This window comes from Micromonospora sp. NPDC023737 (assembly GCF_040639715.1).
Classification (GTDB): Bacteria; Actinomycetota; Actinomycetes; order Mycobacteriales; family Micromonosporaceae; genus Micromonospora.
Genome location: NZ_JBFAAL010000011.1, coordinates 91463 through 148017, shown reverse-complemented (window position 1 = coordinate 148017; position 56555 = coordinate 91463). Strand labels below are relative to the sequence as shown.

Sequence of the window (56555 nt, the reverse complement as noted above, 5' to 3'; positions counted from 1 at the left end):
CCCCGTTAACACCTCCGGCGGCAGAAAGCGCGGCGACACGGCGGTGCGGGCGTATGGAAGCTACGTGATCGTGGCTACCGTGTGCGTGTGGCGAAGGGGAGGGGTCGAGGCGTACGGGCGGGCTTGCTGCTCGCGTTGATCGCCGTCGTCGCCCTCGCCGCGACCGGAGTCTGGAACCCGTTCCCCAGGGTCTGGGACTGGGTCGACCGGAGCGAGCCGATCGCCGATCCGGACGTGGTCTGGCAGCAGCGGATCGGCGGCACACCGAAGAGCGTGACCATCGCCGGCGAGACAGTGGTCGTCGAGCAGCGCACCCGCGTCGAGGCGCGCGCCCTCGCCACCGGCGGCCAGCTCTGGGAGCGCAAGGCCGACTGGGCGGCCGTCGCCGGCGCCGACCGGAACGCGGTCGTCGTCGTGGGCAAGCTGCTGGTCAAGGGGTACGAGGTGCTCGACCCGACCACCGGGGTGACCCGCCGGCGTGACGACGACGCGGTGGCCGTCTGGACGTACCGCAACCTGCTGCTCGACGCACGCTGCGTCCAGCCGACCGACTGCACGTTGAGCGCCTGGGACCCGCGCGGCACCAAACCACTGTGGACCGCGTTCCTGCCCGGCGTGGGCAGCGGACTCTTCGCGGACAATCCCGGACTGCGTGGCACCCGGCGGCTTACCGCGCAGCGGCTCGACGAGGAGATCGCGGGACCGGAGCCGGTGCCGCCGCTGCTCGGCTTCCCGGTCGACGGCCGGGTGCACGTGGTGGACACCGCGACCGGCGCCGTCCTGCAGAACGTCGAGCCGGGCCGGGAGGAACGGCTCTCCGTGGTCGGCGGTCGGCTGTTGCGCATCGCCGCCCGCTCCCAGGACAACAACTGTTACTTCGCCATCTCCGGCGTCGACCCCGCCACCGGCCGGGAGACCTGGCATCGCGCCGGGATCAACCTGCGTACCGCCGACAAGGCCGGCTGCGTGCAGCGGGAGGATCCGCAGGGCGCGCGCAACGTGCTCATCGGGGTCGCACCGGATGCCCGGGAGGCGGTGCTCGACGGGTACGACGGCCGGCTGCTCTGGGTCGGCGCGGACCGCGAGAAGCTGCTCGCCGTCGACGACCGGTACGCGCTGGTCCGCGCCGCTGACCAGCGGTCGATCCTCGCGCGTGGGCTGGGCGCCGAGCGCACGCTCTGGACCCGCCCGGCGGGCGGTAAGGCCGGCGCGACACTGACCCCGCACGCCGCGGTGATCGTCGACGAGAAGCCGTCCCGGCTGATCGCCCTGGATCCGCGTACCGGACGCGAGTTGACCGTGCTGCGGACCTCGGCGAACGCGCTCGCGGTCGGCCCGGCCGGCATGGTGATCGGTGAGGGGCGGGAGATCGGGTACGTCCGGTTCGGATCGACGGCGGGCGGCGAGCCCGATCCGTCGAGCGGCGAGGGCGTGCCGGGCCCGGGCGGCAGCGCCCCCGCCCCCGGCGGGGGCGACGACGACTGCGGGCCGAAACGCGAATTGTGCCCCGACGGGACCAGCGGCTGATCGACCGCGATGCTGCCTGCTTCCACCGGCGATGCCAGGCGATCGATCCGTCCACGTCGCGGGTCCGGTGAGAGCGGCGTCCCAGGGGGACCCGGCGGGTGGGAATGATCGACCGGTCTGCCCTAGGCTTTCCGCTCATGAGCAGTGCCGCCGCCTTCTCGTACGCCCCCCTGCTGCCGACCGGCCCGGACCAGACGGAATACCGCCTGGTCACCGACGAGGGCGTCGACGTCGTACACGGCCCGGGAGGTCGCCGGTTCCTCACCGTGGAGCCGGCCGCGCTGACCGCGCTGACCGCCGAGGCCATGCACGACATCGCGCACTTCCTACGTCCCGCGCACCTGGCCCAGCTGCGATCGATCATCGACGACCCGGCCGCCTCGCCGAACGACCGGTTCGTCGCCCTCGACCTGCTGCGCAACGCCAACATCGCCGCCGGCGGCGTGCTGCCGATGTGCCAGGACACCGGCACCGCGATCGTGATGGGCAAGCGCGGCCGGCACGTGCTGACCGACGGCGGCGACGCCGAGGCGATCTCCCGGGGCGTCTGGCAGGCGTACACCCGGCTGAACCTGCGCTACTCGCAGCTCGCCCCGCTGACCATGTGGGAGGAGCGCAACACCGGCAGCAACCTGCCGGCGCAGGTGGAGATCTACGCCGAGGACCCGGACGGGCATCCCGACGCGTACAAGTTCCTCTTCATGGCCAAGGGTGGCGGGTCGGCCAACAAGTCGTACCTCTACCAGGAGACCAAGGCGCTGCTGAACCCGACGCGGATGATGCAGTTCCTGGAGGAGAAGCTGCGCCTCATCGGCACCTCCGCCTGCCCGCCGTACCACCTGGCCATCGTCATCGGCGGCACCTCCGCGGAGTACGCGCTGAAGACCGCGAAGTACGCCTCCGCGAAGTACCTCGACGCGCTGCCCACCCAGGGCTCGATGAGCGCGCACGGCTTCCGGGACCTGGAGCTGGAGGCCGAGGTGCTGGAGCTGACCCGCAACTTCGGCATCGGCGCGCAGTTCGGCGGTCGCTACTTCTGCCACGACGTACGGGTCGTCCGGCTGCCCCGGCACGGCGCGTCCTGCCCGGTGGCCATCGCCGTCTCCTGCTCCGCGGACCGGCAGGCCGTCGCGAAGATCACCCCGTCGGGCGTGTGGCTGGAACGACTCGAAACGGACCCCGCCCGCTACCTGCCGGACGTCACCGACGCGCAGCTGGACACCTCCGAGGTGGTCCGGGTGGACCTGAACCGGCCGATGGACGAGATCCGGGCCGAGCTGTCCAAGTACCCGGTGAAGACCCGGCTCTCGCTGACCGGTCCGCTGGTGGTGGCCCGCGACATCGCCCACGCCAAGATCGCCGAGCGGCTGGACGCGGGCGAGCCGATGCCGCAGTACCTGCGCGACCACGCCGTCTACTACGCCGGCCCGGCCAAGACCCCCGAGGGCTACGCCTCCGGCTCGTTCGGTCCGACCACGGCGGGCCGCATGGACGCGTACGTGGAGAAGTTCCAGGCCGCCGGTGGCTCGCAGGTCATGCTGGCCAAGGGCAACAGGTCGGCCCAGGTGACCAACGCGTGCCAGCAGTACGGCGGCTTCTACCTCGGCTCGATCGGTGGCCCGGCCGCCCGGCTCGCTCAGGACTGCATCAAGCACGTTGAGGTGCTCGAGTACCCGGAGCTGGGCATGGAGGCCGTGTGGAAGATCGAGGTGGAGGACTTCCCGGCCTTCATCGTGGTCGACGACAAGGGCAACGACTTCTTCGCCGAGGTCACCAAGCCGGTGCTGACCATCGGCCGCCGCTGACCGTACCCACGTTGAAAGGGCGCCGGGCACGAGCCCGGCGCCCTTTCCGTGTCTCGAATGGGGTGATCGACGACGCTCGGTGCGCCCGCCCCCCAAAGGGGCAACAGGCGGGCGCACCGCCCCCGTCGGGTGTCGGTGCCGACACCCCACGTCAAGATTGGTCCTGTCCACTGCCGATCCACTCTCACATCGCTATCACCGGCCGGAGACCTTCTGTCAGCAGCGGGCTACGCTGCGATCGTTACGCCGGTTCGGACGGGAGCGGGAATGCGGTTCGGGATCCTGGGGCCCCTACGAGTCGGTGCCGGCGAGGCCACCGTCACCGCCGCGCGGGATCGGACCGTGCTCGCCATGCTGCTGCTGCGGGCCAACCGGATCGTGCCGGTGGAGGAACTCGTCGACGCGATCTGGGAGGAGCGGCCACCGGCCACCGCCCGCGCCCAGGTGCAGACCTGCGTGTCCCGCCTCCGCCGCCGGTTCGCCCAGCTCGGGCTCCCGCCGGCGGCCATCCTCAGCGACCCGGTCGGCTACGCCATCAGCACCGAGCCCGGCGAGGTGGACGCCGACGTGTTCACCCGGGGCGTCGAGGCCGCCCGGGCCGCCCTCGCCGCCAACCAGTTGGCGGAGGCACGCCGCCACTTCCGGGACGCGCTCGCACTCTGGCGCGGGCCGGCGCTGAGCGGAATCACCAGCCGGAGCGTACGGCGGCGAGCACAGGCTCTCGACGAGCAGGGACTCGCCGCGCTGGAAGAGTGCGTGGACGTCGAGCTGCGGCTCGGCGACCCGGCCGAGATCCTCGACGTGCTGACCGAGACCATGGCCCGGTACCCGCTCCGCGAGCGGCTGCGCGGCCAGGTCATGCTCGCCCTGTCCGCGGTCGGCCGGCAGGCGGACGCGCTCGCGGTCTACCGCGAGGGGCGCCGGCTCTACGCCGAGGAGTTGGGCATCGAGCCCGGCGTCGCGTTGCAGCAACTCCACCAACGTGTGCTCGCCGGCGACCTGGCGCTGGCCCGGCCGCAGGAGCGCCGCACCGTTCCGGTCCGTGTCCTGCCCCGGGCCATCAGCGATTTCACCGGCCGCCAGGAGACCCTGGCGCGGCTGGTCAAGGAGATCGAGGAGGATCACACCCGGGTCCAGCTGATCGACGGGATGGCCGGCAGCGGTAAGACGACCCTGGCGGTCCACCTCGCCACCGCGCTGGCCGACCGTTACCCCGACGCGCAGCTCTTCATCGACCTGCACGGGCACAGCGACCGGGAGCCGCTGCTTCCGGTCGCGGCGCTCGCCGCGCTGCTGCGCCAGCTCGGCGTACCCGGGGATCGCATACCGGCCGACGTGGACGAGCGGGCCGCCCTCTGGCGCAGTGAGCTGGCCGACCGGCGAGCGGTGGTGGTGCTGGACAACGCAGCGTCAGCCGCCCAGGTGGCGCCGCTGCTGCCCAGCGGCCCGGGCACCCTGACGTTGATCACGAGCCGGCGCCGCCTGACCGGCCTGGACGAAGGACGGCCGTCGTCGCTCGCCGTCCTCGACCCCGACGAGGGGATCGAGTTGCTCGCCCGGGTGGCGGGCACCGAGCGGGTGGTCGCCGAACCGGAGGCCGCCGCCGAGGTGGTCCGCCGGTGCGGATGTCTGCCGCTGGCGATCCGGCTCGCCGGGGCGCGGCTCGCGCACCGTCCCCGCTGGCGCATCGCCGACCTGGCCGCGCGACTCGCCGCCGGACCGGACGCGTTGAGCGAACTGGTGGCCGGCGACCGCTCCGTCGGTCAGGCCTTCGCCCTGTCGTACGCGCAGGTCACCCCGACCGCCCAGCGGATGTTCCGGCTGCTCGGACTGCACCCGGGAACGCGGTTCGACGCCGTGATGGCCGCGGCGCTCGCCGACGTGCCGATGAGCGAGGCCCAGCACCTCCTCGACGAGCTGGTAGACGTGCACCTGGTCGACGAGCCGGAGCCGGGCCTGTTCCGCTTCCACGACCTGGTACGCGAATACGCGCGACAGCTGATGGCCGAGCCGGCGCGCGCCGCCGAGCGTTCGGCGGCGGTGGAGCGGATGTTCAACGTCTGCCTGCACCTGGTCCTGCTGGCTTCCAGCCAGGTCGAACGGTCGGCGAGCCGGGCACCTCTTCGGCGGCCACCGATGCTCCGCCCCGACCTCGTGGAGACCGGCACGCCACCGAACCTGGGTTGGCTCGAGGAGAACCGGGCCAGCGTGACGGCCATGGTCCGGTTCGCCGAGGCGGAGGGCCGGTACGACTACTGCTGGCAGCTCGCCTTCGCGGGGTGGAGCTACTGGTACGCGTCCGGCCACCCGGACGAGTTGATCGAGGCGCACACGATCGGGCTGCGGGCTGCCGAGCGCCTCGGCGACGAGGCCGCCATCGCCACCATGCACAACTACCTCGCCTCCGGATACCACCGGGTGGGCCGCTACGCGGAGGCGCTGGCCTCGATGGAGCTCGCCCTGCGCCTGCGCAAGCGGCTGGGTGACCCGTTGGGACGGGCCGGCACACACAAGAACGCGGCGGCGGTCCAGGCGATCCTCGGCAACGTACCGGCCGCGCTGCAACACCTGACCGAGGCGCTGAGCATCGTCCGCCGGGAGGGGCACGCCGCCGGTGTCGTGGCGGTCTTCAACAACCAGGCGTCCGTCCTGTTGAGCGCCGGGCGGCTGGACGAGGCGTTGGCGGTGTCCCGTCAGCACCTGATGCTGGCGCGTACGGCCGGCACCCTCTACGACAGCGCCAACGCCCTGGGTCACATCGCGATGGCCCGGGCCCGGATGGGGCACGGCGAGCCCGCCCTCCGAAGGCTGCGCGCCGCGCTCGCGATCAAACGCCGGCTCGGCAACTGGTACGGCGTCGGCGAGCTGCTCAACGAGATCGGTGTGCTGGAACGGGTGAGCAGCCACCCGGAAGCGGCGATGAGCCTGCACCGGGAGGCGTTGCTGTCGATGACGGAGGCCGGTGACCGCAGCGGGCAGTGCGCCTCGCGGAACCTGCTCGCCCGGGCCCTGCTGGAGCAGGGTGATGCGGCCAGCGCGTTGGACCTGCACCGGCGGGTGCTGGCGGACGCCACCCGGCTCAACGCCCGGTACGAGCAGGCCCGCGCGCTGGACGGGATCGCCCGCTGCCTGGTCGGCACCGACCCGGCCGCCGCCCGGACGCACTGGGTCCGGGCGCAGGCGCTGTTCAGTGAGTTCGGGGCGCCGGAGCGGCACGAGGTGGAACGGCTGCTGGCCGATCCGGAGTGAGGCGCTCGTCGCGATCATCTGCACACCGCCGCACGGCGCGGCAGGATGGTACGCGTGACGAATCCAGACGTGACGGGTTACCGGATCGAACGCGACTCGATGGGCGAGGTGGAGGTGCCCGCCGAGGCGCTGTGGCGGGCGCAGACGCAGCGTGCCGTGCAGAACTTCCCGATCTCTGGCCGGGGGATCGAGCCGGCACAGATCAAGGCCCTGGCACAGATCAAGGGTGCGGCGGCGCAGGTCAACGGCGAACTGGGGGTGATCGACGCGAACGTGGCGGCGGCCATCGCCGCGGCGGCGGCGCACGTCGCCGACGGCGGCTACGACGACCAGTTCCCGATCGACGTCTTCCAGACCGGCTCCGGCACGTCGTCCAACATGAACGCCAACGAGGTGATCGCCACGCTGGCCGGCCGGGAGCTGGGCCGTGACGTGCACCCGAACGACGACGTGAACGCCTCCCAGTCCAGCAACGACGTCTTCCCGTCCTCGATCCACCTGGCCGCCACCCAGTTCGTGGTGGAGGACCTGATGCCTTCGCTCAGGCATCTGGCCGAGGCGCTGGAGGAGAAGTCGGCCGAGTTCGAAACCGTGGTGAAGGCGGGGCGTACCCACCTGATGGATGCCACCCCGGTCACTCTGGGGCAGGAGTTCGGCGGGTACGCGGCACAGGTCCGCTACGGCCTCGAGCGGCTGGAGACGGTGCTGCCCCGGCTCGCCGAGCTGCCGTTGGGCGGCACCGCGGTGGGCACCGGTATCAACACCCCGCTCGGCTTCGCCGCTGCGGTGATCGGCAAGCTGCGCGAGTCGACCGGGCTGCCGCTGACCGAGGCGCGTAACCACTTCGAGGCGCAGGGCGCGCGGGACGCGCTGGTCGAGACGTCCGGCCAGCTCCGCACCATCGCGGTCGGGCTCTACAAGATCGCCAACGACATCCGCTGGATGGGCTCCGGGCCCCGCGCCGGTCTGCGCGAGCTGCGCATCCCCGACCTCCAACCCGGTTCGTCGATCATGCCGGGCAAGGTGAACCCGGTCGTCGCCGAGGCGATGCGGCAGGTCTGCGCGCAGGTGATCGGCAACGACGCCGCTGTGGCGTTCGCCGGTAGCCAGGGCGACTTCGAGTTGAACGTGATGCTGCCGGTGATGGGTCGCAACCTGCTGGAGTCCATCAAGTTGCTGGCCGCGTCGAGCCGGCTCTTCGCCGACCGCCTGGTGGCCGGGCTGGTCGCGGACGCCGAGGTCGCTCTGGCGTACGCCGAGGGCTCGCCGTCGATCGTCACCCCGCTCAACCGCTATCTGGGGTACGACGAGGCCGCCTCGATCGCCAAGGAGGCGCTCGCGAAGCAGAGCTCGATCCGCGAGGTGGTGCTGGCCCGCGGGCACGTGGACTCGGGGAAGCTCACCGAGACCCAGCTCGAGGAGGCGCTCGACCTGCTCCGGATGACCCACCCCTGATCGCCCCTGCCCCGCCCGCCGGTCCGTCCTCGGGCCGGCGGGCGTGGTCCGGGTGGTGGCGCGCCGATCGCCGGTCCGTCCTCGGCGCGGTGCGGTGCGGGGCTGGGCCGGAGCGTTCTCAGGGCCGTGCCAGGGGCCTGAGCGGGCCAGGTCAGCCGCGTGCGGCCGCCTTGCGGGCCCGGTACGCGGTGACGGCGGCGCGATTGCCGCAGCCCGCCTCGCAGAACCGCCGCGAGCGGTTGCGGGAGAGGTCGACGACCACGTTGTCGCAGTCGGGGTGGGCGCAGATGCGCAGCCGGTTCAACTCGCCGCTGCGGATCAGGTCCGCGACCGCCATGGCCGCCTCGACCGCCATCCGGATCGCCAGCGGAGCGTTCCGGGGTACGGCGTGGAAGTGGTACGGCTCGTCGTCGTGCGTGATGAGCTGCGGCAGGGCGGCGTGCTCCCGGAGCAGGCCGTTGACGATGGTGACGACCTGGTGGACGTCCGCGTCCCAGAGCCGGCGGAGCCGGGGCCGGAGTTCGCGTACCGACGCCAGCTCGGCCTCGGTGTGCTCGTGCCGCCCGGTGTACGCGTGCGCGACGTAGAACTCGTCCAGGGCGGCCACGTCGGGTAGCCCCTCGTCGGTGCCGGCGGTGTTGACGAGGGCGGCGGCGGCGATCAACGAGCATTCGGTGTCATGGGCAAAAAGCAACTTGACTCCTGTCGAGATGGCCGCCTAGCGTCATCGGCGTAAATCCATTTTGCCCATGACTATCGTGACGGCCAAGGAGCGCATGATGCAGAAGTCACCTGCCACCGGGGCCGGCCTCGGTCTCGCCCTGCTCTCCGCCGTCACGTTCGCCACCTCGGGCACCTTCGCGCGGTCACTGATCGAGGCCGGCTGGTCCGCCCCGTCCGCGGTGATCGCCCGGGTCGGGATCGCCGCGCTGGTGCTCGTCCTGCCCGCGGCGCTCTCGCTGCGCGGCCGGTGGTCCGTGCTGCGGCGCAACCTCGGTGTGGTGGGCGTCTTCGGGCTGCTCGGGGTGGCGCTCGCCCAGGTGTGCTTCTTCAACGCCGTCCGCTACCTGCCGGTCGGCGTCGCCCTGCTCCTGGAATACCTGGGCATCATCCTGGTCGTGGCCTGGACGTGGCTGGTCCACAAGCAGCGCCCCCGTCGGCTGACCGTCGCCGGCGCGGTGGCGGCGCTGGCCGGGCTGGTCTTCGTGCTCGACCTCACCGGCGCCGCGCGGCTCGACGTGCTCGGCGTGCTCTGGGGGCTCGGTGCCGCCGTGGGCCTGGCCGGCTACTACGTGCTCGCCGGTCGGGTCGACGCCCAACTCCCCTCGGTGGTGCTCGCCAGCGGCGGGATGGGCGTCGGCGCCGCCGCACTCGCCCTCCTCGGGCTCGTCGGAGTGCTGCCGCTGCACGCCGTCTTCGGGGAGGTCAGCTTCGCCGGCCAGCAGACCAGCTGGCTCGTGCCGGTCGCAGGTCTCTCCCTGGTCGCCGCCGTGGTCGCGTACCTGACGGGAATCGCCGGCGCGCGGATCCTCGGCCCTCGGCTGTCGTCGTTCGTCGGGCTCACCGAGGTCATGTTCGCCGTCCTCATCGCCTGGCTGGTTCTCGGCGAACTGCCGAAGGTGGTGCAACTGTTCGGCGGCGTGCTGATCGTGGCCGGGGTCGCGCTCGTCCGCCTCGACGAGCTGCGCCGCACGCCAGCGGCGACCGACGCACTCCCCGAACCGCTCCTCGCCGCCGACCGCTGACCGCCGACCCCGCCCCGGTTCTCTCTCCGCCCCTGCCCGGCCTGCCAGGTAGGCCCTGCCCGGTCCTGCTCGGTCCTGCTCGGTCCGGTCCTGCCCGGCAGGGCCCGGTTCGACCCCTGCCCTGCCCCGCCCGCCCGGCCTGGCAAGGCCCGGGTTGTCCCCGAACCGGAACTCACCTGGCCCGCCCGCGCGCTTGATCATTCCCGAGTTCCATGAAGTCGGCGTGTCCTGCTCGCGCGGATACCCCGACTTCCTTGAAGACGAGTTGACCTAGGCGCATCCGACGGGTCGTGCCGCGCGGATTGGACCGGCGTCGCCACGGCCTGGGTGTCGCCGCTGATCGACCGGGCCCGGTGGTCCTACCTCTTCTTCCTTCCTCGCGGGCAGGTATGAGGGGCCAGGCGGTCCCGGGAGACGGCGTGATGGGCCGACCTAGGGTCGCGTGCGACCGCCGATGATGTCACCCTCGTGATCGTGCTGACCACCATCGTTTTCGACGCCGACGAAACACTGATCGACCTTCGCCCGGCGGTGACGGGCGGGCTTGTGGCCGTACTCGAAGCGATGCGACGGCTGACCCCGGCGGCCGTCGACGTGTCGCTAAACGACCTGGAGTCGGACTGGACGGCGGTCTTCGGTGAGTCAACGGCTCTGCCGGTCACGGAGATCCGCCGGGCGGCGCTGGCACGTTCCCTGTCCCGGGCTGGGCTCGACGCGCACCTCGATGACATCGCGTCCCTATTCTTCGCCCGGCGATTCGCGCTCACTCGGCCGTTCTCGGACGTCCTGCCGGCGTTGGCCGTGCTGCGTCAGCGGTGGACGCTGGGGTTCGCTACCAACGGCAACAGCCTCGCAGAGCGGTGCGGCCTCGCCGGAGAGTTCGCGTTCGAGCTGTACGCGCACGAGAACGGACTGCCCAAGAAACCGGCAGCCGAGTTCTACGCGGCGGTGGTCGAGGCGGCGGGTGTTTCGGCATCGCGGGTGCTGTATGTGGGGGACTCACTCGACCACGATGTAGTGGCCGCCCAACGGGCTGGGCTGCGCGCGGTGTGGCTCAACCGCCTGGGGTTGCCCTGCCCGGCCGAAGTGTTCCCGGACGGGCAGGTGTCCACGGCGGCGGAGCTGCCAGGCCTTCTCGCGGACATGGCTGGCGAGTTCTCGGCTGATCATTCCCGAGTTCCATGAAGTCGGGGTGTCCTGCTCGCGCGGATACCCCGACTTCCTTGAAGACGATTCGATCTCGACGGGGGCTGGCGGATCATCGGACGTGGCGGGTGGCGGGTGGTGGGTGGACGGAAGGCCGGTCGGTTGGATGGTTCGGTGAATGGGACTGATCAGCGCCGCCAGCCTCGGGCGATCAGCGCGGCTCGGACCTCGCGCAGCACATTCGGGAAGTCGTTGTGCATTCGCCGGCTCGTCACGTGGAGCACGAGCCACCCAGCGGCGACCAACTGGTTGAGCCGCTTCCGGTCGGTGTGCAGCCGATCCGGATCGGAGTGCCAGTGGCCGTCGTACTCGATCGCGACCCGGAACCGCGGCCAGGCGAGGTCGGGGTGGAGGACCAGGCCGGTGGGCAGGCGTACCGGATGTTGTGCCACCGGCCGGGGCAGACCGGCCAGCACCAGCCGGACGCGTAGATGCGATTCCGGCGGCGACTGGGCGGCCGGATCGGCCAGGCCGAACACCCACCGCGCACGTTGCGCACCCGGTCGACCGACGTTCGCGTCGGCGATGGTGGTCAAAGCGCCCTGGTCGGTGAGCCCGCTGGCGAGCAGCGTGTCGACGATGCCCACCGCGCGGACTGGCTCCAGCCAGACCGCGGTCTCCCAGGCCGCCTGAGCGGAACTGGTACGCGGCAGAACGACTGGGGAGGGCCTGGTGCGAGCCGAGCGGTGGTGGCCCGAGGGGAAGCCTGGGCCGGTGTCCGGCGCCTGTCGGTCGAGCGTCGCCATGGCTGCCCGCCCGGACCGCCCGATCGCGTCGAGTGCGAGGGGCCTCCGTCCCGAGGCTGCGCTTCCGGGACCCGGTGCCAGGTCGGCGCCGCCGATATGCAGACGGAGACCCCGCTGGGCACCGATCCGCGTCTGCGGTGGCACCAGCACGTGAACGTCGTCGGTGAAGGTCGCGGCGTGATCGACGCCGTGGAGGTATGCGGCCGACGGACCGGCGATCATGACGCCGGGAGGCAGGCGCAGCAGCGCTGCCCGGCAGGTCAGGGCATGGTCCCGATCGAGCCGCGCGTCGGCGTACACGTCGTGGCGCAGCCGGATCCAGGCCCCACTGCGGAGCTGATGCTCGGTGAGCAACCCCTGCCGGACCGCGGTGGAGCCGCGAAAGACCTGCCAGGTGAGAGCGTCGGGTCGATGCGGTTGAGGTGGCATGTCGACGAGCGTGCCGCCCACCCGCCGGCCATCGATACCCCTGTGGACAACAGCGACCGGCCGGCCAGGATCTCCCTGTGGACAACCTCCCGGCCGGCCGTCACGCGTGATACCGGCACTCGGTCGCCGGGACCCGCCGGGACCCGCCGGGACCTGCCGGGACCCTCCAGGGCCCGCCGGGACCTGCCGGGGCCCGCCGGGGTGGCTCGGGTGGTCGGGTGATCGGGGTCGCCGAGGTGGCTGGGGTGGTCGGGGTCGCCTCGGCGGGTCGCTTGGCTTGATCGACTCGGGGTCCATGAAGTCGGGGGATTGACCCGAGCCGGACACCCCGACTTCCTTGAACCCGAGTCGATCAAGCCGGCCTGGGTCGATCAAGCCAGCCGGGTCGATCGGGCCGCCCAAGACCATCGAGCCGGACAAGGGTGATCGAGCCGAGCCTGAGGCGGCTCGATCGGGGAGCGGCTCGGCCGTCAGCCGAGGGCCGTGGCGATCGCGGTGGCGGCCGTGCGTACCTGGCTGCCGACCATCTCGACGTCCAGCGGGGCGAGCGCGACCACGCCGACGCTCGCCTCCAGACCGGGCACGCCGAGCACCGGCGCGGCCACCCCGTACGCCCCGGCCTGCAACTCCCCGCTGCTGCTCACCGGGTCGGCGGAACCCGCCCGGCCTGCCAGGATCGCCCGGCCGGCGGCACCCCGGTCCAGCGGATGCCGCGCCCCCGTCCGGTACGCGACGTGGTACGACGTCCAACTCGGCTCGACCACCGCGAGGGCCACGCCCTCGCCGCCCTCGACGACGGTCAGGTGCGCGGTGGCGCCGGCCTGTTCGGCGAGCCGCCGCAGCGCGGGGAGCGCGCCCTCGGCGAGCAGCGGCTGCGCCCGCCGGGCCAGGTGCAGGACCCCCGCGCCCAGCCGCAGCCGGCCGGCCTCGTCGCGCCGCAGCATCCCGTGCCCGGTCAGCGGGCCGGCGAGCCGGTACACCGCGGCCCGGCCGATGCCCAGCCGGTTGGCGGCCTCGGTCACGGTCAACCCGTTCGGTGCCTCCGCCACCAGGTGCAGCAGGCGCAGACCCCGGTCCAGGGTCTGCGCCGACTCCCCGGCCCGCACGGACGTCTCGCCCACCATCGCCCCGCCGACGACCGGTCCCGGGTCGCGCGGGCTCGCGGTTCGGATGTCGGCAGCTCGTCGATGGCGTTCAGCGGCAGCAGCACGAACCGGTTCCTGGTCGCGCGGGCTCGCGGTTCGGATGTCGGGGGTGGTGGCGGGGGGTTCGGTGCGGCGGGCGCCGGGGGTCGGCGAGGGGCCGTCGTCCGGTTCGTCGCCGGTCGGGGTCCCGCTGGCGGTGGCCGCCGGGCCCGGGTCGCGCTGGCGTCCGGCCCGGCCGCCCGGCCGGAGGGCAGGGTCGTCGCCCCGCGTCGCTGGCGCTCCAGGCTTGTGCGCGGCCTGGCCCGCTGCGTCGTTGCCGAGCCGTGCCGCCGTGTCCATGACAGCGAGCGTACGACGAGCCACCGGGCGATCCGGAGATACGCGGACGGCTACCCTTGTACGGTGACGCTGCGCTTGTACGACACCGCCACCCGATCGGTCCGGGAGTTCGTTCCCCGCGAAGCCGGCAAGGTGGCCGTCTACCTGTGTGGTCTCACCCTCCAGGCGCCGCCGCACATCGGTCACCTTCGCTCCGGAGTGAACTACGACATCCTGCGCCGTTGGCTGACCGCCGAGGGTTACCAGGTCACGTTCGTCCGCAACCTGACCGACATCGACGACAAGATCCTCGTCAAGGCACAGGAGCAGGGGCGGCCGTTCTGGTCGATCGCCTACGCCAACGAGCAGATTCTGGCTGACGCGTACCGGCAGCTCAACGTGTTGCCGCCGACGTACGAGCCGCGGGCGACCGGGCACATCCCGGAGATGCACGAGCTGATCGGCAAGCTGATCGCCGACGGTCACGCCTACCCGGCGCTCGACGGCTCCGGCGACGTGTACTTCGATGTCATGTCCTGGCCGGAGTACGGGGTGCTGTCCAACCAGTCGCCCGACGACATGCAGTCGGCCGGCGACGCCCCCGACCGGGGCAAGCGCGACCCGCGTGACTTCGCCCTGTGGAAGGGCGCCAAGCCTGACGAGCCGGCGGACGCGTACTGGCCGTCGCCGTGGGGCCGGGGTCGCCCGGGCTGGCACATCGAGTGCTCGGCGATGTGCTGGCGCTACCTGGGGGCGGAGTTCGACATCCACGGCGGCGGGCTCGACCTGACCTTCCCGCACCACGAGAACGAGCTGGCCCAGTCGCGGTCCGCCGGCCTGCCCTTCGCCCGCTACTGGGTGCACCACGGCCTGCTCAGCATCGGCGGAGCGAAGATGGGCAAATCGCTCGGCAACACCCTTGACCTGGCGTACGTCCGGTCGCTCGGCGTACGTCCGGTGGAGCTGCGCTACTACTACGCGGCGGCGCACTACCGCTCCCGGATCGACTACTCCGAGGAGGCGCTCCGCGAGGCGGCCACCGCGTACCGGCGGATCGAGGGTTTCGTGCAGCGGGCTGCCGAGCGGGTCGGTCCCGGTCTGCTCGGCGAGTTGCCGGCCCCGTTCGTCGAGGCGATGGACGACGACCTGAACACTTCCGCCGCGCTGGCCGTGTTGCACGAGGTCGTCCGGGACGGCAACACCGCGTTGACGGGCGGTGACGATGTGACCGTCCGCACGGCGCTCGCCGCCACCCGCGCGATGCTGGATATCCTCGGCATCGACCCCCTCGACCCGGCGTGGAGCGCCGGCGGCCAGGCGGACGACCTGCGTGATGTGGTGGATTCCCTCGTGGCTCTGGCCCTGGAGCAGCGCGCGCAGGCTCGCGCCCGTAAGGACTGGGCCGCTGCGGACGCCGTACGTGACCAGCTCAAACAGGCCGGTGTGGTGGTCGAGGACACCCCCCAGGGCCCCCGTTGGACTATTGGAGAGCAGAAAATCTGATGGCTGGCAACTCCCAGCGTCGCGGTCGGCGGGTGACGCCCAAGGCGGGCGCCCCGAAGGGCTCCGGCGGCAAGAACCGGGACGCCCTCGCCGGCCGGGGGCGTACCCTGCCGGCCGACGAGCGGCCCTGGCACAAGGCGTACTCGGGCACCGAGAAGCTGCCCCAGCGCACCGCTTGGAAGCAGGAGAAGGAGCGGCGGTCCGCCGCCGAGGAGGGGCGTGCCCCCAAGATCGGTCAGCCCGGCAGCAAGGACACCACCTGGGGTAAGGGTGGCGGCCGGGGCGTTCCGGCGGGCGGCGGCGGTCGCGGTGCGGCCGGCCGTGGTGGCAAGCCGACCGGTCGGACCGGCCCGCGGGTCGCCCCCGGGCGCAAGTCCAACCCGTCGCGGGACGCGCCCGAGCTGCTGGTGGGTCGCAACCCGGTGGTGGAGTCGCTGCGTGCCGGCGTGCCGGCGACTGCGCTCTACACCGCCCAGGGCATCGACATCGATGACCGGATCAACGAGATCGTTCGGACGGCCGCCGACCGGGGCATCGCGATCCTCGAGGTGAGCCGGGCCGAGCTGGACCGGATGACCGGCGGGGTGCTGCACCAGGGGGTCGGCCTCCAGGTGCCGCCCTTCGCGTACCAGCCGTTCGAGGACATGTTGGCCGCTGCCGTGGAGCAGCCGGCGCCGCTGCTCGTCGCGCTGGACGGAGTCACCGACCCGCGCAACCTCGGCGCGGTGCTCCGCTCCGCCGCCGCGTTCGGCGCACAGGGTGTCTTCGTACCCGAGCGGCGGGCCGCCGGCATCACCGCGACCGCCTGGCGGACCAGCGCCGGTGCGGCGGCGCGTGTCCCGGTCGCCCAGGTGACCAACCTGACCCGGTCGCTGAAGGCGTGCCAGAGCGCGGGGTTCATGGTCGTGGGCCTGGACGCGGACGGCGAGACCGACCTGTACGACCTGGAAGCCGCCGTCGGACCGGTCGTCGTGGTGGTGGGCTCCGAGGGGCGCGGGTTGTCCCGGCTCGTCGGGGAGACCTGTGACCTGACTGTGCGTATTCCGATGGTCTCGGACGTGGAGTCGCTGAACGCGAGCGTCGCGGCCGCGGTCACCCTCGCCGAGGTGGCCCGGCGCCGTTCGGCCGCCGAGTGAGGTAGTTCCGAAGCCAGACGACGAAAGGGGCGGCCCGCCGATGGCGGGCCGCCCCTTTCGGGTCGTACGTCAGATCCGCTTGCCGGTGGCGGCGTTGAAGACGTGCGTACGGTCGGCGTTCGGCTTGACGAACACGGTGTCACCCATGTTCGGCATGTTGCGCCGGTCGGTCCGGACGACGAAACGCTCCGAGTTGCCGCCCAGCGCGGCGTGGCCGTAGACGTTGGCGTCGGAGCCCAGGTCCTCGACGAGCTCGACCACGATCGGCATGCCGCCCTCGGTCGGGCTGACCAGGTCGACGTCCTCCGGGCGGAAGCCGACGGTCACCTTGCCGTCGCCGCCCTCGGCCCGGGCCGCCTCGGCCTGCTCGCGGGTCAGCGGCACCAACAGCTCGGCGAACTCGGCGCCCTTCTCGGTCAGCGGCACCGTCTTGATGTTCATGGCCGGGGAGCCCATGAAACCGGCGACGAAGACGTTGGCCGGGGTGTCGTAGAGCGCCCGCGGGGTGTCCACCTGCTGGAGCTCGCCGTCGAGCAGCACCGCGACCCGGTGGCCCATGGTCATGGCCTCGACCTGGTCGTGGGTGACGTAGACGGTGGTGACGCCGAGCTTGGCCTGCAGCGACGCGATCTGGGTACGGGTCTGCACCCGCAGCTTCGCGTCGAGGTTCGACAGCGGCTCGTCCATCAGGAAGACCTGCGGCTCACGCACGATCGCGCGGCCCATGGCGACACGCTGGCGCTGACCACCGGAGAGCGCCTTCGGCTTGCGGCCCAGGTACTCCTCCAACTGGAGCAGACCGGCCGCCTCCTTGACCCGCCGGTCGATCTCCGACTTCGGGGTCTTGCGGAGCTTGAGGGCGAACGCCATGTTCTCGTACACCGTCATGTGCGGGTAGAGGGCGTAGTTCTGGAAGACCATCGCGATGTCGCGGGCCTTCGGGGGGAGGTGCGTGACGTCGCGCTGGTCGATGTAGATCGCACCCTGGTCCACGTCCTCCAGGCCGGCGAGCATCCGCAGGCTGGTGGACTTACCGCAACCGGAGGGGCCGACGAGGACGAGGAACTCACCGTCGCCGATCTCGAGGTCGAGCTGGTTGACGGCGGGACGCTCGGTGCCCGGGTAGATCCGGGACGCCTTGGCGTAGGTGACCGTAGCCATGGTCGTGCGCTTCCTTTCACCGGCAGGAACGTGCCGGACGATCCGAGTGAAGGAGCGACCGGCGCGTGTCGCGCCGGCCAACGGGGGCAGGGAACCGGTCGAGGGGCGGCCGATTATGACGTCCGTGTCATTGCACCGTAGACGCCTTTGCGGACGCCGCCAAGCGGCGAGCGATCTTCGGCACCCCACCCGGTGGGCATTCCGGTCAAGCGGGCACGGGCAGACATCAATCGCCGCCCCTTGGCGCTCCGATCGCTTCGGTCGCCGTCGGTTTGTTGACGTTTCCCGTGCTGGGAGGGCCTGCCGAGCGGGAAATCCGGACGTCAGTCGCTATGCTGGCCACGAAACCCAGCGCCCCTGTAGCTCAGCTGGCCAGAGCACTCGCCTTGTAAGCGAGATGTCGCCGGTTCGATCCCGGCCGGGGGCTCCAATTCCACCAGGCGAATCCCGTCGGGCGTCGCTGCGAGTCCGCGGGCTGAGAAGTAGATCCGACGTTGTCCGGCCCGCCTTCGAGTTCATCCGTCCGGCCGCGCCATTGGCGACCAGCGACGCGCGGAGCGCGCGGTTGTCCAGACCGGCGCGATCATGTGGGTCTCGATTCGCCGGAACGGCCCGCGGACGAGAGAGTGCTTGGTCCCGGCGTAGCGCCATCAGGCAGCGTTTACGCTGTGACAGCCGCCACCGCGACGTGCGGCTGTTGTCCAAACCTACAGCCCACGCGGTGGCTGCGCTGCGCTTGTCGGCTGCCAATCCACCCCCTACGGGCGGCTGCCGGACCAGGCGCGAGCGAACGCGATGCTGCGTCGGGCAGAAAGGCGGATCATGATCGCTACCTGTTGCCGGGCACTGCGCCATTTCGGGTCGAGTCGATGACCGCAGTCGCGTTTCTCAACATCGCCATGCACGGGCACATCAACCCGACGCTGCCGGTCGCGGCCGAGCTTGTTCGTCGCGGTCACCCCGTCACCTACCACAGCACGCCGGACTACGCCGACAAGATCGCGGGCACCGGCGCGCGAGTGCTTCTCTACGCCGGGCATGACGTACCGCTCTCCGGCCCGCCGACGCCGGTCACGCTGATGGAGCAGCTTGTGCGCACGGCGGTGCGCGTGCTGCCCGCAGTCCTCAGCGATTTGCGCGACACCCGGCCCGATGTGATCGTGCACGACTCGCTGTGCCCGTGGGGCCCGGTGGCCGCCCGGGAACTCGACGTGCCGGCCGCGTCGTCGTTCACCACGTTCGCGTTCAACCGGCACGTGCCCAGCCCCACCCGCGGCTCCTGGCGGATGCTCGCCGCGGCGGCGACCCTGCCTCGCAACGCGGCGGGGTACCTGAGGTCACGCTGGAAGCTGGGACGCCGCTACGACACGCGTACGCTTCCGTTGATCGACCTGGCGAACATCCGTCAGCCGCTCAACCTGGTCTACACCTCGCGGGAGTTCCACCCCGAGGCCGACAGCTTCGACCAGTCCTACCGGTTCGTCGGACCGAGCGTCGGCGCCCGCTCGGCCGGTTCGCCCTTCCCGATCGATCAGCTGCGGGACCCGGTGGTGTACGTCTCGATGGGAACGGTGTTCGAAGTGGGCCCGCGCCTGCTGGGCAGCCTCGCCACCGCGCTCGCCCCACTCGCTGGCAGCGTGATCATCTCCACCGGACACACCGACCCCGCCGCGCTCGGTGCGCTGCCGGACAACGTGATCGCCCGCCGCTCGGTACCGCAGCCGGACGTGCTGGCCCGCGCGGCGCTGTTCGTCACCCACGGCGGGGTGAACAGTGTCAACGAGGCCATGTACGCGGGCGTCCCGATGCTGGTGGTCCCGCAGGGGGCGGACCAGTCGTTGGTGGCTTCTCGAGTCGTGGACCTGGGCGCCGGCCTCTCGATCCGTACTGAGGACGTCGAAGTGGAGGTGGCGCGCGACCTCGCCCAGCGCCTGCTCGACGAGCCCCGGTTCCGGGCCGCCGCGAGTACTCTCCAGGTCGCCCAGCGTCAGGCGGGGGGCTACTCGCGAGCCGCCGACGAACTCGAGCGCTACGTGCAGCACGCCGGGCGAGCCAATCGGCCGGGGCCCGCCGGTCAGCCGACGGAAGGCTGATAGATGTCCCCGGTCGTCGTGATCCTGCTGTTGTTCGGCGGGTTGTCCGAGGCCGCCGGGCGTCTCCTGCCCGTGGTGGCGCGACTGTCCGGCGCGTCGCGCGCCAGGGTGGTCGGGTTGATGCTGGCCGGTGCCGTCGTCGACGGCGCGGTGTTCGCGCTCTGGCCGGTGTCCGCCTGGACCCTCGCCGAGTTCGCGCTGTCCACGTCGGCGTCCGACGACGGCGCGTTGGCCTGGACACCTGGCCTGGCCGCCCCGCTGCTGCTCGCCGCGATCCTCGCGTTCCCGCTGCTCGGCCCGCTGCTGCATCTAGTGCTCATGGTGGGAGTGGGAGCAGGCCTCGCCACCGCGCTCGCCAGGCTGCCCGGCCTCGGCTGGTGGGATGCCGCGGGCTGCGTGGCCCTCGCGGGCTTTGCGCTCGGCGTCGCCGTCGAGGGCGTCCGGCGCCTGGTCGTGCGGCTCAACACGAGAAGAGCACCGGAGCCACTTACATGACCGAGTTTGCACTCCTGCTGCTGCTCGGCGGGATCGGACCGGTCCTGCTCGCCGAGGCTCTGCTCGCCCGCTACGAGGTGCTGGCCTATGCCGCGGGATGGCGTACTCCCACCAGTGAGCTTCCCGCGGGTATGCCCCCTGCCCGGGGCGCGGACCCGGACCGTCCCCCGGGTGCCTATCTGGTCTATCTGGACGGCATCGGGAAGCGCCGCTTCCACGACACCCGCGACGGTGGCCGACTCGTCAAGTCCCTGATCGCGGAAGCGCCGGAGCTCAGGGTGCTGGGCCAGGTGCAGCCCTACTCTCCGCTAGCCAATCCGCTCGCCAACCGGCCGGTCTGGAAATGGCTGCGCCGGCGCGTCGGGCTGCTGCTGTTCCTGCACAACGTGATGCAGATATTCGTCGCCGCCGACCGCCGGTACCGTCCCCTGTACAACCGCGCCGTCGGCTCGCAGATCGCCGCTCAGCTTCGGCTCGCCGGCTACCAGCCGGACAGTGGTGTCCCCGTGGTGCTGCTCTCCTACAGCGGCGGCGCCCAGGTCGCCACCGGGGCGGTGAACGAACTGTGGTCGCAGCTGCGCGCCCCGCTCTGGTTGATCACTCTCGGTGGGTTCCACAACGGCGCGAACGACATCGCCAACGCTGAGCACCTTTCCCAGCTCACCAGTGCCGGCGACTGGATCGAGCGAGTCGGCACCTGGATGTTCCCGCAGCGGTGGCGGCTGTTCCGCTGGAGTGGATGGAACCGGGCCGCACGTAAGGGAAAGATCACGGTGCACCGGCTCGACCCGGCCACTCACGTCGGCCCGCTCAGCTACATCAGCCCGGGGGCGCGGCTGGCCGATGGCCGCAGTCACCTCGACCGGACCGTCGACACCGTGGTCGGGCTGATCCGGGAGCGCCTCGGCGCGGCTCCGAAACCCGAGAGCCCGCAGCCTTGAACAGCCTGACCACGCCGTACGGCACGGGCGGCGACGAGATCAGTCGGTAGGGCCGGCACTGCCGCCGCTGGTCGGCGCAGCGATGACCGGCCGGGACTGTCGGCCGTGATCGCGGCCCACGAGGGCGGCTCGTGTGGTGATGACCGTGCCCGCGAGGAGATCCACAGGGGTACGGCGATCGTGGCGGATACGGGCCACGACGCCGAGCAGCAGTATGACCGCCGCGACGATGTTGGTGTGCTCGATGCCGACGAGGACGACCGCCGGCAACCACCAGCCGACGAATCGGCGTACCACGTTGGCGGGTCCGGTCACGGCGGCCGACCCGCCGTTGGCACCGGCCCGGGCCGGTGCCAGCGCGAAGATCACCTGGCCGAGGGTTGCCCGGTCCCGGCGGAGCAGGGGCACGACGAGCGTGGTGGCCAGGGCGACGGCCACGATGGCGATCAGGTCGACGAGCGTCCGGTAGCGGTGCGCCAGAGGCTCGGCGAGCAGGGTCAGTGCGCCCCCGACGGCGGAGCCCGCGATTCCGACGAGCGCCAGGTCGCTGACCATCGCCAGGCCGCGGCGCAGCAGTCGCGGGGCGGCGAGGTCGTCGACGTGATCGGGTACAGCGGCCGGTAGGGCCCGACCGACCGTGACCGCGATCAGCCAACCGGCCACGGCACCGAGCGTGTTGGTCATCAGATCGTCCACATCGGCGACCCGGTAGGGGCAGGGGTAGAGGTCGAACACCGCCGTGCCCTGGGTGACCTCGATCAGCAGGGATCCGCCGAGTCCGAGCAGGGCCGTGACCAGCAGGCCGCGCCGGAACCGGTAGCGAAGCAGGAACCCCAGCGGGGCGAAGAGGACCACGTTCAGCGCGACCTGTGCGAATTCGGTGCTGGTGACCGTGGTCACGAGGTCGCCGTGTCCGGCGCGCAGCGCATCGGCGACCGACGCGAGCGGCCGCAGCTGGAAGTGGTCCCCGACGCAGGTCGCGGCGCTCCTCGGTGGCAGCGGGAACAGGGTGAACGCCAGCACGCCGCACGAATACAGCGCCGCCGCGCCGGCGATCACTGCCGACCAGCCGCGCAGTTGCCCGTAGTGGGCGTAGTGCCAACCGATCCACGGCAGGACCGCGACCGGCGCCAGCAGCGCGAACAGGACGAGCGTGATCAGTGACTCGGTGAGGTGCACGAGGGCTGCTTTCCGGCGGGAACGTCTGGCCCGGCAGGCGAGGCCGGTGGGCCGCTACGAGGGCTGTTCGGGGTGCGAAAAGGGGCGCGTACGCGGTTAACGGTAATTCCACCGAGTACGACGGCAGGACCGGCCCCGGAGCGGTCGATGCCTCCCGACGGTGACCGCGACGCCGATGAATGACGGCTGTCGCGTCGGGTACGTGAGCCTCGATGCGCGAAGGATCACGTCTGAGCCGTGCGTCCGGCCGGCCCACTCGTGCGGAACCGCCGCGGCTGATCCGAGTGAGGAAGGGAGGCCCGGGATGAAGGCCAGGATCCTGACGGGGTTGAAGAAGAAGGCGAAATCGATCATGAGGCGCCGCAGGGGCGGGGATACCGTGATCACCAAGTCGACCAGCGCTCGACGGCCCGGTAGGCGTTATCAGTGACAGCGCGACTGGCCGGTCGAGTCGGGGGCGCAGGGAGAGTCGAGGGCATAGGGATCTGACATCCGATTCGGGTCCGGGCGGCGCGGCGGGTCGGGCCGCCGTCGCGGCCCGACCCGTACCCGTGCCGGGTGTCAGTCCGCGCTCGACCGGGCCCAGAGGTTGATGCCGGACTCGGTCGCGTACTGGTCGATCTCGGCCAGCTCCTCGGCGGTGAACGTGGTGTTCTCCAGCGCCGCCACGTTCGCCTCCAGCTGGGCGACGCTGCTCGCGCCGAGCACCGTGGAGGTCATCCGCGGGTCGCGCAGCGTCCAGGCGATCGCCAGCTGCGCGAGGCTCTGCCCGCGCCGGGCGGCGATGCCGTTCAGTGCCCGGATCTTGCCCAGGTTCTCGTCGGTGAGCCACTCCGGGAACAGCGAGGTCTGCGCGCTGGCCCGGGAATCCGCGGGCACTCCCTGCAGGTAGCGGTCGGTCAGCATGCCCTGGGCCAGCGGCGAGAAGCCGATGCAGCCCACCCCGTCGCGCTCCAGCACGTCGAGCAGCTCGTCCTCGATCCACCGGTTCAACATCGAGTACGACGGCTGGTGGATGAGCAGGGGAGTTCCGAGGTCGCGGAGGATCGCGGCGGCCTCGGCCGTACGGGCCGGCGAGTACGAGGAGATGCCGACGTAGAGCGCCTTGCCGGCGCGTACCGCCGCGTCCAGCGCGCCCATGGTCTCTTCCAGCGGCGTCTCCGGGTCGAAGCGGTGCGAGTAGAAGATGTCGACGTAGTCCAGCCCCATCCGCTGAAGTGACTGGTCCAGCGACGCGGTCAGGTACTTGCGGGATCCCCACTCGCCGTACGGGCCGGGCCACATGTCGTAGCCGGCCTTCGTCGAGATGATCAGCTCGTCCCGGTACGGCCGGAAGTCGGTGGCCAGGATGCGACCGAAGTTCTCCTCGGCCGACCCGAACGGCGGGCCGTAGTTGTTGGCGAGGTCGAAGTGGGTGATGCCCAGGTCGAAGGCGCGGCGGAGGATAGCCCGCTGGGTCTCCAGCGGCCGGTTACCGCCGAAGTTGTGCCACAGGCCGAGCGAGACGGCGGGCAGCTTGAGGCCACTGCGGCCGGTCCGGCGGTACTCCATGGTGTCGTACCGGTCGGGCTCGGCGACGTAGCTGGTGTTCACGGCACTCCTGTGGTTCATTGGCGGGCGGTGGCGGCAGTTCCCACCGCCCGATCTCGTGGTCAGGTCGGGCCGCTCAAGCCTTCAGCGCCCCGGCCCCACCGTCCAACAGCAGAAAGCGCTCAGATTCAGCACCTAGACTGCTCAATCATGGAGTTGCGGCACCTGGAGTACTTCGTGGCGGTCGCCGAGGAACGCCACTTCACCCGGGCGGCGGAGCGGATGCGCGTGGCGCAATCCGGATTATCCGCCTCGATTCGGGCGTTGGAGCGGGATCTGGATGCCGAACTCTTCGTCCGCAGTACCCGCCGGGTCGAGCTGACGGATGCCGGGCGGGCCCTGCTCGCCGAGGCGCACCGGACCCTGGCCAGCGCCGCAGCGGCACGTAACGCCGTGGCCGCCGTACGCGGACTGCTGCGGGGCAGCCTCGCCGTCGGCACCGAGCAGTGCCTCGGCGTCATCGACCTGCCGCCGCTGCTCGCGTCGTTCCGCCGGGCGCACCCCGGAGTGGAGATCCGGCTGCGCTACGCCGGCTCCGGACACGTCGCCGAACAGATCCGGCTCGGTCGGCTCGACGTGGGCTTCGTGGCCCTCCCCGGCCCGGCACCGGACGGCGTACGGCTGTTGCCGCTCGCCGCCGAGGAGATGGTCCTGCTCTGCCACCCCGCACACCGGCTCGCCGAGCGGGACAGCGTCGACGTGGCGGCGCTGCTCGACGAGGACTTCGTCGACTTCAGCGCCGACTGGGGCGCGCGGCGGGTCAACGACCAGACGTTCGCCCAGTCGCGGGCCGAGAGGCGGATTTCGGTCGAGGTCAACGACGTGCACACCCTGCTGGACTTCGTACACCAGGGCCTCGGTGTGGCGCTGGTGCCGGCGCCGGTGACCCGCAAACCGCACGCCAAGGGACTGCACGTGGCCGCGCTCGCCGCGGCGGACGCCCCGACCTGGCAGGTGTCGGTCGCGGTTCCGGCGTCCGCGCCGCCGGGCCCGGCCAGCGCCGAACTGCTCCGGATGGCACTGCCGGAACGGGCCGCGAGCACACCGGTCCCGGCGTGCTGAGCAGTCCCCGGACGGCCGTGTCGGCCCGGCCGAGCGGCCGTTGGGGCCTGGTCACGGCGTCGGTAGCCTCACCGTGAGCGTGGGAGGAGAGCGGTGAGCCGAGCGGTCGAGGAGTCGAACCGGGCGATGCTGCGCGCCCGGGACGCGATGGACCGGTCGTACGCCGACCCGCTGGACATCCCGGCGCTGGCCCGCATCGCCCACGTGTCCGAGGCGCACTTCATCCGCACGTTCCGGTCCACCTTCGGCGAGACCCCGCACCGCTACCTACAGCGCCGACGGGTCGAGCGGGCGATGTACCTGCTCGTGCAGACCGGGCAGGACGTCACCGAGATCTGCTACCAGGTCGGCTTCTCCAGCCTCGGCACGTTCAGTCGCACGTTCCGGCAGATCGTCGGCGAATCCCCCTCGGAATACCGGAGCCGCCGAGTGCCGGTCGACGTGCCGAGCTGCTTCGTCAAGGCTTGGACCAGACCCAGCAGTTTTGGATAAGCAGCGGGACAGGGCGGCCCTCTAGCGTCATGGGCATGACTTTGAATGCGCTGACCCGCTCCCAGATCTACGTCCTCGACCAGGACCAGGCGCTCGACTTCTACGTCGGCAAGCTCGGTCTCGAGGTGCACACCGACGTCGACCTCGGCTTCATGCGCTGGCTCACGGTCAACGTCCCCGGCGACAAGGGCCGGGAGATCCTGCTGGAGAAGCCCGGCCCGCCGGCGCTCGACCCGGCGACCGCAGAGCAGGTTCGCGAGCTGCTGACCAAGGGCGCCATGGGCGGCTGGCTCTCCATCACCACCGACGACGCGCACAAGACGTACGAGACGCTCGTCGCCAAGGGGGTCGACATCACGGACGAGCCGACCGAGAAGTCGTACGGGATCGACTTCGGCATCCGCGACCCGTTCGGCAACAAGATCCGCATCGGCCAGATGCGCCAGCAGGGCTGAGGGGGCGGGACGGTGACCGAGGTGACGGCAGTTCCCTCCGCCCGACCGACCGAGGCCTTCGGTCGGGACCGGCTCCTGCTGGCTGGTGGCGTGCTGGCAGGCCCGATCTTCGTCGGCTCCGCGCTGGTCCAGAGCTTCACCCGGGACGGCTTCGACTTCCGCCGGCACGCGGTGAGCGTGCTGAGCACGGGCGAGCTGGGCTGGATCCAGATCCTCACCTTCCTGGTCACCGGCCTGCTCACCATCGGCGCCGCGCGGACGCTGCCGCGGCTCTCGGCTGGCGGCCCGGTCTGGATCCCGCGGCTGCTCACCCTCTACGGCGTCGGGCTGGCGGGTGCCGGCATCTTCAGCGCCGACCCGGGCGACGGCTTCCCCGCCGGCACTCCGCGGGGGTCGGGGCAGATCAGCTGGCATGGCGGGCTGCACTTCCTCGCGGCGGCGGTCGCCTTCGTCTCGCTGATCGTCGCCACCGTGCTGCTGGCCCGGCGGTCGGCGCGCTCGGGTGACCGCCTCGACGCCGCAGCCCACCTGATCGTCGGCACCTACTTCGGGGTCGCCTGGCTCGCGATGATCGTGGCGCCGGGTCAGGTGACCATGGTCGGCTTCGGGCTCGCCGTGGCCGTCGGTTGGGCCTGGGTGACGGTGGTCCTCGCGCGGGTCGGCCGGAGCTGACACCGGCATGGACGGGCAGTCGCCCGGCAGGCATCCCTCGTGGTGGCTGCCGGGCAGGCGCCGTTAAGGTCACCTGCGGGGCGAGGAGGGTGACGGTGGCGGACGCGGAACTCGTCGTCGAGGTGGCCGGGCCGGTGGCGACGGTGGTCATCCACAATCCGGCCCGGCGCAACGCGATGACGCCGGACATGTGGCGGCAACTCCCGCCGATCCTCGACCGCTTGGAGGCCGACCCCGCCGTCCGCGCGTTGGTGCTCACCGGCGCCGGTGACGCCTTCTGCGCCGGTGCCGATCTGGGCGACCTGGACGAACTGCTGGCGGCCGGCGACGGAAGCATCGCGGTGGCCGCCGAGGAACGGCTCGCGGACTTCGCCAAACCGACGATCGCGGCGGTACGCGGCGCGTGCGTCGGCGGCGGCTGCCAGCTCGCCGTCGCCTGTGACCTGCGGATCGCCGCGGTCGGCGCCCGGTTCGGCGTGCCGCCGGCCCGGCTCGGTCTGGTCTACCCGGCACCCACCACGCGGCGACTCACCCGCCTGGTCGGCCCGTCCGCCGCCAAGTTCCTGCTCTTCACCGCCGAGCTGATCGAGGCCGAGCGGGCCCTGCGGATCGGCCTGGCCGACGAGGTGGTGCCCGCGACGACGCTCGCCGCCCGGGTGGATGAGATCACCACGGCGATCGCCGAGCGCTCGCCGATCAGCGTCGCCGCGGCGAAGGAGATCGTCGACGATCGCGCCGGGCCGGCCCGGATCGCCTGGTGGCACCGGAAGGTCGCGGAGAGCGGCGAGGCCCGGGAGGGGATCGCGGCCGTTCGCGAGCGCCGTACCCCCCGCTTCGCCTGGACGCCGCCCGACTGAACTCGAGGGCGCGTGAGGCCGGCGGGCGCCGCGCCGGGAGCGTCCCTCCGGCGCGGCCCCCGGTTCCCGCCGGCCGGTCCGCTCACCGCCCGGCCAGCGCCGCCCAACTCGGTACGAGCGCCTCCCGGCGCAGCGGCATGCCCGCCTCGGCCGGCGTGCGGTCGCCCTTGAGCTGGTTGCACGGGTAGCAGGCGGCGGTCGTGTTGCGCCAGGTGTTCCGGCCGCCGCGCGAGCGGGGCAGGATGTGGTCGACGGTGTCGGCCGGCCCGCCGCAGTAGCCGCAGCAGCGGCCGTCCCGCCGTAACACCCCGGCCCGCGACCAGGCGGGCCCGCCGGTGAACCGCCAGCGGGTCACCACGTACCGGACCAGTCGGACCACCCGGGGCATCGGAAAGACCCCGATCACCTGGTCCGGCTCGGCCTCGTGGATCTCGGCGACCCGGCGGCAGAGCATCCGGATGGCGTGCTGGATGGTGACCCGGTGCAGCGGGCCGAGGTCGGCGTTGACGACGAGGACGGCATTCACCGGAATCTCCCTCCACAGTGACGGACGAACAGGGCCGGACAGCGAACGAGCCGCCCGGTCCGGAGGCGGGACGGGCGGCTCGACGGGTGCGGGTGCGCGTCAGTCGGGCCGGTCGTGTCCGGGGCCTTCGGCTCGGCAACCGTCGCTGAGCAGCCACGACGGCACGGTGGTGACGTGCGGCATCGACATGGACGGCTCCCGGAGCGGCGGTTGACCTTGCGCGCTCACGGTAGGTCCGCCCGGTCGGCCACGGCAACGGATTTCGATCGGACGGTGGCGGCCACGGGCGGAGACCGGGCCGGTTTCAGATTCGCCTGGCGAGCAGCCCGTGCGGTCGGACGGAGTAGACCGGTTCGGCCGCTGCGCGCTCCGCGCGCAGGATGTGGTTGGCCGCGATGATGCCCGTCGCCGCCGCGCGTTCCATCAACGCGCTCGGGAACTCCGTGGCGATGCCGTCGCCGGCGAGGTAGACGCCGTCGGCGTCGGTGCGTACCCCCGGTCGGGCGTGACTGCCGGGGGCGAAGGCCGGCGCCCGTGCCTGCACCCGGGCGCGCAGCTCGCGGGCCGACAGGTCGGCGACCTCCGGCCACAGCGTCGCCAGCTCGCCGCGCATCCGTTCGGCCAGCGCCGTGGCGGGCACGTCCGGTTCGCAGGCGTACGCGTGCAGCTCGAGCACGCTGCCGCCGGTGCGCTCGGCCCAGCGCCGGGGCTCCCGCTCCAACCGGTGGTAGAGCGTCACCGAGTCCAGGGTGGACTGCCGGGAGACGCCGTTGAAGACCGCCCGGTCGGGGCGTACGTCCCCGTCGAACCAGTAGCGGGCCACCGCGTAGGGCGGGCCGGGCACCCCGAACCGGGGCATGGCGGCCACCAGCCGTGGCGCGTGCGTCGCCAGTGCGGGGGAGGCGCCGACCAGCTCGGCGAGCGCGGGCGGATCGACGGCGAGTACGACGTGCGTTGCCTCGTGCCCGACACCGCCGCCGGTCAGCACCCGCCAGCCCGCACCGGTGGGGTGCAGCGCGGTGGCCGCCGTACCGGTCAGCACCCGCCCGCCGTGCCGTTCCAGGTGCCGGGCCAGCGGCGTCCAGATCGCCGCCGTGTAGTCCTCGTCCGGTGCGTCGAACGCCAACCCCTCCCCGTTGCCCAGGAGGTAGAAGTGGAACTGGGCGACCAGTTCGGCGGCCGACATCTCCGACTCGTGGTTGAAGAACGAGTGCGCGAAGACCTCGAAGAGCATCGCGCGGGCCCGGTCCGGCAGCCGCAGCGAGTCGAGCAGTTCCTCGGCGGTGGTGTCGTCCAGTTCGGCGTACGTGCGCACCGGGTGGTAGCTGAGCAGCGGCAGGGCGGCGTTCCGGTCCATGCGCCGCAGGTCGGGCAGGCGGATGCTGGGACTGCGGGCCAGCAACGCGAGCAGGTTCAGCGGTGGTACGGCGGGCAGGTCGCCGAATTCCTCGGTCGGCCACCGCTCGGCGAGGATCGGGTAACCGGGCACCGGTCGCAGGAAGCCCAGCTCCGGATCGATCCGGCGGAGGATCGAGCGCCAGTTGTAGTACTGCCGGAAGAACGCGTGGAATCCGTGCTCCACCTGCTGCACACCGTCGGCGAGCCGCTCAGGCCAGGCCGCCAACCGGCCGCCGAGAGTCGCCGAGGATTCCAGCACCGTCACCCGTACCCCGCGCTCGGCGAGCACCACCGCCGCCGACATGCCGGCGATCCCGCCCCCCACCACGACCGCGGCCACCGGGTGCGGCACCCGGGGAGCACCGTCGCCGCCGGGGTCGACGACGTGCCGCCGCACGCCGAGGAGCCGGCCGGTCAGCCGCGACAGCACCACCGGGGCACCTCCTCGCGTTCGGGGACGAGACGCCGTGCGTCAGGAAGGGACGTCTCCCTGCCCCCCGACGGTGCGGCAGCGGCGCTCCCGGTCCGAGTCGGGCCAGACGTACTCGAGGTCGGGTGGGACGTCACCGAAGATGGGGCGGTAGTGCTCCGGGTCCTTGCGTACGAGCGACGAACGGTGGCTCAGGTGCAGATCCTCCCGGCCCAGCCAGGGCGGCAGCTCACCGGCGGCGGCCAACTCCTCCTGGCCCCGGACGATTTCGATACCGCAGGCGGCGGTGAGATCCCGGGCCATCGTCACGGCACAGGTGTCGGCCCTTCCCGGCTCGACCCAGACCGCACACATGTCCAGCCCGTACCGGGTCAGCGCCTCCTCGTACCCCGCCCACATCTTCACCGCGGGGTGGTTGCGCCAGCCGTACGTCGGCCAGGTCAGCCCGCGCAGCACCTGGATCGTCTCCACCCGCTGCTTCCCCAGCCGCTTCTGGTCCAGCGTCCGGGCGCTGGCCAGGAAGTCCGGATACGGGAGGAAGGTCTGCATGCCGCTGCTCTACCCGCCGGTCCGGGGCCCCATGCCTGGCCGGGGCGAACCGGAAGGTCTCGCCCAGCGTGGTCGTCCTTACTACGATTCCGGCATGGGGGAGCCGTGGCGGGACCGGGCACGTCGGGCGGTCGAGTGGAACTGGCGGCGCCCAGCCGGTGATCCCCGGCCGCACTACGTCATCTGCGGGCGCGACTCACTGGCCTACTACGTGGCTGAGGCCCTGCTGGCGAGCGACGTGCCCGCGGGCGGCGCGCGGGTGACCGTGATCGTGCCGGAGCGGCACCGGTCCAACGGGGCCGATGTGGCGACGCTGAAGGGCGTGCGGGTGTTCCGTTCCGACCGGCTCGATGAGGCGACCTTCCGGGCCGCCAATCTGCCCGGGGCGGCCGGCCTCGCCCTGCTGGACCAGGACGACGTGGGCAACCTGCATGCCGCGCTCTGCGCCCAGGCGGTCGACAAGAACGTCCGGCAGGTGCTGCGGATGTTCAACGGCACCCTCGCCGACGGTGTCCGTACCCTACTCAAGGCCCCGGTCGAGGTGCTCTCCGACGCCGAGATGGCCGCGCCGGCGTTCGTCGCGGCGGCGCTCGGCGAGGTCGACCCGACGCACTTCCAGCACCGGGGCCGGACGCTGCGGGTGGCCCGCCGAGCCGACGTCCGGGAGCAGGATGTGGTCTGCGCCCTGGCCGACCTGCGCGACCCGCAGCGGGTGGTGCTGCTGCCCGCCGACCAGTCCGCCGCCGATCTGGTGCTTGCCGAGGCGACCGGGCAGCCGCCCGGCACCGAGGTCGCCGCCCGACGGCTGGTCCGGGCCCGGCGCCGGCCGGTCGCGGTGTTCATGCGGGCGGTACGCGGCTTCGCCACCCGCAAGATCGGCATCGCGATGATGCTCGTGCTCGCGGTCGTCGCCATCCTCGGCGCGCTGATCGCCCAGACCGAGGACCACATCTCGCCCGCGGAGGCGCTGTACGTCACCCTGGTGACCACGCTCAGCGGCGCCGACCCGGACCCGAACAAATCGGGGGGCGCCCAGGTGATGCAGGTCGTGCTGAACTTCGCCGGGCTGGCGCTGATCCCGCTGATCACCGCCGTCGTGGTGGACGGGATCGTCAACGCCCGGCTGGCCCTGCACACCGGCCGGCTCCAGCCGCACCGCGCCGGTCACGTGGTGGTGGTCGGCCTCGGCAACGTCGGCACCCGGGTGATGGCCCAACTACGTGAGTACGACGTCGAGGTCGTCGCCATCGACAAGGATCCGGAGCCGCGCGGCGGCGGCCTGGCCCGCCAGTTGGAGGTGCCACTGATCGTCGGTGACGCCGCCCGGCCGGAAACGCTGGAAGCCGCCTCGGTCGCTGCCTGTCAGGCGTTGGTGATCGTGTCGACCGACGACGTGGCCAACCTGGAGGCGGCGCTCGCCGCCCGTGACACGCGGGCCGACCTGCGGGTGGTGCTGCGGCTGTTCGAGAACGACTTCGCCGAGCGGGTCGAGGAGGCGTTCGGCCTGGGTGTCTCCCGGTCGGTCTCCTACCTGGCCGCGCCCGCGTTCACCGGCGCGCTGACCGAGCGGGCGGTCATCGCCACCATTCCGGTCGGGCGGCACGCGTTGCCCGTCGCCGAGGTGCCCGTCGCCGCCGGCTCGGAGCTCGACGGGCGGCCGCTCGGCGCGGTCTTCCGGGAGGGGCAGGTGCGGGTGATCGCACGTACCCCGGCCGGTGGCGGGCGGACGATCTGGTGGAAGGACCTCGATCCCCGGCAGGTGATCTTCGCGGGCGACCGGTTGACCGTGGTCGCCCGCCGCGCCGGGCTGGAGTGGCTCACCCGCCAGTGCGCCCCGCCGGCACCGCCGGAGCGGGACGTACCCGCCTCCCGGTCGGGCACGCCGCTGCGCGGCACTCCGCCGCCGTCCGGTGTGTCCGATGTCCCGCCGGCCTTCGGGGTGGCCGCCCTGCCGGAACAGGCGACCGGCGAACGCCCGGCAACCCCGGCCAGCGGCAACGGCGGACTCCCGACCGCGCCCACTCGGGACGACGACACCCCCGGTCCGCACCCCGCCGCCCGCCCCCACTGAACCCGCGCCCGACCCGCGCGGCCGGTGAGTCGCCGTCGGCGACTCCCGATCAACGTGTCGGCAGGAAGCGGCGGAGCGCGTACCAGGCGGCACCGACGGCGAGGACGCCGAAGCCAGCGACGACGCTGGTCAGCGGCAGGTTGACGGCGAGCAGCAGGCAGCCGGCCAGCCCCAGCACGGCGAGCGCCTGGACCGGCAGCCTGCGGCCCGGGTCGCGGCCGAGCGTGAGCGCCGCCGCATTGGTGATCGCGTAGTAGACCAGCACCGTGCAGCTGGAGAAGCCGATGGCCTGGCGGACGTCACCGAGCAGCACCACCACGATCACCACCGCGGCGACCGCCAACTCGGCCCGGTGCGGCACCCGGTACCGGGCGTGTACGGCCGCCAGCGCCCCCGGCACGTCCCGGCGGCGGGCCATCGCCAGCAGGGTGCGGCCCACCCCGGCGAGCAGGGAGAGCAGCACGCCGGTGACCGCGACGGTGGCCCCGGCCCGGACCACCCAGGCGAGCCCCGGTAGGCCGGCCGCCGTCACCACGTCGGCCAGGGGCGCGACGGACCCGGCCAGCCGGTCGGCGCCGAGCACGCCGAGCGCGACGACGGCGAGCACCAGGTACGTCGCCAGCACCACGCCGAGCGCGAGCGGTACGGCCCGGGGGATGGTTCGCTCCGGGTCGCGGACCTCCTCTCCGAGCGTGGCGATCCGGGCGTACCCGGCGAAGGCGAAGAAGAGCAGGCCGGCTGCGGTGAGCACCCCCCGACCGGAACCGCCGGGCCCGGCCAGCCGGGCCAACTCGACCGGCCCGCCGATCACGCCGGTGACCGCGACCAGTGCCAGCACGGCGAGCACCAGCGCGACCAGCGCCTTGGTCACGGCCGCGGTCTTGCCGATGCCACGCAGGTTCACCGTGGTCACCGCGAGCACCGCGGCGACCGCGACCAGCCGGGCCTGCCCCGGCCAGAGGTAGGCCCCGATGGTCAGCGCCATCGCCGCGCAACTCGCTGTCTTGCCGACCACGAAGCCCCAGCCGGCGACGAACCCGGCGAACGGCCCGAGCCGCTCCCGCCCGTAGACGTACGTGCCGCCGGACTCCGGGTAGCGGGCGGCCAGCCGGGCGGAGCTGGTCGCGTTGCAGAAGGCGATGAAGCCGGCCAGCACCAGGGCGGGCAGCAGCCCGGCGCCACCGGCTGCTGCCGCTGCCGGGCCGAAGACCACGAAGACGCCGGCGCCGAGCATCGACCCGAGGCCGATGAGCACCGCGTCGGGTACGCCCAGCCGGCGTTCCAGTCCAGTCACGGCGGGCCAGGCTACGGACCGGAGGTGAACAACCGGGTGCGCCCCGACCAGGGCACCCGTGCGGGCAGCGGTACGTCGTCCCACGGCACCCGGTGCACCAGCCGGTCCAGGAAGAGCCCGAGCAGCAGCCCGGCCACCGAGTCGGTGAGCCAGTGCCAGCCCAGGTAGGTGGTGGTGCAGAGCACGATCAGCGGCGGGAGGACCCGGATCGCGAGGACGAGCCGGGGCGGGACGGTGCGCCCGTAGGTGCGCAGCAGCGGGGCGAGCAGCAGCGCGAGCACGCCGTACCAGACGATCGCGTTGGCCACGTGCCCGGACGGGTACGACTGGGCGAAGCGCAGGGGCAGATTCTCCTGGAACAGCGGCAGGGTCTGCTCGGGCGACAGGAAGGGCTCCTTGATGCTGGCGCTCGGCGCCGGCCGGGCCGTCCAGACCTTCAGCGGCCCGATGGTGAACGTGGTGAGCACGAACCCGACGACCGGCGGCAGGATCGGCCGGAGCGAGCGGACCCGGATCGCGACCAGCACCCCGAGCCCGGCCGCGATCAGGGTCAGCGGGGTGCCCTGGCCGAGCAGGTTCAGGGTCCGGGCCAGCCAGTACGCCGCCGTCGGGCGGTGCGTCTCCGCCCAGTCCGCCACCGCCCGGTCGAGGCCGAAGAGGTGGTGAGTGGTGAGCGCCACGGTCAGGCCGGCCAGGGCGGCGAGCAGCAGTGCGTCGTACCACCAACCGGCAGGCCGCACCGGCCGCAGTCGCACCGGTTCGCGTACCCCTGCGGTGTTGCGCATCCGACCAAGCTACCGGGCGGCGCTGTGGGCCCAGCCACGATGGGGAGCGTTGTGCGGGTGGACGGGTCACACTTGTGCCCGTGCGGATCACTTCTGCTCTCGTGGACCCGGCGCTGCTCGACCTTCCGTGGTCGACCCCGCTGGAGGAGTGGCCTGCCGAGCATCTGGTGGCGCTGCCGCAGGGTATCTCCCGACACATCGTCCGCTTTGTCCGGCTGGGCGACTACGTCTACGCCTTCAAGGAGACCCGCGAGCGGATCGCCGAACGGGAGTACGACCTGCTCCGGGCCCTGGAGCGGATCGACTTCCCGGCGGTGGAGGCGGTGGCGGTCGTCGCGGACCGGCAGACCGACGACGGCGAGCCCCTCGAATCGGTGCTGATCACCCGGCACCTGCAGTTCTCGCTGCCGTACCGGGCGCTCTTCTCGCACACGCTGCGGCCGGAGACGATGGGCCGGCTGCTCGACGCCCTCGCCGCGCTGCTGGTCCGGATGCACCTGACCGGCTTCTTCTGGGGCGACTGCTCGCTGTCGAACACCCTGTTCCGTCGGGACGCCGGGGCGTTCGCGGCGTACCTCGTCGACGCGGAGACCGGGGCGCTGCGCCCCTCGCTCTCGAACGGCCAGCGGAACGAGGACCTGGAGATCGCGCGGGTCAACATCTTCGGTGAGGCGCTGGACCTCCAGGCCGCCGGGCTGCTGCACGAGTCGATCGACCCGGAGGTGGTCTCCGAGGAGGTGGTGCAGCGCTACGAGCGGCTCTGGCACGAGATCACCTACGAGCAGCAGGTCGAGCGGGAGGCCCGGCACGACATCGAGAGCCGGATCCGCCGCCTCAACGAGTTGGGCTTCGACGTCGCCGAGGTGGCCATGTCGACCATCGCCGACGGGCGTTACCTGGTCCGCCCGAAGGTCGTCGACGCGGGCTACCACACCCGTCGGCTGTTGCGGCTCACCGGCTTGGACGCCGAGGAGAACCAGGCCCGGAAGCTCCTGAACGACCTGGACACCTACCGGGCCGAGAGTGACCTCAGCGACGAGCAGCAGGCCGCGCACCGCTGGCTGACCGAGGTCTTCGAGCCGGTGGTGCGGGCGGTGCCGGCCCACCTGCGGCGCAAGCTGGAGCCGCAGGAGCTGTTCACGCAGATCATCGAGCACAAGTGGCTGCTCTCCGAGCGGGCCGGCCGGGACGTCGGGATGCGCCACGCGGTGCAGTCGTACCTGTCGGACGTGCTCGTGCACCGTCCCGACGAGCAGGCCGTGCTCGGCGTGGAGCTCCCCACCGTCACCGGCTGACCCGGGAACACGACCACCACCGCCGTCGCACCCGGCGAGGCCGATATGCCTACGAGGCTGATACCTCAGAGGCATAAATATGCCTCTCAGGTATCGAGCTCACGGCAATGCACCCACCGCCGGGCCGAGCATCAGGAGGGTGGCGGGTCAGTCCTGCCAGGAGCCGGCCCGCAGCACCCGGACCACGTTGAGGTCGTCGTCGAGGATCACCAGATCGGCGCGGAGCCCCACCTGGAGAGCGCCGAGCTGGTCACCGAGGCCGATCGCGCGGGCCGGAGTGGTCGCGGCCATCCGGGCGGCGTCCGCCATCGGGATGCCGGCGGCGACGGCGTGCCGCAGGGCGGCGTCCATGGTCAGCGTGCTGCCGGCGATCGCGCCGTCGCGGGCGAGCCGGGCCACCCCGTCGGCCACGGTGACCGCCTGGCCACCCAGTTCGTACTCGCCGTCGGGCATACCGGCGGCCGCCATCGCGTCGGTGATCAGCGCGGACCGTTCGGGACCGGCGACCGAGGAGGCGAACGTGAGTATCCCGTCGTGCAGGTGCACACCGTCGGCGACCAGCTCGCAGACCACGTTCGGGGCGTCCAGCAGCGCCGTCACCGGGCCGGGCTCGCGGTGATGTACCGGCCGCATCCCGTTGAACAGGTGGGTGCCGACGCTCGCGCCCGCGGCGATGGCAGCGCGGGTCTCGTCGTACGTGGCGTCGGTGTGGCCGACCGCGGCGACCACCCGGTGCGCAGTGAGCAGCTTCACGGCCTCCAGTGCGCCGTCCCGCTCGGGCGCGAGGGTCACCATCCGGAGGGCTGACCCACCCAGTTCGATCAGCTCGGTCAACTCGTCGGGGGACGGGTCGCGGAGGTACTCCGGGTTCTGGGCGCCGCACCGGGCCGCCGAGAGGTAGGGCCCCTCGAAGTGGATGCCGGCGAGCACCCCCTCGCGTACCAGCGGGCGGAACGCGGTGGTGGCCGACCGCATCAGCTCGAACGGGGAACTGACCAGGCTGGCCAGCAGCGTCGTGGTGCCGTGGTGCAGGTGGAACGCGGCGGCCTGCCGGGCCTGCTCGGGATCGCCGGTGGTGAAGGTGTGCCCGCCGCCGCCGTGGGTGTGCATGTCCACGAAGCCGGGCAGGATCCAGTGCCCGTCGTGGACCGACGGGTACTCGGCCACCGCCGTGATGCGCTCACCGTCCCACTCGACACAGCCCTGCCGGATGACGCCCGCCGGGGTCACCACCTTGCCGCTGACCCGCTGAGTCATCGCGCCTCCCTGGTTGTCGAGACGCCACCGCGGGCGTCGAGAGCTAGCAGAGCGGCGCCGAGACAGCCCGCCTCGTCGCCGAGGACCGCCGCGACCAGGCGCGGCTCCCGGTGAAAGGTCACCCGCTCGCGCAGCGCCGCCCGGAGTGGATCGAGCAGTCGCGCGCCGGCCTGTGCCAGCCCGCCGCCGACCACGACCGTGGCCACGTCGTAGAGCGCCTGTGCGGTGGCGAGTCCGTCGGCCAGCGCCTCGACGGCCTCCTGCCAGACCTGCACCGCGACCGGATCACCCGCGGTCGCCCGCTCGGCGACCTCGGCCGCGGTGCCCGGCGTGCCGGCGAGTTCCTGGTAACGGCGGCCGACCGCCGCGGCCGAGGCGACCGCCTCCAGGCAGCCGGGCCGGCCGCAGCCGCAGCGCGGCCCACCCGGCCGGACCAGGATGTGCCCGAACTCGCCGGCCGCGCCGTGCGCGCCGATGTTCGCCACTCCGCCGACGACGTGCGCGGCCGCTATGCCGGTGCCGATCGCGACGAAGAGGACGTGGCCGGCCCCGCGGCCGGCGCCCAGCCGGGCCTCGGCGATCCCCCCGGCCCGCACGTCGTGGCCGAGCGTCGCGGGCAGCCCGAGCCGCGCCGCCGCCAGGTCTCGCAGCGGTACGTCCCGGAAGCCGACGTTCGCGGACCAGACCGCCACGCCGCGTGCCTCGTCGACCACGCCCGGTACGGCGATGCCGAGCGCGACGGGTGTGCGGCCGCCGGCGCGCGCCTTGTCGGTCAGCCCCTCGGCGACGTCGAGGATCGTGTCGACCACTGCCGCCGGGCCGCGTGCCGCCTCCGTCGGGTGTCGTTCGGTGTGTACGGCGACGCCGTCCGGGCGGACCAGCCCGCACTTGATGCCGGTGCCGCCGACGTCGAGCGCGACGACGACGTCGCCGTCGGTCGCGTCGCCGTGCTGGATGGTTCGGTCGTGCTGCTCGCTCACGCAAGCACCACGGACCGGGTGAGGTGCCGGGGTGCGTCCGGGTCGAGGCCGCGGCTCGTGGCGAGGGCGACCGCGAACCGTTGGGCCAGGATCAGGTCCGCCATCGGGTCGACCGGGTTGCGTCCCGCCGCCCAGTTGCCGAGCACGGTGCGGCAGCCGTGGGTGCGGCTGTGCACGAAGGCCGCGCCGGTCGCGGCGACATCCTCCGGTAGCCCGTCGGGGAGGGTGCCGAACGCCCAGACGAGCCGTCCGGGGGCGGCGATCGAGATCGGGCCGTGCCGGTAGTCCATCGCCGGGTACGCCTCGGCCCAGAAGGTGGCCGCCTCGCGGCACTTCAGGGCGGCCTCCTGGGCCAGGCCGACAGTCCAGCCCCGACCGAGGAAGGTGACCTGCTCGATCGACGTGGGGTCGATCGGCAGCGGGGCTCGGACGGCCACCTCGGCGTCGGCGGCGAGCGCGTCGAGGTTCTCGCCCAGGTGGGCGCGGAGCAGGGCCAGGGCCGTGGTCGCGAAGCGGGTCTGCACCACCGATCGCTCGTCGGCGAAGGGCATGAGGACCGAGGCGTCGGCCAGCTGAGCCGCCGGCGAGTCAGGGTCGCCGACGAGGACGGTGGTGGGCGTCCGCCCGCGCAGGGCGTCGAGCAGTTCCACCACCTCGGTGGTGGTGCCGGAGCGGGTGATGCCGATCAACCGGTCGTAGCGGCGGCCGGTCGGGAACTCCGAGGCCTGGAACACGTCCGTCTCGCCCTGGCCGGCCTGCTCGCGCAGCGCCGCGTACGCCATGGCCATGAACCACGACGTGCCGCAACCGACGACGGCGACCCGTTCGCCGGGCGCCGGCAGGTCGGCGCGTACGTCGGCGGCCAGTTCCGCGGCCCTCCGCCAGCAGTCGGGCTGGCTCGCGATCTCCGCGTGGACGTACGCCATGAGAACTCCTCGGAGGAGGCAGCCGTGCGCAATAGGGCTCGATTCACCCGTCTTTCGAGCGCCATTCTGCGCGAAATCGGGTGGTCGTGGCAACCGGCCGAAGGATCGAGCAGGTCAATGTTTTGCGCCAGGGTAGTTTCGCGCACTACTGTGCACGCAATCAATCACCGATCGTGCAGCAGCTGGGAGGGCACCCGCGGTGGACCGGTACGCCAGGTGGAACGCCCTGCTCGAGATGCTGACCGAGGACGGTCGGGTCAGCGTCGAGGAGGCGGCCGAGCGGCTGGACGTCTCCCAGGCGACCATCCGGCGCGACTTCGACCAGCTCGCCCAGCAGCAGATGATCACGCGTACCCGTGGCGGCGCGGTGGCCAACGGGGTCTCGTACGACCTGCCGCTGCGCTACAAGACCGCCAAGCACTCGGCGGAGAAGCAGCGGATCGGCACGGCCGGCGCCGCGCTGGTCACGCCCGGCACGGTGGTCGGCCTCAACGGCGGCACCACCAGCACCGAGGTGGCCCGGGCCCTGGCCGTACGGCCGGACCTGAACACCAACACCGACGGTGCGCAGCTGACCGTGGTGACCAACGCGTTGAACATCGCCAACGAGTTGCTGGTGCGCTCCCGGATGAAGGTCGTGGTGGCCGGTGGCGTGGTCCGGCCGAAGTCCTTCGAGCTGGTCGGACCGCTGGGCGGGGCGCTGCTGCGCGAGGTCACCCTCGACATCGCGCTGCTCGGCGTGGACGCGATCGACCCGCAGCTCGGCGCCGCCGCCCACCACGAAGGCGAGGCGGCGATGAACAGCCTGATGGTGGCCCGGGCCAAGCGGGTGGTGATCATCGCCGATTCGTCCAAGCTGGGCGGTCACGCGTTCGCCCGGATCTGCTCGCTGGACCGGGTGGAGACCCTCGTCACCGACTCCGGTGCGAACCTCGATCTGGTCGAGGCGTTCCGCGCCGCGGGCGTGCACGTCGTCTGCGCGTGACCTGCACGGACAGGCCCCCCACAGTGGTGCTCGACCCCATCTGACTCCCCGCTCGGCGCGCCGGTGCATACCGAGTATTGCGCCATGATGCATACCGCGTATGGTGTGCGCTGTCACGCCCACCAACGGGGGAGGTGCAGCTTGCCAGCTGTCCTGGAGATCGAAGGTCTACGGAAGACCTACAAGAGCCGCCGGCGCGGCACCCGCAACGCGCTGGACGGCTTCAACATGCGCGTCGAGGCCGGGCAGGTGCACGGCTTCCTCGGCCCGAACGGGTCGGGCAAGACCACGACCCTGCGTACGCTGCTGGGCCTGATCCGGCCCGACGGCGGACGGATGACCATCCTCGGCCACGAGGTGCCCGACGCGCTGCCGGTCGTCGCCGGGCAGGTCGGCGCCATCGTGGAGAGTCCGCAGTTCTTCCCGCACTTCACCGCCCGGGACACGCTGTCCCTGCTGGCGTCCGCCGGTGAGGTGCCGTCGAACCGGGTCGACGAGGTGCTGGAACTGGTCGGGCTGCGGGAGCGGGCCGGCGAACGGGTGAAGACCTACTCGCTCGGCATGAAGCAGCGGCTCGCCGTAGCCTCGGCCCTGCTCAAGAGCCCGAAGCTGCTGATCCTGGACGAGCCGGCCAACGGTCTCGACCCGGGCGGCATCCGGGAGATGCGTACGCTCACCCGCAATCTCGCCGAGTCCGGCATGACCGTGGTGCTGTCCAGTCACATCCTCGGTGAGATCCAACTGATCTGCGACTCGGTCACCATCATCTCGCTGGGCCGTCGGGTCGCGTTCGGCCCGGTCGACGAGGTGCTGGCGCAGCACTCCTCCGGAGCGGTGCGGGTACGCCTGGAGGCCGTGACCGACCTGCCGGCCGCCGCCGACGCGCTCACCCGCTCGGGGATCCGCGTCACCGGGCACGCCGACCACCTGATGCTCGCCGGCGTCGACAAGCCGGCGGCGGTGACCCGGCTCCTCGCCGAGCAGGGTCTCTACGTCAGCGAGCTGTCGCCGGTCACCGTCGACCTGGAGAGCGTCTTCCTCGAACTGACCGCCACCGCGCCCGTACCGGGCCAGCACCGGCAGGTCGACCAGTCCTTGAAGGTCGGTGGCGCGGAGCAGTCCGGCGCCACCGGAGGGGGGTGGGGGGCGTGAGCCTCTACCGTACGGAGCTTCGCCGGCTGACCAAGCGGCGGTTCACCCGCTACATCACGTTGCTCGGTCTGCTGGTGCTCCTCGCCGTGGTGGTCGGGACGTTCTTCACCAACCAGAAACTCGACGCCGACACGCTGGCCCGCGCCGAGCGTCAGGCCGACCAGCAGTACGAGCAGCAGGTCCGCTGGAGCGAGCAGGAGCGCGTGGCCTGTGAGGCGGCCAAGGCGGCCGGTACGCCGAACGACGGCCGCTACCCCGACGACTGCTCGATGATCAGCGCGCCTCCCCGCGAGGCGATCGAGGCCTCGTGGTTCCTGCCGTCGACGTTCGACTTCCGCGAGACCTTCTCGGAGACCCTGATTCCGTTCGCGGCGATCCTGGCCCTGGTCGGTTTCGTGATCGGCGCGTCCTTCATCGGCGCCGAATGGAGCAGCGGCGGGATGATGAATCTCCTGTTGTGGCGCCCCAAACGGCTGACCGTGCTGCTGACCAAGCTCGCGGCGCTGCTCACCGGAATGCTCGCGGTGACCCTCCCTGCCGCGGTCGCCTGGTTCGCCGGGTTCTGGCTGGTCGCCACGTACCGCGGTACCACCGAGAAGGTGACCAGCGGGGTGTGGCAGTCCGTCACGCTGACCGGACTGCGTGCGGTGGTGCTGGTGCTGGTCGTCACCACGCTGGGCTTCGCCCTGGCCTCGCTGGGGCGGCACACCGCGATGGCCCTCGGCGGAGTGGTCGCGGTGGCGGTGGTCGGCCAGTTCGGGCTCGGCATCCTGCTGGACATGGCCGGCGTCCGGTTCCCGGAGGCGTGGCTGATGCCGACCTACGCGCTGGCCTGGATGCAGAAGAAGGTGACGCTGCAGAACTGGGACTCGTGCAACGCCACGGTCTTCGGGGAGTGCAAACCCGAGACGCTCGACGTCACCTGGCAGCACTCGTCGGTACTGCTGGCGGTGGGCGCCGCGGTGATCCTCGGGGCGGCGCTCTGGGCGATGCGCCGCCGCGACATCTCCTGATTCCAAGCCGCGGCTCCGACGTCGACTTCGGTCCCTGACGTCGTCGCGGCGGCACGGCGGAGCCGTCCATCGGGGAGCACCCGGTGGGCGGCTCCGCCGTCATCGGCGTTCTTTCGAGCGCCCTCGCCCGGCTGGGGTCTTGGCGAGGGCCAGACCTCGTTGTCGGGTCTGCGACGCCGTTCGCGGAGGGCGCGAGATCGGCGGATGCGGCAGGCGTCCGCCCTGGTTAGGCTGGTGTCCCCGGTCGGTGTTGCCGTGCCGGCCCGTCCGACCGAGGAGCGACATGCAGCCCGCCGACGCCGCCCCGGCCGCCGCCGAGCCGCCCGCCGACGCCCCTGCGGATTCCGTCGACGCGGCGTCGCGGGCACCCGCTCTCCGCTCCGCTGAGCAGCATGCCGACCGGCCGGACGACGGGAGCCCGCGGGTTACGGCCCGGCCGGTTCCACCGCCCCGTTCCGCGCCGGCCGTGGAGGCCGTCCCCGGTGACGACGTGGTCGAGCCGGCCACGCCCGACGACACCGCTGAGACGACCGCGGATGCCGGAGGCGGATCGGTGGCGGGTGCGGCGCGCCGGGGGCTCACCGAGCGGGAACTCGCCGTCCTCGCCTTCGAACAGCAGTGGTGGCGGCACGCCGGGGCGAAGGAGCAGGCGATCCGGGACACCTTCGGTGTTTCCTCGACCCGCTACTACCAATTGCTCAACGGGCTGCTCGACAACCCGGCGGCACTCGCCGCCGAACCCGTGCTCATCGGCCGGCTGCGTCGGCTGCGCTCCTCCCGCGCCCGTAATCGTCGCCGTTGACGGGATCAGGGTCAGGTCGCGGCGACCTGGACGGGTCGCCCCGAGAACGTCCCGCTGCGGCCGGCGTCCCAGCTCGCCCCGCCGGACGGATCCGCCCGGCTGGGTAGCTGTGGTCGAAGCCGTCGGGGATGGCGCCGACCGTCCGGTCGCGACCATCGATCGCCCGGCTCGGCGAGCCTGCATGACCTGGCCGGATCCCTGCCGCCCCGCCGTCGCGGCCGATCGGCGACGAACGAATGTCGCCCGACCCGACGGGTAGGCGACAGACGTCCCGGGTCCCACCGTGGCTCGGGGCAGATGAAGGGAGTGTGTGATGACGGCGATCAACCAGAGCAGACCGCCGGACAGCACCAGGGGACAGGCCCGTCAACAGGCCTCCCGGGTCGGTCACCAGACCGCGCAGGCCGGTGGCCAGGTCGGCCACACCATGGCCGAACAGGGCCGGGAAGTGACCGCGCAGGCGCGGCAGCAGGTGCGGAACCTGGGCGGCGAGGCCACCACGCAGCTGCGTGACCAGGCCATGTCGCAGAAGCACCGGGCCGCCGAAGGGTTGCGCGGGTTGGGGCACGACCTCGACTCGATGGCGGAGGGCAGCCAATCCCAGCTCGCCGGTGAGGCCGTCCGCCGGGCGGCGGACATGGCACAGCGGGCTGCCGGATGGATCGACGAGAACGAGCCCGCCGATCTGCTGCACGAGGTTCGCGGGTACGCCCGCCGGCATCCCGGCGCGTTCCTGGCCGGCACGGCCGTGGCCGGACTGCTGTTCGGCCGGCTCGCCCGGAACCTGACCTCGTCGGGCAACGGACGGGGCGCAGGCGGCCACGCCGAGCAGATGCGCCAGCCGGCGGAGGCCGGTACGCAGCCGTACGGGCAGCCGGTCAACGCGCCGTACAGCGCTGAGGGACCCTACGCCGGAACGGCGCGGGCGCAGAACATCTCGCCCGACGGCCGGCGCCAGGATCCCGGGATCCCCGGCGGGGTGGCACCGTGAGCGCCCCGTTCAAGGAACGCACCCAGTCGGTAGGCGAGCTGCTGGGTGACGTGACCCGCGATATGTCCACCCTGGTTCGCCAGGAGATACAGCTCGCCAAGGTGGAACTGCGCGAGGAGGCCACGCAGGCCGGTAAGGCCGGCGGCATGTTCGGCGTCGCGGCACTGGCCGGCTTCCTCGTGGTGCTGTTCCTCTCGTACGCGGCCTGGTGGGGTTTGTCCAACGTGATGGACCAGGGCTGGGCCGCACTGATCGTGGCGGGCTTCTGGGCGGTCGTCACCGCCGTCACGCTCGTCATGGGGCGGTCGAAGATGCGCCAGATCGGTGGGGTGCTACCGCGGACGCAAGAGACCGCACGGCAGGTGCCGGACGCGTTGCGCGGCCGATGACCGGCCGGGAGGGAGCAGGCGATGTCGACCGATCCTGATCGGATCCGACAAGAGATCGAGTACACCCGGCGAGATCTGAGCAGTAGCGTCGACGCGTTGGCCGACAAGGTCAGCCCGCGTCGGATCGCCGGTGACCGCGTCGGGGAGGCGCGTGGTGCGCTCACCCGGATGAAGGAGAAGGTGATGGGTACCTCGGCACACATGGGCGATGTGGCTGGAGAGCGCATGTCGTCCGCCAGAGGCACGGCACAGCACATGGGCCAGCAGGCCGGTCAGACCGCGTCGTCCGCCGCCGGCTCGGTCCAGCAGATGGGTCAGCAGGCCGGCCAGCGGATGTCCTCCGCCGCCGGCTCGGTGCGGGACGAGGCCCGCTCGGTCGGGCAGCAGTCCCGCGAGCAGATGCACGGCAACCCGATGGCGGCCGGTCTGATCGCCTTCGGCGCGGGTCTGCTGGTGTCCGCCCTGCTCCCGCCGAGCCGTCGCGAACGGCAGCTCGCCGGGCAGGCCAAGGGGATGGTCAGCCAGCAGGTCGGCCAGCACTCGGGTGAGCTGCGGGAGCAGGCCAGCCAGTTCGGTCACCAGCTCCGCGACAGCATGCGGCAGCCGGCGTCGCAGGCGGCTCGGTCCGTCGGGTCCAGAGCCATCAAGGGCGCAGCCGAGATACGCGAACAGGGCCGGTCGGCCGCCCACCAGATGCGTGGGCAGACGCAAGAGGCCGTCGGTGAGTTCCGCCGTTGAGCCGGTGCGGGCGGTGGGGCGGGCTCCGCTGATGCGGGTCCGCTCCGCCTCCGCTGCGGCACCGGGCCGGGACGTGAACGAGGATGTCGTGTTCCGGTTCGGTTCGTTGGTCGGGGTCCTCGACGGTGCCACCGTTCCGGAGGGCTTCGACACCGGCTGCGTACACGGGCCGGAGTGGTACGTCCGGCACCTGGCCGCCCGGATCGGGCTGGCCGAGGCGGCGCGCCCCACCGCGTCGCTGATGAGCAACCTCGCCGCGGCCATCCTCGCGGTACGCGCGGACCACGACGGCAAATGCGACCTCGATCATCCCGGCACCCCGTCCAGCACCGTCTGCCTGCTTCGTGAGGGCGGTGACCAGGTGGACTACCTGGTGCTGTGTGACAGCCCCCTGGTGCTGGACGCTGGTGGCCGGGTCAGCGTCGTCTCCGACGACCGGCTCGACCGGGCGATGGCTGAGCTGCGCGAAACCGTGGCCATGGTGCCGGCGGGCGCGGCGGCCGACCGGGCGACCCGGTTCCGGCAGGCGGTCGGCCTGCAGCGCGAACGCATGAACCGGACGCACGGCTACTGGGTGGCCGCCGCCGATCCGGACGCGGCATACCACGCGGTGACCGGCACGGTTCCGCTGCGCGGGCCGGGCGCGTTGCGGCGGGCGGCGCTGCTCAGCGACGGCGCGTCCAGCGCCGTGGAGCAGTTCGGCCTTCTCGACTGGCCGGCTCTACTCGATCTTGTGGCCACCGAGGGCCCGGGCGCGTTGATCGACCAGGTCCGGACCGCCGAGCGGGACCTCTCCGACCGGCCGCGCCGGCACAAGCGCGCCGACGACGCGTCTGTGGTGCTCTGCGAGTTCGGTCCGGATCGATAGCGGAGCGTGAGGCGTGTCCGGTGCCGTCCGACCGGCCGATCCCTCTCGACGGACCGTCAGTAGCGGCCCAACGGGGTGGACTTATGCCGGTGGGGGCGGCAAACTGCGCGACGTGACGGGTGCGGTCCGGTTGGAGCCGGTGAACGAGCGGAACCTCGAGCCGTTGCTCTCCGTAGCGGCCGCCGAGGCGGAACCGGGCGAGGTGATGCCGCCGGTGGAAGCGCCGGCCGGCTGGTCGCATGCCCGCCGGGAGGCGTTCCGCGAGTTCCACCGCGCGAGCTTCGCCGGTCTGACCGGCCCGACCGCTACCCAGATGTACGCGATCCTGGCCGGCGGCGAGGTGGTCGGGATGGTTCGGATGACCCGCCGTGACGAGCCCGGCACGGTCGAGACCGGTATGTGGCTCGGCCGGTCGGCGCGCGGTCAGGGACTCGGTTCGGCCGCCCTGCGGGAGTTGCTCAACGAGGCCGCCGCAGCCGGCATGCGTACCGTCGTCGCGGAAACGACTCCGGACAACACCGACGCACTGAAGGTGCTTCGGAAAAGCGGTGCGAAATTGCGTGAGGACGGCGACAAGGTGCATGCCGAAATCTGCCTGGATTCGACGCCGCCTGCCCTCTGATCCTGTTCTTGCGATAGCTCCGCCAGTGGCTGATTCCCGCCCCTGAGCTGCCTCTCCGTGCCTTGTTGACCGTTTTGACGGTTTGCTGCGCGAGTTTTCGGAATTCGTTTCCCGGGCACCCGCCTGCCTGTGCGGTTTCGCAATCCGGCCGTGGGGTACTGCCCGCCGGGTCCGCCAAAACGGGACGCCTGATCAGAGGTCCCGCTCACGTCGATCAGCGGGCCCCTTTCGGCCCCCGAAGGCGGCAGGCGTCCGGACAGCGGGGAGCGAAGGAGAATTGATGAACAGCGGAGCACGAATCGGACTCGCGGTGGGTCTGGGCTACCTGATCGGTCGCCGCCGCAAACTGCGCACCGCGCTCGCCCTCGCCGCGGCCGTCGCGGCAGGCCGGGCGACGATGCATCCGGGCGGGCTGATGAAACGGGGCGCGGACCTGTTGAGTTCCTCCCCCCATCTGGGCAACCTCGGCCGCCTCGGCGGCCCGCTCGCCATGGCCGGCAAGGCGGCGGCCACCGCCGCGGCCGGCAGCGGCGTCGACGCGCTCAGCGACAAGCTGCACAACTCGGCCGACGCGTTGCGCCGCCGCACCGCCTCGGTCACGGGTGCCTCGAGTGGCGGCGAGCGGAATTCAGAACGTGACACCGAGCCGTCGGACGAGGCCGAGCCCGCCGGCCAGCGGCGGGGGCGGTGAGCATGGCACCGAACCCGAGCAGCGGCGGACTGGGCGGCAAGGTCCGCGGCCAACTCGCCGACGAGGTGCGGAACCTGGCCGAAGCGCTCGGTGAGCGGGCCGCGTCCGTGGTCACCGAGAAGGTCACCGGCGCCACACACCGACTCGGCGAGTACGCCAAGCAGGGCGGTGGTCCGGGCCTGATCGCGGCAGCCACCGGGGCGCAGCGGATGGCCGCGGGGGATTCCCCGATGAAGGCGATGATCCACGCCGGGATGGCCGGCGGTAAGGAGAAGGTGATGTCGGCGCTCGGCCGGCGTAAGGAGCGCGCGGGCGGCGGGAGCCGCAAGATCAAGGTGACGAACATCGTCGAGACGGTCGACGTCGGCGTGCCGGTGCGGGTCGCGTACGACCAGTGGACCCAGTTCGGCGACTTCCCGAGCTTCATGAAGAAGGTCGAGAACGTCGACACCGAGTCCGACGAGAAGCTCATGTGGAAGGCGCAGGTCCTCTGGTCGCACCGGACGTGGGAGTCGACCATCGTCCGGCAGATCCCGGACCGGCTGATCCACTGGCGCTCGAAGGGTGAGAAGGGCTCGGTCGACGGGACGGTCAGCTTCCACGAGCTGACTCCCGACCTGACCCGCATCCTGGTCGTGCTCGAGTACCACCCGCAGGGGCTCTTCGAACACACCGGGAACCTGTGGCGCGCCCAGGGACGCCGCGTGCGGCTGGAGTTGAAGCATTTCGTCCGGCACGTGATGACGCGCACCGTGCTCGACCCGGACTCGGTGTCGGGCTGGCGCGGCGAGATCCGGGACTCCCAGGTGGTCAAGGAGCACGACGCGGCCGTCCGCGAGGAGCAGGAACACGAGCAGCGGATCGAGGAGGGTCAGGAGCAGCCGGAAGAGGAACGCCCCGAGGAACGGCCACGCCGGGCCCGCTCCGAGGTGGGGGCCCGCCGCCGGCCGGCGCGACGCCGTCCGGCAGATGACGAGTACGAGTACGAGGACGAGTACGACGAGGACCACGAGGAGTACGAGGACGAACCGGAGGAGTCGGAGGAGCCGCGACCGGTGCGCCGGCGCGCGCCGCAACGAGTCCGCCGGACGCGTCCGCCGGAGGAACCGGAGCCCGGTGCGGAGCCACGCCCCCGCCGTGCGCCCACGCCTCCCCGCCGCCCCGCGGTCCGTCGTCGACGGGAGGTGTCGGACGAATGACTGTCGCGACAAATGACGGCCAGTCCGGTAGCGCGTTACAGCGGAGCGGATCGTCGTCGAGCCTGGCGGACGTCGTGGAGACCGTGCTCGACAAGGGAGTGGTGATCGACGCCCAGGTCTCCGTCGCGGTCGTCGGCATCCAACTGTTGGAGATCAACGCGCGGGTGGTGGTGGCGAGCGTCGAGACGTACCTGCGGTTCGCGCAGGCGGTGGACCGGCTCGACATCACTCCCCGCAACCAGAAGGGGCTACCCGACCTGGTCGAGGGGGCCTCCGGAGCGGTCGGCGCGAAAAAGGCGGCGGCCGGGTTGAGCAGGACCGCCGGGAAGATCGGCGGTGCGGTTCGCGATGCGGTCGGCGAGCTCGGCGCCGACCGCGATCGGGGCCACGATCGTGAGCGGCCCCGGCGTCGCCGCCGGGACGAGGAGTACGACGATGAGTGATCAGCACGGACTGTTCATCTACGGGATCGTGCCGTCCGACGTGGAGCCGTCGCCGGACGTGCCGGGCGTCGGCGAACCGCCGGGCTCGGTGACCGTGCTGCGGCACGGCCCGGTCGCGGCACTGGTGAGCGAGGTGGCACCGGACGCGGCGCTCGGCCGCCCGGCGGACCTCACGACGTACCAGATGCTGCTGGACGGGACCGCCGCGGTGGCCCCGGTGCTGCCGGTCCGATTCGGCACGGTGGTCACCGGGCCCGACGCGGCCATCGAACTGCTCGACGCGCACGCGGACCGGCTCGCCGCGGTCCTCGACGAGTTCGAGGGGCGGATCCAGTACGTCGTGCACGGCCGCTACGAGGAATCGGCGCTGATCCGGCGGGTGCTGGACGACAACCCTGCCGCCGCGGATCTGGCCGACCAGGTGCGCGGGCGACCGGAGGAGGTGACCCGGGAGCAGCGGATCCGGCTCGGTGAGTTCATCGGCAGGGCGGTGGAGCTGCGGCGCGAGGACGAGAGCCGGCAACTGATCGACCTGCTCGGAACACTGGCGGTGTCGACCGTCAACCGGCCACCGAGCCACGAACTGGACGCGGTGAACGTGGCGTTCCTCGTCGACGCCGACCGGGAGGACGAGTTCGTCGACGCCGTCGAGGAGTTCGCCGAACAGCGGCGGGACCTCGTCCGGATGCGGTTGCTCGGCCCGCTCGCCCCGTACGACTTCGCCAGCGCCCACCAGGTGACGGGGTGAGGGGTGGACATCCTCTGGACGCTGCTGACCCTGCCGTACGCGCCGATGCGTGGCCTGACCTCGGTGATGAAGGTGATCGCCCGCGAAGCGGAGGCACAGCGGTACGACCCGGCCAACATCCGGCGGGAGCTGGAGGAACTGGACGCTGCCGTCGCCGCCGGTGAGCTGACCCCGGCCGAACGGGACGTGCGGCAGCAACAGGTCCTGGAGCGGCTCACCGGCCGAGGCCTCGCGGCGTCCCCCGCCGGCCGGCGCGAATCCGCGCCGGCCCGGCGGGCGGGCGCGGCCCGGCGCGACGCGCCCGTCGTACGGCGGGGCGGGTCGCGGCGCGGCGGTCCTCCGCCCGCTGACCGGGCGCGACGGGCGGAGGCGGAGCGGCGGCGAGACGGCGGAGGAGGTGTACGCGATGGAGCGGATCCGCGGCGACGGCGGCCGAACACGCCGGCGTGAACCGGAACCGGAGGACGAGTGGGTCGGCGACGAGGAGTACGTCGAACCGCTGTCGGCCGCCGAGGCCGCCCGCGAGGGGCTGCGGCAGGTCGTGGAGCTGACCGGCCGGGAACCGGTGGGGACCACCTCGCTGAAGGCGGTGCGGGACGGCTGGCTGGTCGGGGTGGAGGTGATCGAGGATCGCCGCATCCCGGCGTCGACGGACCTGCTCGGCCTCTACGAGGTGGAGCTCGACATCGACGGCGCCCTGCTCGGCTACCGGCGGGTGCGGCGCTACCAGCGGGGGAAGGGCGAGGTGGGCTGAGATGACCAGTACGCCATCGGTGGTGCAGAACTCCGGCCAGGTCCTGCCCGCCGGGCACGAGCCGGCCAACCTCGGCGACATCCTGGAGCGGGTCCTCGACCGGGGCATCGTGATCGCCGGCGACATCCGGGTGAGCCTGCTCGACATCGAGTTGCTGACGCTGAAGCTGCGGCTGGTCATCGCCTCGGTCGACACCGCACGCCAGATCGGCATCGACTGGTGGGAACACGACCCCTGGCTCAGCTCGCGGGCCCGCCCGCCGGTCGAGCCGGGCCCACGTGATCCCGAAGAGGTGGAGGCCGAACGCCGGCCCCGGGCCGCGGCCCGGGCCCGGCGGCGGGAGGTCCGACGGGAGGAGTGGGATGAAGTCGACGGTTGACTCCCGATCCGCTGCCGAGGGCGCCGGCCGCTGGTTGCACGGCGTCGTCCGGGAGGCGGATCTGGGGCTGCTCAGCACGGTGCCGGGGATGACGGGCGAACCGGTCCGCCCGGTCCGCGCCGACGGTCTGGTGGCGGTGGTGAGCACCGTGCCACTGACCGAGTACGGCGAGGAGGCGCTGCGGCGCAACCTGGAGGACCTGGGCTGGCTGGAACGGGCCGCCCGGGCGCACCACCGGGTGGTCGACGCCCTGGCCGGAGCCGGAGCGGTCGTACCGGCCCGGCTGGCGACCGTGCACCGCGACGACGACGCGGTCACCGCGTCCCTCACCGGCCGGCGCAGCGAACTGGTCGCCCTGCTCGACGGCCTCACCGGCCGTGGCGAGTGGGGCGTCAAGGGGTACGTGGTGCCGGGCGTCGCGCCCCGGGCCGCGGAGGCGGCCGGCCCGGGCGGGGTCGGTACGGCGTACCTGCGGCGGCGGCGGGCTCAGCTCGCTGCCCGGGAGGACGCGCAGCGGGACGCCGCACACGTCGCCGCGACCGTGCACGAGGCGCTCGCGCGGCACGCGGTGGTAGCTCGACGGCATCCACCGCAGGACCGCCGGCTCTCCGGCGTGGCGGCCGCCATGGCGCTCAACGGTGCGTACCTCGTGGACGCCGGGGCGCAGGCCGGTTTCGCCCGGCTGGTGGAGACACTCGCCGAGCGACATCCGGAGCTGCGGCTGGAACTCACCGGCCCGTGGCCGCCGTACTCCTTCGTGACGGAGCGACCGGCGGCGGCCGGCGACGACGCGCCGGCCGGTGAGGTGGACGCGCCCGCCCTGCTCCGCGAGGCGGCACCGGCGGGTGAGTCGACGTCGGAATCCGCGTCGGGCCGGGATGCGGCGGTGGTTCCGGAGTCGGCGTCGGCCCTCGACGCGGCGGTGGTTCGGGAGTCGGCGTCGGACCTCGGTGCCGCCGTGGTTCGGGGGCCGGCATGGTGACCACCTCGCTCGCCCCGAACAGTGCCGACGATTCCCTGGCGTACCGACCGGTCGCCCTGGTCGACCTGCTGGACCGGGTCCTGGCCACCGGTGTGGTGGTGAGTGGTGACATCACCCTGGCCATCGCCGACGTGGATCTGGTCCGCATCTCGTTGCGTGCCCTGATCGCCTCGGTCGGCGCGCTCGCCCCGCCCGAGCCGGCCGCGTGGCCGCCCGCCGACGCGGGGACCGGCATCGCCGCCTCCGGTGCCGGCGACCAGATGCCCGGGGCCGCCTCTGACGGCGGGGCCGTCGGCCGCGGTGCGTTCGGGGCCGTGGAATGAACGGGCGGGACGAGGCGGCCGAACTGGCCGCCGCACTGGACGCGCCACAGTGGCGGCCGCCCCGGGTGACCCCGCTGGACCGGCGGCTCGCCGTGGACCGGGACTCCGTCGAACGGGGACTGGCCAGCCTCGTGCTCACCGTGATCGAGCTGCTCCGGCAGCTGATGGAGCGGCAGGCGCTGCGCCGGGTGGAACTGGGCGATCTCAGCGAGGAGCAGGTCGAGCGGATCGGGGTGACACTGATGGCGCTGGAGGAGCAGATGGTCGGCCTGCGCGAACACTTCGGCCTGGCCCCCGAGGACCTGAACCTCGACCTGGGCCCCCTCGGCCCCCTCCTCCCCACCGACTGACCCACCCACCCCCACCCCAGTGACCCCCCTCCCTCCGGCCCTCACCCCGGTGATCATGAAGTTATTGCTCGTCCCGTCGGCGTGTCGCCGCAATAACTTCATGATCAACGCTCAGAACGCCGGGAGGGGGCCGGGGAGGGGAGGGGGTTGGGGTTAGGGGTGGGTCTTGGCGTAGGTGGAGAGGTGGGCTACCTGGGTGGGGTCCAGGGAGGGGCGTACCCGCCTCCGGGCGGCCGCGACGTGCGCGGCGGTGACCGTGGAGGCACTCAGCGACTCCCGCATCGCGGCCAGCGCCGCCTCGCGTACCAGCGCCGTACAGTCCGCCGCCGAGAACCCGTCCAACTCTTCGCCGAGCGCGGCGAGGTCCACGTCCGGTGCGAGGGGCACGTTGCGCGCGGCGGCGCGCAGGATCTCCTTCCGGGCCGGCCCGTCCGGCGGTGGCACGTAGACCAGTCGTTCCAGCCGGCCGGGGCGTAGCAGCGCCGGGTCGATCAGGTCGGGCCGGTTGGTCGCGCCCACCACGACCACGTTGCGCAGCGTCTCCACCCCGTCCAGCTCGGTGAGGAGGGCGGCCACCACCCGGTCGGTCGTACCGCCGTCGCTGGCCTGGCCGCGTACCGGGGCGAGCGCGTCCACCTCGTCGAGGAAGATCAGGGTCGGCGCGGCTTCGCGGGCCCGGCGGAACAGTTCGCGGACCGCGCGTTCGCTCTCGCCGACCCACTTGGAGAGCAGCTCGGCACCCTTCACCGAGAGCACGTTCGCCCGACCCGACCCGGCCAGCGCGGTCACCAGGTACGTCTTGCCGCAGCCCGGCGGGCCGTAGAGCAGCACGCCGCGTGGCGGCTGCACCCCGAGCCGGGCGAACGTGTCCGGGTACGTCAGCGGCCAGAGCACCGACTCGGTGAGTGTCTGCTTCACCTCGACCAGGTCGCCCACGTCGTCGAGCGTCACGGTGGCCAGCTCCAGGGTGGACGCGGCCATCGTGGTCGGCCGGACCACCTCCAACGCGGCGACGAAGTCCGCCATCGCCACCGTCGGCGTCTGTGCCGACTTCTGCCGTAGCGCCGCCCGCACACCGGCCTCGCGGACCAGCGCGGCCAGGTCGGCGGCGACGAACCCGGGGGTACGGCCGGCGATCTCGTCCAGCCGGACGTCGTCGGCGAGGGGTACCTGGCGGGTGAGCACGGTGAGTTGCTCCCGGCGCAACGCCGGGTCGGGCAGTGCGATGCCGATCCGCAGGGAGAGCAGGTCCGGGGCGCGCAGCGCCGGGTCGACCGCCTCCGGGCGGCCGGTGGTGCAGACGACCGCCGCCCCGGCCCGTACCGTCTCGGCGAGCACCTGGCGGAACACGGTGGCCACCGGGCCCGGCTCGTCGGCCGGGGCGAGCGCCTCCACGTCGCTGACCAGCAGCACGGCCGGTCCGTCGGCCCGGACCGCGGCTCCGGCGGCGCGCAGCCGCTCGGCGGCGGCCTGGTTGTTCAGCGCGGCGACCTCGGGTGCCCAGAGCGGGAAGACCCGGGCCCCGACCTGCGCCGCCACCGCGTGGACCAGCGCCGACTTGCCCGAGCCGGCCGGGCCGCTGATCAGGACGCCGAGCGACACGTTGGTGCCCAGCCGGCTCAGCACCTCCCGGTGGTGGAAGCCGAGGTCGAGCAGCTCGGTCAGTTCCTCGGCCTGAGCGCGCAGCCCGGGCAGCTCGTCGACCGTCGGCGCGTCGGCCGGTGCCACCGCTTCGGCCTGGCGGGCGCCGCCGGCCAGCACGCCGCCGGCCCGTACGTCGACCTCGCGCACCGTCGACGCGCCGCCCGCGCCCGGCCCGCCCGTCCACCCGGCAGCACCGGTGCCCGTTCCGCCCGCCGTGGCGGCACCACCCGTGGTCGGCCCACCCGGCCGCGTGACGCCGCCTGTGGCCGCCGCGCCGAGTGGCGCTCCGACGACGGCGGAGCCATGGGTGACCGGTCCGTGTTCCCAGCCGACCAGGGTCTCCATGGTCACCAACGCGCTGTCGGCCGGCTCGGTGCCGACCACGGTGAGCAGCGTGCTGGTCCACGCGTAGCCGACGGTGTTGGCCAGGCTGTGCCGGGCCGCGGCGACCAGACTGCGGACCGAGGCGTCCGGCAGCACGTCCTGGGGCAGCAGCGACACGTCGTCCCCGGCGGTGACCATCTTGCCCAGCAGCGCCAGGCGGAGCATCTCGGGGCTCACCGCGGCGACGATCTCCACCGGACCTGCGAGGGTGACTCGGCTGGCGGCGGTCACCGGGAGCGGGGTCACCGTCACCTGGCCGCCGTCGCGGATCCCGAGGTTTCCCAGCATCAGGTCGTCGGCGTAGAGCAGGGCTCTGCTCGCGTCCGCCTCCGCCGCCGCCACGATCCCCGCCGTGATCCGCCGGCCGGCGAGCCGGACCGGGGAGCCCGGGCGCAGGTCCAGCGCCGTCAGGATCTCCGGGTGCAGCCGTACGATGCCGCGCCGCGCGTCCAGCGCCGCCGGGCGCAGACTCGCGGTCAGGATCAGGTCAGGTTGCGCCATCGCCCGACCCTAGCCGCCGTGGGCCGGCGGCGTCGGCTGCGACGGGGTACGGAGATCTCAGCCAACCCTCAGGAATCGGCCCGTACCGTGTGCCGCATGACATCGCGGTTGTCGATCCCTCGGATCCGGCGTGCCCTTCCCACCGGCCGTCGGGCGGTCGTCGCGGCGGTGGTCGCCGTGCTGCTGGCCGTCGCCGTCGGCTGGGCGGTCCGGCCGCGCGACCCCGAGGTGCGTACCGAGGCCGCCATGCTGACCGTGCGCTCCGGACCGGACGGGCAGCAGCCGGTCGACCTGGACACCACGTTCTACCTGCCGGAGGACGCCTCCGCCCGGCACAAGGTGCCCGCGGTGCTGCTGGCGCACGGCTTCGGCGGCACCAAGGAGTCGGTACGCGACGACGCCGAGGAGTTCGCCGAGCGTGGGTACGCCGTACTCACCTGGACGGCGCGCGGCTTCGGTCGCAGCGGCGGCGAGATCCACCTGGACAGCCCCGACTACGAGGTACGCGACGCGCAGCGGCTGTTGGACTGGCTCGCCGCCCGTCCGGAGGTGCGCACCGACGCCGCCGGGGATCCCCGGATCGGCGTGGTCGGCGGCTCGTACGGCGGCGCGCTCGCCCTGCTGCTCGCCGCGCAGGACCGGCGGGTGGACGCGATCGTCCCGATGATCACCTGGAACGACCTGGCTCGGAGCCTCGTGCCGGACAGCGCGGGCGGACCCGCCACGGCGGGCGTGTTCAAGAAGGGCTGGGCGGGCCTCTTCTTCGGTGGTGGCGGCAGCGTCGGCTCCGGGCCGGCCGGGTTCTCCGGCAACATCGCGGCCCAGCCGCAGGGGGCGCCGGCGTCGGCCGGGCCGCCCAGCCCCGACCCCGGCGCGGGTCCGGGCAGCGGTCCGGGGCACGCGCCGGGTGCCGCCGCCGACCCGTCCTGCGGGCGGTTCGCGGCCGACGTCTGCGCCGCGTACCTGCGGATGGCCACCTCCGGCCGGGCCGATCAGGCGGCGGTGGACCTGCTGCACCGGTCCAGCCCGGCCGGGGTGCTGGACCGGGTCACCGCCCCCACCCTGCTCGTGCAGGGCGAGGCGGACAGCCTCTTCCCGCTCGCCGAGGCGGACGCCAACGCCCGGGGCCTCGCGGCCAACGACATCCCCGTCCGGGTGGCCTGGTTCACCGGCGGGCACGACGGCGGTGACGGGCCGAAGACGGACTCCGACCGGGTGCGCTTCCTGACCGTCCAGTGGCTGGACCACTACGTGCGGGGTGCGGGCGAGGCACCGGGGAACGACTTCACCTGGTCCCGGATCGCCGGTTTCGACGCGCTGGACCGTGGCCTGGTCGCCACCGGCTACCGCACCACCGACTACCCCGGCACCGGCGGGCAGCGTCGTACCGAGGTGGCGTTGACCGGCCCCGAGCAACGGATCGCCAACCCGCCGAACGGCAACCCGGCGGCCATCTCCTCGGTGCCCTTCGCGGGTGGTCTCTCCGCCCTGCTGGACGGGGTGGCCGGGGACGTGCCGGGTCAGCACGCCAGGTTCGAGTCGGCGCCGCTGGCCGAGGCGGTGGACGTGGTGGGCGCCCCGACGGTGTCGATCCGGGCCGCGTCCCCGACCGGCGAGGCGGTGCTCTTCGTGAAGCTCTACGACGTGGACCCGAACGGCGCGGCCACTCTGCCCAACGGGTTGATCGCCCCGATCCGGCTCACCGGCCTGCCGGAGCGGATCGCCGACGCCCGCCCGGTCACGGTGACCCTGCCGGCGATCGTCCGCCGGTTCGAGGCCGGGCACCGGCTCCGGGTGGTGGTCGCGACGTCCGACCAGGCGTACG

At 72.5% G+C, this 56555-nt stretch carries 52 protein-coding genes, 1 tRNA gene and 1 pseudogene (1 of these 54 cut by a window edge); 39 read left to right on the top strand and 15 right to left on the bottom strand.

Annotated features, from left to right (window positions below):
* The first annotated feature begins 87 nt into the window (after positions 1-87).
* The 4 genes from AB0F98_RS22525 to AB0F98_RS22510 all read left to right on the top strand — a co-directional run bounded on the left by AB0F98_RS22525 (position 88) and on the right by AB0F98_RS22510 (position 8036).
* Entirely contained in the window at positions 88-1527 is a 1440-nt protein-coding gene (locus AB0F98_RS22525; protein WP_357738271.1) for a PQQ-binding-like beta-propeller repeat protein, read from the top strand.
* A gap of 137 nt (positions 1528-1664) precedes the next feature.
* Positions 1665-3332, top strand: a complete 1668-nt coding sequence (locus AB0F98_RS22520) for a fumarate hydratase (protein ID WP_357738269.1) — start codon at positions 1665-1667, stop codon at positions 3330-3332.
* 267 nt (positions 3333-3599) lie between these two features.
* Positions 3600-6581, top strand: a complete 2982-nt coding sequence (locus tag AB0F98_RS22515; RefSeq protein WP_357738267.1) for a BTAD domain-containing putative transcriptional regulator — start codon at positions 3600-3602, stop codon at positions 6579-6581.
* A gap of 45 nt (positions 6582-6626) precedes the next feature.
* Complete coding sequence (locus AB0F98_RS22510) at positions 6627-8036, top strand: class II fumarate hydratase (protein WP_357738265.1); 1410 nt, start codon at positions 6627-6629, stop codon at positions 8034-8036.
* A 151-nt stretch (positions 8037-8187) separates the two neighbouring features.
* Here AB0F98_RS22510 and AB0F98_RS22505 read toward each other — a convergent pair whose 3' ends face one another.
* Positions 8188-8730: a CGNR zinc finger domain-containing protein gene (locus AB0F98_RS22505; protein WP_357738263.1), complete on the bottom strand. Its 543-nt coding sequence runs from the start codon at positions 8728-8730 to the stop codon at positions 8188-8190.
* Between the two features lie 85 nt (positions 8731-8815).
* Here AB0F98_RS22505 and AB0F98_RS22500 point away from each other — a divergent pair, with 85 nt between their 5' ends.
* Entirely contained in the window at positions 8816-9781 is a 966-nt protein-coding gene (locus tag AB0F98_RS22500; protein WP_357738429.1) for an EamA family transporter, read from the top strand.
* A gap of 474 nt (positions 9782-10255) precedes the next feature.
* Positions 10256-10966 carry an HAD family hydrolase gene (locus AB0F98_RS22495; RefSeq protein ID WP_357738262.1) on the top strand — a complete coding sequence of 237 codons (711 nt, stop codon included), beginning with the start codon at positions 10256-10258 and terminating at the stop codon, positions 10964-10966.
* 149 nt (positions 10967-11115) lie between these two features.
* Here AB0F98_RS22495 and AB0F98_RS22490 read toward each other — a convergent pair whose 3' ends face one another.
* On the bottom strand, positions 11116-12162 hold the full coding sequence (locus tag AB0F98_RS22490; protein WP_357738260.1) for a hypothetical protein: 1047 nt from the start codon (positions 12160-12162) through the stop codon (positions 11116-11118).
* A gap of 470 nt (positions 12163-12632) precedes the next feature.
* The gene (locus AB0F98_RS22485; RefSeq protein ID WP_357738426.1) at positions 12633-13286 is read right to left on the bottom strand and encodes a helix-turn-helix domain-containing protein; all 654 of its coding nucleotides are present in this window, start codon (positions 13284-13286) and stop codon (positions 12633-12635) included.
* A 423-nt stretch (positions 13287-13709) separates the two neighbouring features.
* On the opposite strand from AB0F98_RS22485, the gene cysS reads away from it, so the two are divergent.
* Positions 13710-15128: a cysteine--tRNA ligase gene (gene cysS / locus AB0F98_RS22480; protein WP_357738258.1), complete on the top strand. Its 1419-nt coding sequence runs from the start codon at positions 13710-13712 to the stop codon at positions 15126-15128.
* Entirely contained in the window at positions 15128-16264 is a 1137-nt protein-coding gene (gene rlmB, locus AB0F98_RS22475; RefSeq protein ID WP_357738256.1) for a 23S rRNA (guanosine(2251)-2'-O)-methyltransferase RlmB, read from the top strand. Before cysS ends, rlmB begins: the two co-directional genes overlap by 1 nt.
* 69 nt (positions 16265-16333) lie before the next feature.
* Here rlmB and ugpC read toward each other — a convergent pair whose 3' ends face one another.
* The gene (gene ugpC, locus AB0F98_RS22470) at positions 16334-17425 is read right to left on the bottom strand and encodes a sn-glycerol-3-phosphate ABC transporter ATP-binding protein UgpC (RefSeq protein ID WP_357738254.1); all 1092 of its coding nucleotides are present in this window, start codon (positions 17423-17425) and stop codon (positions 16334-16336) included.
* Between the two features lie 353 nt (positions 17426-17778).
* Between ugpC and AB0F98_RS22465 the strand changes: the two genes are divergently transcribed.
* The 4 genes from AB0F98_RS22465 to AB0F98_RS22450 all read left to right on the top strand — a co-directional run bounded on the left by AB0F98_RS22465 (position 17779) and on the right by AB0F98_RS22450 (position 20954).
* Positions 17779-17855, top strand: a tRNA-Thr gene (locus tag AB0F98_RS22465).
* A gap of 439 nt (positions 17856-18294) precedes the next feature.
* Entirely contained in the window at positions 18295-19518 is a 1224-nt protein-coding gene (locus AB0F98_RS22460) for a macrolide family glycosyltransferase (protein ID WP_357738252.1), read from the top strand.
* A 3-nt stretch (positions 19519-19521) separates the two neighbouring features.
* Positions 19522-20013 carry a hypothetical protein gene (locus AB0F98_RS22455; RefSeq protein ID WP_357738250.1) on the top strand — a complete coding sequence of 164 codons (492 nt, stop codon included), beginning with the start codon at positions 19522-19524 and terminating at the stop codon, positions 20011-20013.
* The gene (locus AB0F98_RS22450) at positions 20010-20954 is read left to right on the top strand and encodes a hypothetical protein (protein WP_357738248.1); all 945 of its coding nucleotides are present in this window, start codon (positions 20010-20012) and stop codon (positions 20952-20954) included. Before AB0F98_RS22455 ends, AB0F98_RS22450 begins: the two co-directional genes overlap by 4 nt.
* A gap of 39 nt (positions 20955-20993) precedes the next feature.
* Here AB0F98_RS22450 and AB0F98_RS22445 read toward each other — a convergent pair whose 3' ends face one another.
* Complete coding sequence (locus tag AB0F98_RS22445) at positions 20994-22133, bottom strand: VanZ family protein (protein ID WP_357738246.1); 1140 nt, start codon at positions 22131-22133, stop codon at positions 20994-20996.
* A gap of 561 nt (positions 22134-22694) precedes the next feature.
* Positions 22695-23726, bottom strand: a complete 1032-nt coding sequence (mgrA, locus tag AB0F98_RS22440; protein ID WP_357738244.1) for an L-glyceraldehyde 3-phosphate reductase — start codon at positions 23724-23726, stop codon at positions 22695-22697.
* Between the two features lie 147 nt (positions 23727-23873).
* Between mgrA and AB0F98_RS22435 the strand changes: the two genes are divergently transcribed.
* The 5 genes from AB0F98_RS22435 (at position 23874) to AB0F98_RS22415 (ending at position 27261) form a co-directional block, all read left to right on the top strand.
* Positions 23874-24785: a LysR family transcriptional regulator gene (locus tag AB0F98_RS22435; RefSeq protein ID WP_357738242.1), complete on the top strand. Its 912-nt coding sequence runs from the start codon at positions 23874-23876 to the stop codon at positions 24783-24785.
* Positions 24786-24878: 93 nt separating this feature from the next.
* Positions 24879-25277, top strand: a complete 399-nt coding sequence (locus tag AB0F98_RS22430; protein ID WP_357738240.1) for an AraC family transcriptional regulator — start codon at positions 24879-24881, stop codon at positions 25275-25277.
* A gap of 35 nt (positions 25278-25312) precedes the next feature.
* On the top strand, positions 25313-25732 hold the full coding sequence (locus tag AB0F98_RS22425) for a VOC family protein (RefSeq protein ID WP_357738238.1): 420 nt from the start codon (positions 25313-25315) through the stop codon (positions 25730-25732).
* Between the two features lie 21 nt (positions 25733-25753).
* The gene (locus tag AB0F98_RS22420) at positions 25754-26404 is read left to right on the top strand and encodes a DUF998 domain-containing protein (RefSeq protein ID WP_357738236.1); all 651 of its coding nucleotides are present in this window, start codon (positions 25754-25756) and stop codon (positions 26402-26404) included.
* 89 nt (positions 26405-26493) lie between these two features.
* The gene (locus tag AB0F98_RS22415) at positions 26494-27261 is read left to right on the top strand and encodes an enoyl-CoA hydratase/isomerase family protein (RefSeq protein WP_357738234.1); all 768 of its coding nucleotides are present in this window, start codon (positions 26494-26496) and stop codon (positions 27259-27261) included.
* An 82-nt stretch (positions 27262-27343) separates the two neighbouring features.
* Here AB0F98_RS22415 and AB0F98_RS22410 read toward each other — a convergent pair whose 3' ends face one another.
* The 3 genes from AB0F98_RS22410 to AB0F98_RS22400 form a co-directional block, all read right to left on the bottom strand.
* Positions 27344-27787, bottom strand: a complete 444-nt coding sequence (locus AB0F98_RS22410; protein WP_357738232.1) for an HNH endonuclease — start codon at positions 27785-27787, stop codon at positions 27344-27346.
* Between the two features lie 304 nt (positions 27788-28091).
* On the bottom strand, positions 28092-29618 hold the full coding sequence (locus tag AB0F98_RS22405; protein WP_357738230.1) for an FAD-dependent oxidoreductase: 1527 nt from the start codon (positions 29616-29618) through the stop codon (positions 28092-28094).
* A 39-nt stretch (positions 29619-29657) separates the two neighbouring features.
* On the bottom strand, positions 29658-30164 hold the full coding sequence (locus tag AB0F98_RS22400; RefSeq protein WP_357738228.1) for an MSMEG_6728 family protein: 507 nt from the start codon (positions 30162-30164) through the stop codon (positions 29658-29660).
* 94 nt (positions 30165-30258) lie between these two features.
* Between AB0F98_RS22400 and AB0F98_RS22395 the strand changes: the two genes are divergently transcribed.
* Positions 30259-32235, top strand: coding sequence for an NAD-binding protein (locus tag AB0F98_RS22395; RefSeq protein WP_357738226.1), 1977 nt, complete (start codon positions 30259-30261; stop codon positions 32233-32235).
* A 49-nt stretch (positions 32236-32284) separates the two neighbouring features.
* On the opposite strand, the gene AB0F98_RS22390 is transcribed toward AB0F98_RS22395, so the two are convergent.
* Both AB0F98_RS22390 and AB0F98_RS22385 read right to left on the bottom strand, forming a co-directional pair.
* Positions 32285-33529, bottom strand: coding sequence for an APC family permease (locus AB0F98_RS22390; protein ID WP_357738225.1), 1245 nt, complete (start codon positions 33527-33529; stop codon positions 32285-32287).
* A gap of 11 nt (positions 33530-33540) precedes the next feature.
* Complete coding sequence (locus AB0F98_RS22385; RefSeq protein WP_357738224.1) at positions 33541-34314, bottom strand: phosphatase PAP2 family protein; 774 nt, start codon at positions 34312-34314, stop codon at positions 33541-33543.
* 80 nt (positions 34315-34394) lie between these two features.
* On the opposite strand from AB0F98_RS22385, the gene AB0F98_RS22380 reads away from it, so the two are divergent.
* Positions 34395-35609 carry a DUF4032 domain-containing protein gene (locus tag AB0F98_RS22380; RefSeq protein ID WP_350784378.1) on the top strand — a complete coding sequence of 405 codons (1215 nt, stop codon included), beginning with the start codon at positions 34395-34397 and terminating at the stop codon, positions 35607-35609.
* Between the two features lie 147 nt (positions 35610-35756).
* Here the strand turns inward: AB0F98_RS22380 and nagA are convergent, their stop codons facing one another.
* Genes nagA through AB0F98_RS22365 form a run of 3 tightly spaced genes read right to left on the bottom strand, consistent with a single transcriptional unit; the run spans position 35757 to position 38772 of the window.
* The gene (gene nagA, locus AB0F98_RS22375) at positions 35757-36866 is read right to left on the bottom strand and encodes an N-acetylglucosamine-6-phosphate deacetylase (protein ID WP_357738223.1); all 1110 of its coding nucleotides are present in this window, start codon (positions 36864-36866) and stop codon (positions 35757-35759) included.
* The gene (locus AB0F98_RS22370; RefSeq protein WP_357738222.1) at positions 36863-37846 is read right to left on the bottom strand and encodes an ROK family protein; all 984 of its coding nucleotides are present in this window, start codon (positions 37844-37846) and stop codon (positions 36863-36865) included. The genes nagA and AB0F98_RS22370 overlap by 4 nt, the downstream gene beginning before the upstream one ends.
* Positions 37843-38772 carry an SIS domain-containing protein gene (locus AB0F98_RS22365; RefSeq protein WP_357738221.1) on the bottom strand — a complete coding sequence of 310 codons (930 nt, stop codon included), beginning with the start codon at positions 38770-38772 and terminating at the stop codon, positions 37843-37845. The genes AB0F98_RS22370 and AB0F98_RS22365 overlap by 4 nt, the downstream gene beginning before the upstream one ends.
* 199 nt (positions 38773-38971) lie before the next feature.
* Between AB0F98_RS22365 and AB0F98_RS22360 the strand changes: the two genes are divergently transcribed.
* The 19 genes and pseudogenes from AB0F98_RS22360 to AB0F98_RS22270 all read left to right on the top strand — a co-directional run bounded on the left by AB0F98_RS22360 (position 38972) and on the right by AB0F98_RS22270 (position 52201).
* Complete coding sequence (locus AB0F98_RS22360) at positions 38972-39757, top strand: DeoR/GlpR family DNA-binding transcription regulator (protein ID WP_357738220.1); 786 nt, start codon at positions 38972-38974, stop codon at positions 39755-39757.
* 141 nt (positions 39758-39898) lie between these two features.
* Positions 39899-40909: an ATP-binding cassette domain-containing protein gene (locus tag AB0F98_RS22355; protein ID WP_357738219.1), complete on the top strand. Its 1011-nt coding sequence runs from the start codon at positions 39899-39901 to the stop codon at positions 40907-40909.
* Positions 40906-41922 (top strand): ABC transporter permease subunit, encoded by a 1017-nt coding sequence (locus tag AB0F98_RS22350; protein WP_357738218.1) that lies wholly within the window; start codon positions 40906-40908, stop codon positions 41920-41922. Before AB0F98_RS22355 ends, AB0F98_RS22350 begins: the two co-directional genes overlap by 4 nt.
* A gap of 283 nt (positions 41923-42205) precedes the next feature.
* Positions 42206-42724: a DUF3263 domain-containing protein gene (locus AB0F98_RS22345; RefSeq protein ID WP_357738217.1), complete on the top strand. Its 519-nt coding sequence runs from the start codon at positions 42206-42208 to the stop codon at positions 42722-42724.
* Between the two features lie 313 nt (positions 42725-43037).
* Positions 43038-43715 carry a hypothetical protein gene (locus AB0F98_RS22340; RefSeq protein WP_357738216.1) on the top strand — a complete coding sequence of 226 codons (678 nt, stop codon included), beginning with the start codon at positions 43038-43040 and terminating at the stop codon, positions 43713-43715.
* Entirely contained in the window at positions 43712-44104 is a 393-nt protein-coding gene (locus AB0F98_RS22335; protein ID WP_357738215.1) for a phage holin family protein, read from the top strand. The genes AB0F98_RS22340 and AB0F98_RS22335 overlap by 4 nt, the downstream gene beginning before the upstream one ends.
* 21 nt (positions 44105-44125) lie before the next feature.
* Positions 44126-44842, top strand: a complete 717-nt coding sequence (locus tag AB0F98_RS22330; RefSeq protein WP_357738214.1) for a DUF3618 domain-containing protein — start codon at positions 44126-44128, stop codon at positions 44840-44842.
* On the top strand, positions 44826-45710 hold the full coding sequence (locus AB0F98_RS22325; RefSeq protein ID WP_357738212.1) for a hypothetical protein: 885 nt from the start codon (positions 44826-44828) through the stop codon (positions 45708-45710). Before AB0F98_RS22330 ends, AB0F98_RS22325 begins: the two co-directional genes overlap by 17 nt.
* Before the next feature lie 112 nt (positions 45711-45822).
* Positions 45823-46332: a GNAT family N-acetyltransferase gene (locus tag AB0F98_RS22320; protein WP_357738210.1), complete on the top strand. Its 510-nt coding sequence runs from the start codon at positions 45823-45825 to the stop codon at positions 46330-46332.
* A gap of 280 nt (positions 46333-46612) precedes the next feature.
* On the top strand, positions 46613-47023 hold the full coding sequence (locus tag AB0F98_RS22315) for a hypothetical protein (protein WP_357738208.1): 411 nt from the start codon (positions 46613-46615) through the stop codon (positions 47021-47023).
* 2 nt (positions 47024-47025) lie between these two features.
* Positions 47026-48222, top strand: a complete 1197-nt coding sequence (locus AB0F98_RS22310; RefSeq protein ID WP_357738423.1) for an SRPBCC family protein — start codon at positions 47026-47028, stop codon at positions 48220-48222.
* Positions 48219-48459 (top strand): annotated as a pseudogene (gene gvpJ, locus AB0F98_RS22305) (gas vesicle protein GvpJ); the annotation flags it as partial. The gene AB0F98_RS22310 and the pseudogene gvpJ (AB0F98_RS22305), both read left to right, overlap by 4 nt.
* A 198-nt stretch (positions 48460-48657) precedes the next feature.
* Positions 48658-49413 (top strand): GvpL/GvpF family gas vesicle protein, encoded by a 756-nt coding sequence (locus AB0F98_RS22300; RefSeq protein WP_357738206.1) that lies wholly within the window; start codon positions 48658-48660, stop codon positions 49411-49413.
* A gap of 3 nt (positions 49414-49416) precedes the next feature.
* On the top strand, positions 49417-49863 hold the full coding sequence (locus AB0F98_RS22295; protein ID WP_357738204.1) for a gas vesicle protein GvpG: 447 nt from the start codon (positions 49417-49419) through the stop codon (positions 49861-49863).
* On the top strand, positions 49820-50167 hold the full coding sequence (locus tag AB0F98_RS22290) for a gas vesicle protein (RefSeq protein ID WP_357738202.1): 348 nt from the start codon (positions 49820-49822) through the stop codon (positions 50165-50167). Before AB0F98_RS22295 ends, AB0F98_RS22290 begins: the two co-directional genes overlap by 44 nt.
* A 1-nt stretch (position 50168) precedes the next feature.
* Positions 50169-50546: a gas vesicle protein GvpJ gene (gene gvpJ, locus AB0F98_RS22285; protein ID WP_357738200.1), complete on the top strand. Its 378-nt coding sequence runs from the start codon at positions 50169-50171 to the stop codon at positions 50544-50546.
* Positions 50530-51528 carry a GvpL/GvpF family gas vesicle protein gene (locus AB0F98_RS22280; RefSeq protein WP_357738199.1) on the top strand — a complete coding sequence of 333 codons (999 nt, stop codon included), beginning with the start codon at positions 50530-50532 and terminating at the stop codon, positions 51526-51528. Before gvpJ (AB0F98_RS22285) ends, AB0F98_RS22280 begins: the two co-directional genes overlap by 17 nt.
* Positions 51522-51851 (top strand): gas vesicle protein, encoded by a 330-nt coding sequence (locus AB0F98_RS22275; RefSeq protein ID WP_357738197.1) that lies wholly within the window; start codon positions 51522-51524, stop codon positions 51849-51851. Before AB0F98_RS22280 ends, AB0F98_RS22275 begins: the two co-directional genes overlap by 7 nt.
* A complete protein-coding gene (locus AB0F98_RS22270; protein WP_357738195.1) occupies positions 51848-52201 on the top strand; it encodes a gas vesicle protein K in 354 nt (117 codons plus the stop codon). The genes AB0F98_RS22275 and AB0F98_RS22270 overlap by 4 nt, the downstream gene beginning before the upstream one ends.
* A 153-nt stretch (positions 52202-52354) precedes the next feature.
* On the opposite strand, the gene AB0F98_RS22265 is transcribed toward AB0F98_RS22270, so the two are convergent.
* Entirely contained in the window at positions 52355-54730 is a 2376-nt protein-coding gene (locus tag AB0F98_RS22265) for an AAA family ATPase (protein WP_357738193.1), read from the bottom strand.
* A 96-nt stretch (positions 54731-54826) separates the two neighbouring features.
* Between AB0F98_RS22265 and AB0F98_RS22260 the strand changes: the two genes are divergently transcribed.
* A protein-coding gene (locus AB0F98_RS22260; protein ID WP_357738191.1) for an alpha/beta fold hydrolase crosses the window boundary here: on the top strand, positions 54827-56555 show its 5' portion. It continues 1139 nt past the right edge of the window; only the first 1729 of its 2868 coding nucleotides appear in the window; the start codon lies at positions 54827-54829; its stop codon lies beyond the right edge, outside the window.

What these genes read in the sequence shown, in the direction of transcription:
- AB0F98_RS22365 (WP_357738221.1), bottom strand. Translation starts at nt 38,772, where the DNA reads ATGGCGTACGTCCACGCGGAGATCGCGAGCCAGCCCGACTGCTGGCGG.
- rlmB (WP_357738256.1), top strand. Translation starts at nt 15,128, where the DNA reads ATGGCTGGCAACTCCCAGCGTCGCGGTCGGCGGGTGACGCCCAAGGCG.
- AB0F98_RS22300 (WP_357738206.1), top strand. Translation starts at nt 48,658, where the DNA reads ATGAGTGATCAGCACGGACTGTTCATCTACGGGATCGTGCCGTCCGAC.
- AB0F98_RS22400 (WP_357738228.1), bottom strand. Translation starts at nt 30,164, where the DNA reads ATGCAGACCTTCCTCCCGTATCCGGACTTCCTGGCCAGCGCCCGGACG.
- AB0F98_RS22310 (WP_357738423.1), top strand. Translation starts at nt 47,026, where the DNA reads ATGGCACCGAACCCGAGCAGCGGCGGACTGGGCGGCAAGGTCCGCGGC.
- AB0F98_RS22315 (WP_357738208.1), top strand. Translation starts at nt 46,613, where the DNA reads ATGAACAGCGGAGCACGAATCGGACTCGCGGTGGGTCTGGGCTACCTG.
- AB0F98_RS22460 (WP_357738252.1), top strand. Translation starts at nt 18,295, where the DNA reads ATGACCGCAGTCGCGTTTCTCAACATCGCCATGCACGGGCACATCAAC.
- AB0F98_RS22280 (WP_357738199.1), top strand. Translation starts at nt 50,530, where the DNA reads ATGAAGTCGACGGTTGACTCCCGATCCGCTGCCGAGGGCGCCGGCCGC.
- AB0F98_RS22290 (WP_357738202.1), top strand. Translation starts at nt 49,820, where the DNA reads ATGGAGCGGATCCGCGGCGACGGCGGCCGAACACGCCGGCGTGAACCG.
- AB0F98_RS22485 (WP_357738426.1), bottom strand. Translation starts at nt 13,286, where the DNA reads ATGGTGGGCGAGACGTCCGTGCGGGCCGGGGAGTCGGCGCAGACCCTG.
- nagA (WP_357738223.1), bottom strand. Translation starts at nt 36,866, where the DNA reads ATGACTCAGCGGGTCAGCGGCAAGGTGGTGACCCCGGCGGGCGTCATC.
- AB0F98_RS22395 (WP_357738226.1), top strand. Translation starts at nt 30,259, where the DNA reads ATGGGGGAGCCGTGGCGGGACCGGGCACGTCGGGCGGTCGAGTGGAAC.
- AB0F98_RS22450 (WP_357738248.1), top strand. Translation starts at nt 20,010, where the DNA reads ATGACCGAGTTTGCACTCCTGCTGCTGCTCGGCGGGATCGGACCGGTC.
- AB0F98_RS22345 (WP_357738217.1), top strand. Translation starts at nt 42,206, where the DNA reads ATGCAGCCCGCCGACGCCGCCCCGGCCGCCGCCGAGCCGCCCGCCGAC.
- AB0F98_RS22520 (WP_357738269.1), top strand. Translation starts at nt 1,665, where the DNA reads ATGAGCAGTGCCGCCGCCTTCTCGTACGCCCCCCTGCTGCCGACCGGC.
- AB0F98_RS22275 (WP_357738197.1), top strand. Translation starts at nt 51,522, where the DNA reads ATGGTGACCACCTCGCTCGCCCCGAACAGTGCCGACGATTCCCTGGCG.
- AB0F98_RS22455 (WP_357738250.1), top strand. Translation starts at nt 19,522, where the DNA reads ATGTCCCCGGTCGTCGTGATCCTGCTGTTGTTCGGCGGGTTGTCCGAG.
- AB0F98_RS22270 (WP_357738195.1), top strand. Translation starts at nt 51,848, where the DNA reads ATGAACGGGCGGGACGAGGCGGCCGAACTGGCCGCCGCACTGGACGCG.
- AB0F98_RS22385 (WP_357738224.1), bottom strand. Translation starts at nt 34,314, where the DNA reads ATGCGCAACACCGCAGGGGTACGCGAACCGGTGCGACTGCGGCCGGTG.
- AB0F98_RS22510 (WP_357738265.1), top strand. Translation starts at nt 6,627, where the DNA reads ATGGTACGCGTGACGAATCCAGACGTGACGGGTTACCGGATCGAACGC.
- AB0F98_RS22330 (WP_357738214.1), top strand. Translation starts at nt 44,126, where the DNA reads ATGTCGACCGATCCTGATCGGATCCGACAAGAGATCGAGTACACCCGG.
- AB0F98_RS22340 (WP_357738216.1), top strand. Translation starts at nt 43,038, where the DNA reads ATGACGGCGATCAACCAGAGCAGACCGCCGGACAGCACCAGGGGACAG.
- AB0F98_RS22515 (WP_357738267.1), top strand. Translation starts at nt 3,600, where the DNA reads ATGCGGTTCGGGATCCTGGGGCCCCTACGAGTCGGTGCCGGCGAGGCC.
- AB0F98_RS22265 (WP_357738193.1), bottom strand. Translation starts at nt 54,730, where the DNA reads ATGGCGCAACCTGACCTGATCCTGACCGCGAGTCTGCGCCCGGCGGCG.
- AB0F98_RS22425 (WP_357738238.1), top strand. Translation starts at nt 25,313, where the DNA reads ATGACTTTGAATGCGCTGACCCGCTCCCAGATCTACGTCCTCGACCAG.
- gvpJ (WP_357738200.1), top strand. Translation starts at nt 50,169, where the DNA reads ATGACCAGTACGCCATCGGTGGTGCAGAACTCCGGCCAGGTCCTGCCC.
- AB0F98_RS22490 (WP_357738260.1), bottom strand. Translation starts at nt 12,162, where the DNA reads ATGCCACCTCAACCGCATCGACCCGACGCTCTCACCTGGCAGGTCTTT.
- AB0F98_RS22500 (WP_357738429.1), top strand. Translation starts at nt 8,816, where the DNA reads ATGCAGAAGTCACCTGCCACCGGGGCCGGCCTCGGTCTCGCCCTGCTC.
- AB0F98_RS22435 (WP_357738242.1), top strand. Translation starts at nt 23,874, where the DNA reads ATGGAGTTGCGGCACCTGGAGTACTTCGTGGCGGTCGCCGAGGAACGC.
- ugpC (WP_357738254.1), bottom strand. Translation starts at nt 17,425, where the DNA reads ATGGCTACGGTCACCTACGCCAAGGCGTCCCGGATCTACCCGGGCACC.